We start from the raw sequence: 55,023 nt of genomic DNA, 5'->3' as shown, positions 1-55,023 counted from the left end.
GTGGCTGATGTCGAGCCGCTCGGCGAGTAGGGCGCCCGGCCAGTCGCGTCTGGTCTGCAAGAGGGACAGCAGATTCAAGAGCCGAGTGGTGGTCGCCATGTCGTGAGACTACGACGAGTCTAGGACGAAAACAGTCCTATACGGCTGTGAGAGTCGACGTTGTCAGGGAAAACCCGGGCGACGTTCGTACTAGGAGCAGACATGAGCATCAAGACAACGACCCACCTCAACTTCCGCGGAGACGCCCGCGCGGCTCTGGAGTTCTACCAGTCCGTCTTCGGTGGCCAGGTCACGATCGCAACCTACGGCGACTTCGGGATGCCCAAGGAGGTGCCCGGCGCTGAGAACGTCGTGTTCGGCCAGGTGGAGACAGCGGACGGATTCTGCGTGATGGCATACGACATCCCAGGACAGTCGGGCGGCTCGGTCGGCAACGCAGGCTCGACACACCGCGAGAACGGCACCACGATCACCGACCAACCGTTCTTCGTCTCGGTTCGCGGCGAAACCCTCGAAGAGGTGCAGAACTACTGGGCCAAACTCTCTGCTGGTGCATCGATCATCGAGGGTCTTGCCGCGGCGGCGTGGAGCCCCGGTTTCGGCATGCTCACCGATGCGTTCGGGGTGACGTGGATCCTCGACGTCGCTGCCGGCGAAAACCCGGCCTGATCATTCAGACGACAAAGCCGCTGGCACCGAAAGGTGTCCAGCGGCTCCAACGCGTCGGTGCCCGTCTTGCGCCTCTCGGCAAGCGGCCACTCGAAGTGGCAATTCTGGGGTGGTACCCGGGGCAAAGAACCGAACACCGACACCATCTCCAACGAACCTCCACACGGAGTTATTCCATGCTGACTTGTGCCGCGGTCAATCGTGGTCCTGCTCATTGCTCAGCTCCAGCAGAGCTGGCGACAACGGCTTCGATTCTCTGAGGCGCGCGTCGTAGCACCTCGAGGACTGCCTGGGTATGAGATGCCCTGGTCAGTAGGCGAAGCACGAGAACGGCTCAGGCCCTCATCTCGGTGTGAGATGGGGGCCTGAGGTGAGGATCTGAATCAGCCGGTGACACCGGTCAATTCGTTGGGGGCGTGATCGAGAGTGGTCTCGGTCAGGATGCTGCCGTCCTCGAGGTCGACTGCGATCAGCTTCTTCGACGCTGGATCGGTGACGTAAGCGGTGTGATCTTCTACGAAGAGCGCGGGCCTGGGCTCTTGCCATTTGGTGGGCTCGGTCCATGCGTCTATGACGGCGATCTTCTTGGTGACGACGCCGGTGTTCGGGTCGATGACGTGGATGGCGCCGTCGGTGCCGAGCACCAGTGCCTCTCCGTGTGGTCCGCGGCCGAGTGAGCGGAAGGTGTAGCTGGTGCCGAGGTCGACGAGCTTGAGTTCGGACGTCGTCGTGTTGGTCAGCGAGACCCGTTGCGGACGTTCGAGTTCGGCGTCCTTGTCAGTCTTGTAGTCACCCAGCACGATATCCGACTCCTCCGAGCCTGCCTGATTTCCGATGCGGCCGTATGCATCCGGACTCTGGACCTTGGTGATCGCTCCGTTCTTGTACACGAGCAACCCGTCCTGGCAGCCCAGCACGATGGCTTCGCCGGCAGCGACTGCTTCGCCGTGGACACCGGGGCACTGTTCGTTGCGCAGGATTTCCTTGCGGTCGGCATCGAGGACAGCTATGCCGTTGCGGGACTCCGAATTTCCGATTGTCGTCAACAGGCTTCCGTCGGCAAGTGCGACGGCAACACCGTGATGGGGTTCCGGGGTGGTGTACGTCTCGACGCGAGGTTGACGTTTTGCCAGTTGAATCGGGTCGAAGATCTCGACCAGTCCCGAGCCGTCGTTGAAGAGGACTGTCTTTCCGGCATGGCGCACGACGTGTCCGGGCTCGTTGGCTGCGAACTCGACCTCGGACATCGCGGGATCGGCTGTGTAGTAATGAGAATGGTCACCGTGGGCCGAAGACCACGTGCCGGTGTCGAGCACCTTGAACGCTTCGCCGGCAGAGATCATGACATGGCGACCGTCGCCGGCCGGGTTGAGTCGCGTAAAGCCGTCGATCTCGGTCTCGCCGACCACGTCGAGGGAGGTTGCATCCAGCACCAGGACGCCGCCGTCGTACGACACGGCGAGACGTGGTGTTGCCGAGGCCTGTTCGGTTGGTGCGGCCGACGTCGTGGTCGTGGTTTCGGACTGGGCGGAGTCCTTGTTGTCGGACGAGCAGCCCGTAACGAGGGCGAGCGAGAGGCCTACTGATGTGGCAAGGGTGAGGCGCCGCGACATGCGGGTGTTGAGGTGCATGGGTATAGATCTACTGCTTAATGTAAATGATTGTCAAAGTCGTGTATGCGAATGTTCGCATGTCAGGTGTAGTCACCACGCTCGAGCAAGCGCGAGACGATGACCCCGAACACGAGTCCCCAGAAAGCGGCGCCGATATTGAGTAGTTCGATGTCGGAGATCGTCACGAGAAACGCGATCAAAGCGCCGAAGGTGAATTTCCCGCCGAATGCGGTGACGAAGGCTCCCTGTAAGGCCTTGAGCATGGCCAGACCACCAAGAGTGACGATGAACGCCATCGGAGTTCCCAACATCATCGCGACGAACGTCGGGGCGAACAGTCCGAAGACGACGGCGAGTAAGCCGCAGAAGATTCCGGCGGTGTACTGGCGTGTCCGCTCTCCCGACGCCGTGAGCAATGCGTTCGTCGGCCCGGTCAGGCACGTCGACACACAACCCACCGCCGCGTTCACGAGAGAGAACACGCCGCAGGCAACCGTTGCTGTCCCGATCGGCGGTTGATGACCCGCTGCTCGGAGGACTGCGATTCCTTGGCCGTTCTGCACGACGACGACTGTGATCGTCAGCGGTACAACCAGTTCGATCATCGCCTGCCAAGACCAGGTTGGTGTGGTCAGCATCGGATGCGCCAGCCACTCATGAGCGTCGCCGGCGGAGTTGAATCTTCCGGTCGCGAGTATCACGACTACGCCGACGATCAACGCGCCGAGAACGGGCGGAACGAATCTTCCCAACTTGGCGAACACGCTCAGGGCGACAAAGGTGGCGATCATCGGCAGTGCGATCACCGCGTCGTGGGCGGGCGCTTCGACCAAATCGGTTCCGAAATGAAGGAAAACTCCTGCCACCATTGCCATTACGATGGGCATGGGTAAGGTGGCCATGATCGGTGTGACCCACCCGGTCAATCCCAACAACAAGATCAGGCCGCCGGTCGCGAAGCACGCTCCGAGCACTTGCTCCCACGGCAGATGCTCCAACGACGCTCCGACGACTACGGTTCCGGGAATCGTCCAGAAGAAGGCCAGCGGCTGCCGGTACAGCCAGGAAGCCGTGATGGTCAGAATGCCGTTGACGAAGAAGGCACCGAAAAGCCAAGAGGCCAATTGAGCTTGACTCAGTCCACCCGCCAACCCCGCGGCGAGAATGACTGCTACCGGCCCGGTGGCAGAGAAGACGATGCCGATGATTCCGTTGGCGACGGACGTTCCGCCGAAGTCGCGTAAGACCCGCTTCGGGCCGTAGAGCGGGAGGGGTAGTGGCTCGGTGACGACGCGAACGGGCGTGGTCGTCGCAGTGTCCGACATGTTCTCAGTTCTCCTGATGCGGATCCGAAAGCCCCCGGTCGCGGAACAAAGCCGCGAGTTCGCTCCGTGATCGCAGTCCGAGCTTCGCGTACGCGCGCGTGAGGTGATATTGAATGGTCTTGACGGAGAGGAACAATTCGCCGGCAGCTTCCTTGTTGGACTTGCCCGCTGCGACAAGGTCGGCGACGGCTCGCTCTTGCGGGGTCAGGTCGGTGATTCCCTTCTCCGTCCGCGAGAGGTTCAACCCTCCCGCGCGGAGTTCGCGCTCGCAGCGCTCGACGTAAGTAGCGGCGCCCAACGAGTGGTACAGCTCGCGGGCGGCCCGGAGGACGACGTCGGCCTCTGCGCGTTTCCCCGCCCGGCGGAGAGTTTGGCCGTAGGCAAAATTGATTCGGGCTCGGTCGTAGGGGAGCGGCAGCGTCTCGATGCCGAGAAGTGCAGCATCGAAACTTTCTCTTGCCGAGTCTAGTTCGCCCCGTGCGCCGTGGATCCGGCCGCGAACGTAGCAGAGACGTGCCGCAGCTGAGCGGTGCTCACGACGTCGTGCGGTCTGCTCGTGTGGTTGTAGAAAGGCGTCGGCATCATCGACTCGCCCGACCATGACCAATGCATTGGCGTAGAGATCGACCCACGGCCAGAAGCCTGGCTCGTCGAGCCATTGTTGCGCCTTGCTCGAGGTGAGCGGAGCCAGCGCGACCAGGACTTCGGCGTAGTCGGCGGCGGCCTCGGCAACCTGCGCTCTGGCGAGAAGTGCAGGAACATACATGATTTCGTAGGCGTGAACGCCGGCGTACGCGCGTCGCACGTGGTCACGGGCCAGTTCCCAGTTGCCGCGCAGAGCGTGGATCTGTGCTCCCGACCAGTGGACCAACGGTCGGATGATCTCGATCTCGAACCGATCCACCTCGGCCCCGGCGCCGTCGACGGTCGAGAGCGCTTCGTCCCAGGCTCCGAGCGCGAATTGAGTGCGGGCGAGCCAGGCCTGTGCCCACAGCGAGATTCTTGCCGAACCACTGGAAAACTCTGTGGACACAGCACTTTCGAGGTCACGTCTGGCGGACTCCGGGTGATCCAAAGCAAGCTCGAGCCATCCGCGTCCCATCTGGAAGCGCTGTGCTTGGGCTCCGGGGCGGACGCGATCGGACAGTTCGTCGTATGCCGCGAGCGCATTCTCGGTTCTTCCGGTAGCGCCGAGCCCGAGACCCTTGATCGCTTCGGACTCCACTGCTGCGGGGTCAGAAGGACCTACCAATTCGACTGCGCGGTCAACCCACTCGACGAGGGCCGTGCCATCGAGTCGAGCCAGAGAATGAAGGACCATTCGTTGGGCGATCATCGCAGCGGTGCCTGGCTCACGATCCACGCTGCAGCTGTCCCACGCTCTGGTCAGAAGATCGGCGGCCTCGGTCGGTCGCCCCCGATGAATGGCGAGGTAGCCGAGAACGGCGTCGCGGAGAGGCCCGCGCGAAATACTCTCGATCTCCGGCACGAAGACCATGGCCCGGGGGATGTCACCCGATCCGGTCAGCGCGTCGACTCCGCGGAGCAGTCGGTCCTCGTGTTCGGTTCGGGCCGTGGTGAGACGGCTTGCCGTGATCATGGCATCGGCGACTTCCGACCACGCGCCGTCGGATGCTCGTAGTGATGCGTACGCAACGAGTTCGGCGGCGAGGTCCTCGTCGTGGGTGGTGCTGGCAGCGGCAAGGTGGAAAAGCCGTTCACCTTCTCCCCAAGCGATCTCGGCTGCTCGAGTGTGCAGGAGATGCAAGTGTGCGGGTCCCAACGCCGCGTGCACGGCGGCTGTCACCATCGGACCGCTCAGTGACACCTCGGTGCTGCCGCGCTGCTCGTGGACAGAAAGGAGGCCGCTGGCAAAGGCGCTGTCCAAGGCGCCGACCACGTCGTCGATTTCGGCTAGCTGAGCAAGATGCGACAACGTCGTGCTGCGCCCGACAACTGCTGCGGCTTCGATCAACGTTCGTGCTCCCGCCGAACACATAGCGAGGGCGGCGGCGATCGACACTGCACGATGGCGAGGGACGGGCAAAGTTCGGTGCCACTGGGTCCAATAGGTAGGTGGCAGCTCGTCGAGAAGCGAGACGATGTCGAGTGTGTTGCCCGCGGTGAAGTCCTGAAGGGCAAGCGCGACGCCGGAGCTGAGGTCGATTCCGCTTCGCATGCGCGCTATGTCGATGATGACGGGTGCGTCGATCGGGCTGATGTGCAATCGCGTCGACCAGTGCAGGTCGAGAATCTGCCTGACATCCTCGCGCAGGAACGGCGTTTCCTCGGCGACGAGGACGAACAGCAGTGGTGCCGTTCGGCCTCGATGGAGGGCGGAGGTGATTGCCTGAAGTGAGCTGACATCGCTGTGATGGGCATCGTCGACGACGATCAGGGTCAGTTGCTCCGCTGCGTCGACGATCTCGTGTGCAACGGCGACCGGGTCCGAGTTGGAAACCGGACGTTCGAGTAGTTGATCGATCACTCCGAAGGCAGTGTGCGATTCCCACTCCAGCCCACGAGCGCGGCGGAGCGTATGAGCGGAAGAGATTTCGGCGAACCGGTCGACGAGAGTGGACTTACCGCTACCGGCATCGCCCTCGACCAGCACGAGAGTCGGCACTCCTGTCTCTGCCGCGGCCAAGGCTCGGCCGAGAACGGCGAGCTCGCGTTCTCGGCCGAGCAACAGGTCACGAAGTGTCACCCGACTACCGTAACGCCGGGCTCACCACGGGTTTCCTTTTCGGCACGGTCTCCATCGGATCGAAGTGCAGTGGCACCCAGGTCGGGTGCTTGCTTCGGCACGAAGAAGGTGACGATGGCGCCCAGCACCGCGATGCCGGCGAAGACGTAGAACGCCGATTCGGAACTGATTCCGGCGCTGATCAAACTTCCGCCGATCAGTGGCCCGAATATCCCGCCCAGACGTCCGAATCCGGCGCACCACGCAACACCTGCGGCCCGAGCGGCCGTCGAATAGTAGTTGGACACGAATCCGTAGATCAGGACCTGAGTACCGATGGTGCCGACACCCGCGATGGCAACGGAGGCGAGGAGTACGGGAAGGGGGAACCCGAATGTGAACAGCAGCAGGGCGAGTGCAGCCAGGCCGAAGGTGGTGGCGACAACCCGTTGCGGACCGGTGACGTCCGCGATCTTGGAGGCGAGAAGTCCACCGATGATGGCACCGCCGTTGAGTACCAACAGGAACGAGAGCGAACCCTTCGCGTTGTATCCCGCGTTTTCCATGATCTTGGGCAGCCAGGTGTTGAGTCCGTAGGTCAGGAGGAGGCCGGCGAAGCTCATGAGGCCGAGAAGCGCGGTGCCCCAGACGTATTGTCTGCTCGCCAACGCTCGGAAGCCGACCTTCTCGGCTACGGCATCGTTGGGTCGATCTGCACCGACAGGCAACGGAATTCCAGTCTTCGAGGAAATGGCGCGAGCTTCCTCGACACGTCCGCGAGCAATGAGCCACGCGGGAGACTCCGGCAGTTTGAACCAGGCGAGTGGGAACAGGAACACCAACGGCAGCGCGCCGATGAGAAACAGTCCGCGCCATCCGATGGAATCGCGGAGAACGATCGCCAGGACGGAAGCCATGACGCCACCGGCCGGGACACCGCTGTAGACGATGGCGTTGAACAGATTGCGGCGTCCCGGCGGCGCGAACTCGGCAATCATGGCTCCGGCGGTGGCGACGAGCCCACCGACGCCGATGCCGGTGAAGAACCGCAGCAGACCGAAGGTGGTGATGCTGGTGGCGAACGCTGCGAGTGCCATTCCGACCGAGAACCAGATGATGTTGATCAGCATCATCTTTCGGCGACCGAAGTGATCGCCGATCGCTCCACATGTCAGTGCGCCGACCATCACTCCGACAAGTGCATACGAACCCAACGCACCGGCCTGAGATGCGGTCAAGGTGCCGATGTGGCTGGGGTCGTCCATGAGCACCGGCAGGATCGTGCCGTAGACGACCAGGTCGTATCCGTCGAACAGAATGGCAATGGCGGCGATGGTGACCACCCACAACACTGACGAGCGATGGCGGGCACTGGCCCAGGAACCACGTTCGATCGAGGACATGGCGAATCTCCGTTCGAGAGATCAGGAATCGGGGGAGGCTGGATTCAGCCGAGGTCGCCACCGGCGACGGGCAGAACCGTTCCGGTGACATACGAAGCCTCTTCGGAGGCAAGGAAAGTGATAGCAGCAGCCTGTTCGTCCAGGGTGCCGTAACGCTTGAGCAGCGACGAGTCGACGGTCTGGTCGACGATCTGCTGGTACCAGGCCTTCTCCTCGTCGGTCTCGGCGCCCGGTCCGCGTGCCACGACCCGTGGTGGCGCCTCGGTTCCGCCGGGAGCGGTTGCCACGACGCGTATTCCGTACTGCGCGACTTCCATCGCCAGTGCAGCGGTGATCGCGCTGACTCCGCCCTTGGCCGCCGCGTAGGGAACACGGTTGACGCCGCGGGTGGCGACCGAGGAGACGTTGACGATGGTGCCGCTCGCCTGCTCGATCAGATGGGGCAGTACCGCACGGCACGTCCAGAGCGTGGGGAACAGCGATCGTGTGATCTCGGCTTGTACCTGCTGCGGCGTGTAGTGCTCGTAGGGTTTGGCCCAGATGGTGCCGCCGACGTTGTTGACCAGGACGTCGATGCGTCCGAAGTGCTCCAATGCGGAATCTATTGCATGCTGGGCACCTTCGAATGTCTCGAGATCCGCGGTCACCGAATGGGAACGTTCCAACGGTGTCGCGATGTCGTGAACCAGTTCGGCTCGATCCACAAGCGCGACGGAACCACCTTCTGCGGAAACTCTTTCGGCAACGCTGCGTCCGATCCCCTGAGCCGCTCCGGTGACGACCACGACCCGGTCGTCGAACCGGCCGGCGAAGAATCTCGTGCTCACGACGCCACACTTTCCCGAGCGTCAGTGATGGCGCGGTGCATCGTCGACTTGGCGTGTTCGCTGTGCTGGACGATCAGATCACGGGCCGCGGCGCGATCATTCTGCTCGAATGCACGCACGATACGTGAGTGATCCTCCGCGACATGTTCGTCCACCCAATCGGCGGTGCGGAGCACTCGGTTCATCAGTTGTGTGACCTCGAGACGGTGGTATGCCTGCAGCAGCACTTCGTTTCCGGTGCAGCGGAAGAGGAAGTCGTGGAACAAGGCATTGGTTTCGGTGAATGCCGCTGCGTCCGTGAAGTGATCGCGGTCGATGGAAGTAGCCGAGTTCTCCGCCAGAATGCGGTACTCCGTCAACTGTGCCGGAGTGAGGCGGCCGATCGTGAGTTCCATTGCTCCGAGTTCGAGTGCCATCCGAGCGTCGAACTGTGCGTCCGACTCCGCGACCGGCAGATGTTCTTCACCGATCTCGTACGTGTCGGCAGCTGATTCTTCGGCCGAGGCTGCCGGTGAATCAGCGGGTGCTGCCGCGTTGTTGAACTTTTCGAAGTAGAAGTTCGTGGGTGTGATCGAGACGTCCTTGAAGTGCAGACGTACGGCTTCGACCATCGGCGGCGGGCCGCACAGGTAGACGTCCACGTTGCCGTCGTCGAGGTGATCGGGCTCGATCAAGCCCGTGACATAGCCCTTGTTCGGTGCGGTGCTGTCGGGATCGGATACGCAGTAGTCGAAGGTGAACTGGGGTAGAGACTCCGCGTAGTCGTGCAGTTTGTCGAGTTCGACGAGATCTGTGTCGGAGCTGACGCCGTAGACCAGATGAACGGGCCGAGTGGAGCTTTCGGTACGCATCTTCTCCAGTATGGAGAGCAGCGGGGCCAAGCCGGTTCCGCCGGCAAGCAGTAGGGCTCTCCGTTGACCTGACCGGAGGAAGAAGCTACCCATCGGTCCGGTCAGTTCGAGAGTGTCACCTACCTGCGCACGCTGACTGAGATACTCGGACATCAGACCACCCGGGGTGATCTTGACCAGGAACGACGCCGACTCGACCTCGGGGCCGGTGCTGAACGAGTACGACCGCGTCGCTTCGGTTCCGGGAACTAGGATGTTCACGTACTGACCGGGCAGGAAGACCAGATCTGCGCGGTTGTCGACTTCGACGGTGAAACCCACAGTCGAATCCGAATGGCGAATGATCTCGGTGATCGTGGACGTGTACGAACCGGCAGTGGTCTTGGCGACCGCCGACGTGGTGGGAATCTGCAGCACGAGATCAGATTCCGGCACCATCTGGCACGGAAGGCAGTAGCCCTGCTCGGCCTCGCCGTCCGTGAGGGCCTCCTCGATGTAGTCGCCGGCATCGAAAGTGCCTGACTCACAGAGTGACTTGCAGGTGCCGCAAGCTCCGTCGCGGCAGTCGAGCGGAATGTTGATTCGCGCGCGGTACGACGCGTCCGCGACGGTCTCGTCGGTGTTGCATTCGACGAAGCGGGTGATGCCGTCTTCGAAACTCAGGGCTACTTGAAAGGTCGGCGCAGCTTGAATGCTCATGGGAAACATCTCGATTCGAAGAGAAGTCGTGTCAGAAGTGGTAGATGTCGACCACGTGATGGATGTAGTCGTTCTTGAGGACTACCTTCTTCTTCATGATCAACGGCTGCTCGCCCGAGAAGTCGATCGTGTAGTGCGAGGTGCCGAAGTAGGTGTCGACGGTGTTGTAGCGGAAGTACAGCGTGAACCAATTGAAGCGGACGTCGACGACGAAGCCGCGTTCTTCGATCACTTCCACGTTGGTGATGTTGTGACCGGTGCGGGGCTCGGGAAGGCTTGTCGCGCTGGAACGGTCAGTCCTGATTCGGAACACGCGATCCTCGATACCGCCGCGATTCGGGTAGTAGATGAGCGAGATCTCCGCGTGCGGGTCCGTGGTCAGCTCGCCGTCGTCGGCCCAGGCGGGCATCCAGTACTCGGAATCGGGGTGGTAGCACTCGATCCACTTCTCGAATTCACGATCGTCCAGATAGCGGGCTTCGCGGTAGAGGAACTGCTGCACGGATTCGAGGGTGACGGTGTTGGCTGTTGCTAGTGTCATGGTGATCGACATCCTCAGTTGGTCCGGGCAGAAGCGGCTTGCTCGGCATCTACGGCCGCAAGCATGGCGTCGCGCCAGTATCCGTGCTGAATGGGATACAAGCCTTCGTCCTCGGTCTTGGCTCCGCTCGAGAGCACGCGATTCATGCCGAGATCCTTCGCGACGTCGTTCGGACCGGGAATCTGGTGTGTGACACCACGGCTGAGGTCGTTCCACGGGGCGCCGGCTGCCTGGTAGGTCTTCTGGCAGGAACGGAACTCCTCGAGATCGTCCGGGGTGGCCATACCGCTGGCATTGAAGAAGTCCTCGTACTGACGGATGCGGTTGCTGCGCGCTTCGGCGCTCTCTCCCTTGGGCGCGATGCAGTAGATGGTGACTTCGGTCTGGTCCACGGAGATCGGACGGAAGTGCCGGATCTGGCTGCTGAACTGATCCATGAGGTAGACGTTCGGGTACAGGCAGAGGTTCCTCGACGCACCGACCATGAATTCGGCTTTCTTGGAACCGAATTGAGCTTCCAGCTCCGCTTTGCGTTCGAACAGTGGACGGTCCTCGGGATTGCCCCACCACATCCAGAGCAGGAGGTGGCCGTAGTCGTAGGAGAAGTATCCACCGCCCTGCTTGCCCCAGGTGCCGGCATCCATTGCTTTGGTCTCGTTGGACGATTCACCGGCGGTGCGGCGAGCGGTGGTAGCAGCGTAGTTCCAGTGCGTCGAGGACACGTGATAGCCGTCAGCGCCGTTCTCGGTCTGCAGCTTCCAGTTGCCGTCGTAGGTGTAAGTGGAAGCGCCGCGCAGGACTTCGAGTCCGTCGGGTGATTGATCGACGATCATGTCGATGACCTTCGTGGTGTCACCGAGGTGCTCTTCGAGTGGAAGTACGTCGGGGTTGAGGCTGCCGAAGAGGAAGCCGCGATAGTTCTCGAACCGCGCCACCTTGGTCAGGTCGTGTGAGCCGTCTTTGTTGAACTGTTCCGGATAGCCGCCGGTGCGAGCGTCCTTGGCCTTGAGGAGCTTTCCGCTGTTGTTGAAGGTCCAGCCGTGGAACGGGCAGGTGAAGGTGGTTCGGTTGTCGGTCTTACGGCGACAGAGCATCGCACCGCGGTGGCTGCATGCGTTGATCAGCGCACCTAATTCGCCGTCCTTGTTGCGCGTGATCACGATGGGCTGACGGCCCATGTAGGTGGTGAAGTAGTCGCCGACGTTCGGGATCTGGCTCTCGTGCGCGAGGTAAATCCAATTGCCCTCGAAGATATGCGTCATCTCGAGTTCGAACAGTTGCTCGTCCGTGAAGACACTGCGCCGTACCTGGTAGCGGCCGGTCTCCGGGTCCTCGACGAGCGCGTCGTCGAGGGCAGCGCGGATGTTTGCGAACTGGTCGGTGCCGCGGGCAGCGTCCAACATATCCGTCATGGGTGTCCTCCAGATAAGAGTGGGCGCCGACCGAGAAATCCGAGGCTGTCGGACAAAATCGGTGGGACCCGCTTTCCGGACGGGGCTGCGTCCGGTACTGAATTCACCTTCACATCGTGTGTCTCGGGTCACACTAGGCAATTGCCTAGTCCTGACCAAGGGTGCAGTGTTCGTCGAATTCTGCTGATGGGCCATGCCTGCTGAAGACGACGACCAGGGCGGACTCGACATCGCGAGTCCGCCCTACCCACCGAGTGGGCTACCGGTTCTTGAAGAAGGAGACGTCGTCGTTGCCGATGAGGTCAGGAACCGTCCAGCCGTCGAGGTCGTATTCACTCAGGCACTGCTCGGCCAGTCCCTTCATGGAACTGGCGTGCCCGCGATTCTGGGCTGCGAACAGCAGTTCCGCCTTGACGTTTTCGTGATTGCCGGAGTAATTGCGTTCGTAGAGTTCGTGGCGACCGCCGAACTCGGTGCCGATCGAATCCCACAGCGCCTTCATGACTTTCACGCGGTCTACGGCGGTGATGCCGTCGGAACCGCGAACGTACTTGTCGAGGTACGGACGCACGTCCGGGCTCTTGAAGTCGAGTGAACTCGAAGGCAGGTAGATCAGGCCCGACGCCACGTCCTGCTCGATGATCTCCTTGATCCGCGGGTACCCCTGGATCATGAACATTCGATAGGTGAGGCCGTACTCGAGCTTCGGTATCACCGAATCGCCGACCCACTGTTCGGGATCACGTGCCATCGATTCGGTCAACGACCAGAAGAGGTTTCGCCACCCGATTACTTCACCGACACGGGTCTGAACTCCGCGGAAGCCGCCCGCGCCGGTGGCTTCGAGTGCCTTCATCAACAGTCCGGCGATGAAGTCGAGCTTGACGGCCAGGCGAGTGCAGCCCTGAAAGGTGAAGCGCGGCAGGAATCCCGACTGAGGGAAGAATGCGTTGATCCGGTCGACGTCGCCGTACATGAAGACGTTCTCCCACGGAACCAGCACCTTGTCGAAGACGAAGATGGTGTCGTTCTCGTCCATGCGACTCGACAGCGGGTAGTCGAATGGACTGCCCATCACCGCAGCATGTTCGGTGTACGAGGTGCGGCAGATCAGCTTCACACCCGGCGCGTCCATCGGCACCGTGCAGATCAGGGCGAACTGCTTCTTCTTGATCGGCAGGCCGTAGTGAGCGATGAAGTTGTAGTTGGTGATCGCCGAGCCGGTGGCAACCACCTTCGCGCCGCTGACGATCAAACCTGCGTCGGTTTCCTTCTCCACCTTCATGAAGACGTCGCCGACCTCGTCTGGTGGAAGTTGGCGATCCACCGGGGGATTGATGATCGCGTGGTTCCAGTACAGAACCTTCTCCTGCGATTCGCGGTACCAGCGTTCGGCGTTGTCCTGGAACGGTGCGTACAACTCCTTGTTGGCGTGGAGGGTTCCCAGGAAACTTGCCTTGTAGTCGGGGGAGCGGCCCATCCAGCCGTAGGTCATACGTGCCCACGTCGCGATGGCGTCGCGTTCCTTGAGCAGATCAGCCGACGACGTCGGAGTGCGGAAGAACGGCATGGTGACACCGCCGTTGCCCGTGTCCGTCGGAACGGTCAAGGCATCCACGTGTTCGCCCGTATGCAGAGCGTCGTAAAGCCTTGCGGTCATGCGGATCGGATTCCGGAACGCGGGGTGCGTCGTGACGTCCTTGACGCGATCACCGTGAAGCCAGATCTCGCGACCGTCCTGCAGGCTCGAGATGTACTCGTCACCGGTCATCGGTCGAGTGGCGAAGTTCTTCGTGCGGTTGGCTTCACAGTCGGCGGCCGGATTGACCTGTGGCGCTCCGGAATCTGCGGGGTCGACGCCGGTGGGAGGGATTTCGGTGGTCGTCATGGCAAAGCCTTTCAGATCGTTTGGGGTGCGGGCTGAAGATGAATCGGGGTGAACGAAGTGGTGGCGTCGAACCAGCCGCTGTGGGGGTCGTCCTGACTTCCATTCCAGACTGTGGTCGACGAGGTAGCGCCTAGATCGTGAAAAGTGCTTCGGTAGAACAGAAGCGGATCCTTGCCACTCGACTGCGCGTCGACGATCTCGCCGATGAAGATGATGTGGTCACCGCCGTCGTACTCCCTCCACGGGATACACGAGATGGTTGCTGCGGCGCCGTCGAGCAGGGGAGCGGTCGGTCCGTCGATCCACCTCGGTTCGGTGCGCTGCGGTCGGCCGGCAAAATGCATGGCCGTGTCCACTTGGTCGGAGGCAAGGATGTTGACGGCAAACGGCGCGTTGCCGAGGTAGCCGCACGCCTTGGACTTGCGAGTCATCGTGATCTGGCACAGCCGTGGTTCCAGGGAAATGGCCGTGAATGCGGTGACGGTGGCTCCGTGCGGTTGACCGTCGGCATTGGTACAGGTGATGACGGTGACGCCGCTCGCGAATTGACCGAAGATTCCTCGAAGCTGATTTTGTTCCATGACCGGACCTCCTTGTCGGATGGCGGTTGAGTGAGAGTGCCGCGAAGTGCGGGAGGGAAGTAGTGGGCGACTCGCGCCGGGAGTGAAGACGAACGTACGGCGGGCGCAGCCTTCGGTCGATCCGTACAGCGCGGTGGCTATCCGGATTGCGCACCCGATCGCGGCCCGTACCCGTTTTCTCTTGGAAGTGACCGGGGACACAGTGTTCAATGATGTTCAGCGCCCTTGCTCGGCACTGTGGCTGGTCACGGGTTTGGAAGGTGAAGAAGGACGATGGTCGACTCCATGATCGGTACAGCTCCCCGCGACTGGGACGAGGCGTGTCATGCGGTTTCGGACGCCTATTTTCCGCACACGCTGACGCCGTTGTCGCGGCATGCGGCCAGTGGAGTCGGGGTGTGCACCACCGAGTTGGGTCCGCTGCGGATCGCTCATATTCGGTGGGGAGCAGACGTCGCCGTCGAATCCGATCATCCCGGCGCCTATGGGGTGAACATCCCGCTCTCGGGTGAGCTGGAGTCGGTGTTCGCGGGCTCCCACGTGCTCTCGACGCAGGGGGTTGCGACGGTATGTCCGCCCGACATCACCACAAGAATCACGCGGTGGAGTGCGGACTGCGAGATCGTCGGAGTCCGGATGGACCGTCAGTACCTCGACCGCGAGATGGAAAAGGTCCTCGGTCGACCCGGAATGCACTTGCCTGATCAGGTGGATCTTCGGGGAGACGACGGGGCCAGATGGCTGAAATTTGTTCGCTCACTGTCGGATCAGATACTCGGCCCGGCCGGCGTGCTGCACAACGAACTGGTGGCAGGTCAGCTCTCCGGCGCCGTGGTCACGGCATTCGTCCTTGCTGCAATGCCTGAAAGCGAGGACGCGGTGAGCAACGCCAGGCCACGCATCGTCAAGCGTGTGCTGGACGAGATGCACGACGACCCGGCCCGCGTGTGGACCGCAGCGGAGATGGCCGAGGTGGCGGGCGTCAGCGTACGGAGATTGCAGGAGGGGTTTCGGCAGTACGTGGGCCGGAGTCCGTCGGAGTGCCTGCTCGACATCCGTCTCGAGCGGGTCCATGCAGATCTGGTGGATGCCGACGACTCGACGACGGTCACCGATGTCGCTGTGAGATGGGGTTTTACGCACACCGGACGGTTCGCGTCTTCCTTTCGGCGTAAGTACGGATTGCTGCCTTCCGAGGTGTTGAGGCGCTAGCTTCGGTAACCCATGTCCGCGCTGAGTTGGTTTGCCTTCTCGACGAGGAAAGGCGCGACGTCGGCGCGGAAGGCTTCCGGGGTTGTTCGTCCGGCCGAGGTCGAGCACGCTGTTACTCCGACGACGCTTCCGCCGGCGTCGCGGACGGGGGCGGCGAGGGAAATCAGGCCGTCTTCCAGTTCCTCGGACGTGAGCGCGTATCCCTGCTCGCGCACCACCCGAAGGGCGGTATGGAATGCGCCTTCGTCGGTGATCGTGGTGGGCGTGAGGGCGTCGAACGTGGAGTTCGCGATGACGTTGTCGACGATTTCGGTTGGCGCCCAAGCTAGCAGGGCCCGACCCATGGAGGTGGCATATGCAGGCACTCTGGTGCCGACGCTGACGTTGATGCTCATGATCCGCCGGACGGGTACACGCGCGGCGTAGACCACGTCGACGCCGTCGAGCACCCCGAGCGACGCCGACTCGTGGGTGTGTTCTGCGATCTCCAGCAGACGAGGGAGCGCCGCCTCCGTCAAGGCATGTGATGCCGAGAAGTGCTGCCCGATGCTCAGAACGCGTGGGGTGAGCGACCACCGACTGTTGTTACCGGTGACGTATCCGAGCTTCTGCAGCGTGAGGAGGATGCGCCGGACGGCTGGGCGGGAGAGACCCGTTTCGGCGGCAAGATCGGCGAGCGACGGGTTGGGGTTCTTCTCGTCGAAGGCCGTCAGCACAGCAAATCCACGCTCGATGCTCTGGATGTAATCGCGATCGTTCTCGCTCACGGAATGGCCTTTCATCTGCGGGTATGCCTGTTCGACGCCTTCGAAGGTTGACAAACCTTGTGACTGGGCGCACAGTACAAGCGTACGCAGAGCGTAACAGATGTACGCATAGCGTACAACCCAAACTTGGGGAGCCGACTCAGCCCAGCAGTACGGCACCCACCCGGTAACAGCCACATACGGCCCCGAGGAGGACCACATGACAACTTCCGAGAGCCCCACCGCAGTAGGTTCGGGCACTGCCGCCACCGACAAGTTCCTGCAGGAACGAGTCAGCGCGGACACCCCGCCCGAGCGCGTCTCGGCCATCGCCAAGGACGTTCTCGAGGCACTCGCCGGCGTCATCGACAAGCACGGCATCACCTACCCCGAGTACCGCGTCCTCAAGCAGTGGCTCATCGACATCGGCCAGTTCGGCGAGTGGCCCCTGTGGCTGGACGTCTTCCTCGAGCACAACGTCGAGGAGGTTGCGTACCGCGGCCAGCACGGCACCAAGGGAAGCATCGAGGGCCCGTACTACGTCGCCGACGCCAAGACGTTGCCTGCCAAGTGTGAACTTCCGATGCGTGAGAACGAGGTTGGATCGAAGCTGGTCTTCGAGGGCCAGGTTCGCGATCTCGACGGCAAGGGGTTGAGCGGTGCTACCGTCGAACTCTGGCACGCGGACGACGAAGGCTACTACTCTCATTTCGCGCCGCACATCCCCGACGGCAACCTCCGCGGAACGATCGTCGCCGACGACGAGGGACGCTTCGAGATCACCACGATTCAGCCTGCGCCGTACCAGATCCCGACCGACGGCCCCACTGGCTGGTTCATCGAGAAGGCCGGCTGGCACCCGTGGCGTCCGGCTCACCTGCACCTCATGGTGAAGGCTCCCGGTAAGCGCACGATCACCACCCAGCTCTATTTCAAGGATGGAGAGTGGATCGAGAACGACGTGGCAACGGCGACGAAGCCCGAACTGATTCTCGATCCGAAGCCGGGTGCTGACGGAACCAACCGGGTCACATACGACTTCGTGCTCGATCCGGCCTGATCCACAACTGCTCAATAGAAAGTGATTTGATGACAGACCTGTCGATCGTCTCCATCGAGACGACCATCCTCGACGTTCCTCTGGTTCGCCCCCACAAATTCGCCACTACGTCGATGACGGCGCAGCCGCTGCTGCTGGTCGCGATTCGCACCTCCGACGGAGTGATCGGATACGGCGAAGGTGTCGTTCCGGGCGGGCCGTGGTGGGGCGGCGAATCGGTGGAGACGATGCAGGTCATCATCGAGAAGTACATCGCGCCCGTGGTGGTCGGCAGGCGCGTGGATCAGATCACCGCGATCATGGCCGACATCGAAAAAGTTGTTGCCAATGCACGATTCGCGAAGGCCGCCGTCGATGTCGCGTTGCACGACGCCTGGGCTCGTAGCCTGGGAGTTCCCGTACACACGCTGCTCGGCGGGGCCTTCCGTGAGAGCGTCGACGTCACGTGGGCACTGGGCGCGGCGCCGGCGGCGGAGATCATCGAGGAAGCTCACGAAAAGCTCGAAGCCCGACTCAATTTCAGCTTCAAACTGAAGATGGGCGCACTCGATCCTGCCGTCGATGTTGCGCGCATTGTCGAGATCGCTCAGGCGCTCGACGGTCATGCCGGCGTCCGCGTCGACGTCAACGCGCGATGGGATCGCTTCACCGCACTGCGGTACCTGCCACAACTCGCCGAGGGCGGAGTCGAACTGATCGAACAGCCCACTCCGGCAGACCAAATCGAGGTCCTCGCCGAACTCAGCAGGCTGTTACCGATTCCGATCATGGCCGACGAGAGTGTGCAGACCCCACACGACGCTCTGGAAATCGCTCGCCGGAGCGCCGCCGATGTCATCGCCCTCAAGACCACCAAGTGCGGTGGCCTGCAGCGCAGCCGTGACATCGTCGCGATTGCCAAGGCCGCGGGTATCGCGTGCCACGGTGCGACGTCCATCGAAGGTCCGATCGGCACAGCAGCTTCGTTGCACTTCGCGTGCGCCGAGCCGGGAATCAACTTCGGAACAGAACTTTTCGGCCCTCTGCTCTTCAGTGAGGAATTGCTCCAGGAACCCCTGAAGTATTCCGAGGGTCAGTTGCACCTCCCCGCCGGGCCTGGCTTGGGAGTCGAACTGAACATGGACGCCGTCAAGACCTGGACCAGGAACTAGAGGAAAAAGGAACATGGCACTCTTTCACGTTCGGATGGACGTCGATATTCCGCGCGACCTGGATCCGGAAGTTCGCGCCGATACCGTCGCGACGGAGAAGGCGTACTCACAAGACCTTCAGCGCCAGGGCAAGTGGGTTCATTTGTGGCGAATTGTGGGACAGTTCAGCAACATCAGCATTTTCGACGTCGAGTCGGCTGACGAACTGCACGAGATTCTCTGGAATCTCCCCTTGTTCCCGTACATGAGCATCGAGGTCATGCCGTTGACGCAGCACGGATCTTCGATCAAGTAGCCCGCCATGTCTGCCATGTCTGCCACGCCTCCGGGCCTGCTGGAATCTGTGCAGCAGTGGCACTGCGAGATGTCGGATACCTTCGGTGGCCTGTGCCCCGAGAGTTCCGTCGATACCGCGCCGGTAGGCACGGTCAGCGGCGTAAGTCTCGGGGACGTAGGCGCTTTCGACATCTCCGGTTCACCTCAGATATTGCGGCGGAGCACACGCGCAGCAAAGCGACACGGTAGCGATCTGCTCAAGATCTGCACGGTCCGAACCGGGCGAGCGATCCTGCGCCAATCCGACCGCGAGTTGACGGTCCCGCCCGGCGCGACGATTCTCTACGACGTAGAGCGTCCGTACGCGTTGCGTTTCGACGGCCACTGGTCGTGCACCGTCATGACCGTACCGCGCGGCGCAATGAGTCTGACCGAACGAGAACTGAATTGCGCGCTCGCGCGCATCCACGACGGCCGGCGCGGATCCGGTGCATTGCTGCAGACCTTCATCTCGGGCGCTGTTGCATCGCAGGTAGACGGCAGCGCCGCAGGGCTTCTCGGAGATGCCGGAGTCAATCTCGCTGCGGCAGTCCTGGTGCAAGACTTTGCGCCCGCGACACCCGGAAGTTCCTCGCGTGAGGCGATCTTGCGATATGTGCTTCGGAATCTCGATGCACCGGATCTCTCGGTCGCGTCGATCGCCGGTGCGCTGCACATGTCACCGAGAACAATTCAGCGTCATTTCGGCGACGGGGGTCTGACCCTCAACGCGCTGATCCGTCGAGAACGGTTGATTCGTGTACGCCGCGATCTCACCGACGTCTCACTGCGCGATCACTCGATCTCCGTCCTGGCCGCGCGATGGTGTTTCCATGACGCACCGGCGTTTTCGCGTGCGTTCAAAGCGGAATTCGGTACGGCGCCGTCGGAAGTACGTCACTGATCTGTCGCATCCGAACAACAAACGTGTCCGATCACGACAACTCGGAGCCCGAATACCGGGGCAGAGTGTGTTCCAGATCGCTTCTCAAGCTCGCGAAGAGCTCAGGCCCGCGAACAGCGAGGGCCGCAGCGAAAGCTACGAATCGAGGAACTCATGACGAATCTGCTCGCTCATCAGCAATGGCACGGAAAGATTTTCGACGGCCAATGGATCGATGGGGGCGGTGACACCGTCGAGTCCGTCGAACCGGCTACTGGCGAGGTGCTCGGTGTGATCGGGACGGCGACTGTTGCGGATATCGATCGAGCGGCACACATCGCGTCGGCCGCGCAGCCGTCGTGGGCGGCCACGATCGGGCAGGCCCGCGCTTCGGTGATCCGTAAGGCGGCGCAGATATTGGAAGCCGAGCGAGCCGAGGTGGAGCGCTGGTTGATTCGTGAAGGTGGTTCCGTACCAGGGAAAGCCGCGTTCGAAGTTGATCTTGTCATCTCCGAACTGTGGGAGGCGTCGGCACTGCCGACACAGCCGTTCGGACACCTCCTGCCTGCCAGCCAGGAGGGGCGTACGAGCATCGGTCGCCGGGTGCCCCTGGGCGTGGTCGGCGTGATCAGCCCGTGGAACTTCCCGCTTCTCCTCGCCATGCGCGCTGTCGCGCCCGCCTTGGCGCTCGGAAATGGCGTCGTTCTCAAGCCGGACGTTCAAACTGCGATCAGCGGTGGCGCGGTCATCGCGGAATTGCTCACGGCAGCAGGTCTTCCGGAAGGTCTCCTGCATGTGCTCGCCGGTGACGCGGAGCCTGGTCAGGCATTGTGCGAGAGCCCCAGCATCGCGATGGTGTCCTTCACGGGTTCGACCGCAGTCGGCCGTCAGGTCGGGGCAACAGCAGGCCGCACGCTCAAGCGCGTCTCGCTCGAGCTGGGTGGGAACAATGCTCTGATCGTCCTCGACGACGCAGACCTCGATGCCGCGAGTTCGGCGGGTGCGTGGGGATCGTTCCTGCATCAGGGCCAGGTCTGCATGACCGCGGGCCGACACATCGTGCTGGAGTCGGTCGCCGATCAGTACCTGGACCTGCTGGCCAAGCGCGCCTCGGTCCTGCCTGTCGGGGACCCAAACACAGGTAACGTCGCTCTCGGTCCGCTCATCAACGCGAGGCAGATCGCCAACGTCGATCGAATCGTCCAGGGCACCAAGGCAGCCGGCGCCGAAATCCGCGCCGGTGGAACCTACGAAGGGCTGTTCTATCAGCCGACCGTCCTGGCCGGTGTCACCTCGGACATGCCCGCGTTCCGCGAAGAGATTTTCGGACCCGTGGCGCCCGTCGTGGTCGTCAAGGACGAAGACGAGGCCGTCAGACTTGCCAATGACAGCGAATACGGTCTGGTAGCGGCCATTCAAACAGGATCGGTGGAACGAGGCGAGCGGATCGCGGACCGCCTGCGGACCGGCATAGTGCACATCAACGATCAGACGTTGAACAACGATGCCTATGCACCATTCGGCGGTGCGGGTGCCTCCGGAAACGGCGCGAGATTCGGAACTCAAAGCAGCTGGGACGAATTCACCACCTGGCAGTGGCGAACCAGCCGGGCTGCCGCTCAGACCTTCCCGTTCTGAAGTCGAAAGGATAACAAGGTCAGCGTATTCCGTCACGACGTAGTGCCACGGACACTGCGGCAGAGCGGGTATCGACGCCGAGCTTGGCGTAGATGTGCCCGAGGTGTGTCTTCACAGTCGCCTCGCTGATGAAAAGCGCCTTGCCCAGCTCGCGGTTGGTCATCCCCTCGGCGAGCAGACTGAGCAGTTCGGACTCACGCGCGGTGAGCGCTTCCTGCGGGCGCTGCATCTGCTGGACAAGACGAGAGGCCACGGTAGGGGAGAGAACGCTTCGCCCGGCAACCGCGCCGCGCACCGCTCCGAAGATCTCATCGGGAGACGAGTCTTTGAGTAGGTAACCGATGGCACCGGCGTCGACGGCCCGTACGACGTCGGCGTCGGTGTCATAGGTCGTGAAAACGAGTACGGGAACATCGACCCCGTCGTTGCGAAGCCGTTTGATCGCTTCTGCACCGTGCATGCCGGTGCCCATGTCCAGATCCATCATCACCAGATCAGGCGAGGCGGAAGGTATCGCCGTGGCCGCTTCCTCGCCGGACGATGCTTCGCCGACCACCTCGACGTCCGGCTGAGTGTCCAGCAGCGCTCTCAGCCCGGCGCGCACGACCAGATGGTCGTCGACGAGGAACACTCGAATAGCGGTGGTCATCGGATCCTCCGTTCGAGCGGGAACTGGGCTGCGACGACGGTGCCGTCTCCCGGTGCGCTTTCCACGGTGAACGATCCGCCGAGCTGAGCCACGCGGCTCCGCATCGCACGTAGGCCGTATCCACCGTACCGAGAATGGTCGGTGAGTTTTCCCGGATCGAAGCCGACGCCGTCGTCGAAGATGTCTACGGAGATGGAGTCGTCGAGATACGTGATCGTCACGCCCGCTGTTTCGGCGCGAGCGTGGCGGGCGATGTTGGACGACGCGCTCGAGACCACTCGCACGATGGCGTGAGCCACGTCCGGCGGCACGGCGACCGGTTCGCCCACAGTGCGAACCCGAACATCAGGGGTGAACTGGCGGGCGGCGGCAACGACCAGGGTGTCGAAATCGGCGGGGCCACCTTTGGCCGGTGCGAGGTCATGGACGAGGTCGCGGCTCTGCATCAGGCTCGTGCGGATGTTCTCCGTCGCGGCATCGACATCGGTTCGAGACGGCGAACCCGTTGTATTCCACGTTTGTTCGGCTGCCTCGAGCCGAAGTAGGGCGCTTGCCAGTCCCTGGGTAACGGTGTCGTGGATCTCGCGAGCGAGGCGCTCTCGTTCAGCGGCAACGCCGGCAGCCCGTTCGGTATCTGCCAGTGCCGACTGCGCTTCCGCCACCTGGCGCAGAAGCCGAAGGCGTTCTCGGGCATCACGTTCCATCTGACCGTACGCTGCCGCGACCAGTGCAGCGGTGCACAGAGGCCCGAGCAGGGTCACCAATTCGGCGCGACCGGTGACCCGGTAAAACGCGATACCGGCGAGGACCCCCAGGATCCCGACGAGGGGGTAGGCGATCTTGCTCGGATACAGACGAATGCAGAGGAAGAGAACCGGGAAGGCGCACCACGCGAAACTCGGTGCAAGCCAGACCAACGCTGCCCACGTGCTCAGTACCGGCCACATCCAGAGCCGTTGGCGAACCACCTCTCGCGAGGACACCGTAGCCATGACGGCGTAGAGCAGGGCGAGGACCACGGCCAGGACGAGCACCACCCCGAACCGACCGCTGGTGCCGTGGACTGCGACGTACCGAACGCCGGACGTGGACAGCAGCACGAAGAACGACGCGTGGATCGCATACGCCAACGGACCGCGTAGGCCGAGGTCGGCGTCGGCATCCGTCGTGGCTCCACTGCTCATCCCTCGAATGTTACGGAGTGCGCCTGGCCCTCGTGTCAACCATTCGGATGATATCTCGGTGGCCGTTGTGGGCACTGTTCGCCACCCGAGCGCCCGATGTGCGGACCCTCACCGGAGCGCGACGCTGTATTGGACGGTTTCGAACCACTCGACTGAAAGTGTGCCCATCATGAACCACCGCATTTACACACGACTGCCCCGGACGCTTGCTGTCGCCATTCCGGTTGTCGCGATCCTTGCGAGCGCCGCATGCTCGAGCACCGACACACCGGTGGCGAACGCATCGAGCACGACGTCGATTACTGCCACGCAGCAGCCTGCTGCGAGCGGCGATTCGGCAGTTGTCACTCAGAATCGACTCAGCGCCGACGCAGCAGTGACGGCTGCCGGTGCAGCGCTGGCGAAATGCCGCGCCGACGGTCTCGGCTTCGTCACCGTCTCCGTCGTCGACCGTGCCGGCAATGTCATCGCCATGGTGCGCGGCGACAACGCAGCCCAGCACACGGTGGAAGCCTCACGCGAGAAGGCATACACCTCTGCGGCTTTCGGAGCCGACACCAGTGACCTCTTGCAGCGTACCAAAGGCGAAGGATCGACCATCGCCGACCTTCCCGGCACTCTCTTCCTTGCAGGTGGAGTCACATTGAAGGCTGGAGCCGGGTCGATCGCCGGTATCGGCGTCGGTGGCGCTCCAGACGGAATGCAGGACCAAGCTTGTGCCGCTGCTGGGCGAGACGCGATCGCTTCGTTGCTCGGCTGAGTGAGCGCAGAGAGCGTGCTTCGTGAATTGTGCTTTTCGCCACCCGGATTCGCTCGGCATGACAGTTGTCCGTTTGCTGCGATGACCTCGGCTTTGTAACACCGAAGACCCCACAAAGGGACAAACACGTCGACAGTGGAACCGACGATGCACTTACCGGAGCAGTTTCTTCATGCGCAGTTTCGGGGAAAGACACAACCTTGCAGAGAATCAGATTCACGTTGCCCGAACGCAATACACGGCAGGTGCGGGTGCTCGTAGCGGCGTTGTTGTCGATATTCCTGCTCGGCGGTATGTTCGGTCCGACCGCCGCGAGTGCTACTCCGGCGCGCTCGGCGCCATGGGGTGGTTACGACGAGTTGTGGGTCCCGTCTTCGATGGGAAACATCAAGGTTCAGGTGCAGTGGGCCGCGCGCGGTGGCAACGCCGCGCTGTACCTGCTCGACGGTCTTCGCGCGCAAAACGACAGGAATGCCTGGAGTTTCGAAACGAACGCACTCGAGCAGTACCGCAACGACAACATCACTTTGGTGATGCCGGTGGGTGGAGAGTCGAGTTTCTACACGGACTGGTACGCGCCGTCGAACTTCAACGCCCAGCCGATAACGTACAGGTGGGAAACGTTTCTCACGCGCGAACTTCCAGACTTTCTTGCAGGGTACGGTGTTTCGCCTACCAACAATGCGATCATCGGGTTGTCGATGGGTGGTAGCGCGGCATTGAATTTGGCTGGGCACCATCGTGATCAGTTCAAGTTCGCAGGCTCGCTGTCCGGGTACATCAACATTTCGGGGCCGGGCATGCGTGAAGCGATCAGGGTAGCGATGTTCGATGCCGGGCGGTACAACGTGGACTCGATGTGGGGCCCGCCGTGGTCGTCAGGCTGGCTTCGCAACGACCCGTTTGTCAACGCGGAATCGCTTCGCGGACTGTCGATGTACATTTCGTCGTCCAACGGTATCCCGGGACCGTACGATCACCCATCTGCGCCGATCGACTACTTCCACACGGCGACGGGTATGGGTCTAGAGGCGCTCTCGTGGGTTCATGCGCGTGCATTCGAGATTCGTCTGAAATCCTTGGGAATCCCAGCGACGTACAGCTTTCCGCCCGCCGGAATTCACTCGTGGCCGTACTGGTCTGCTGAATTGTGGATGGCCAGAGGACAAATCCTCGACACCATGAACGCGTGGTGAAGCCGTAGTGAGGATCTCTCCGGACTTGCTCTCGATCGAAAGTCCGGAGAGAACTCGCTCAGAAGGTGATGATCCCGCGAAGATTGCGACCGGCATGCATGTCGGCGAAGCCGTCGTTGATCTGGTCGAGGGTGTACCGGTTGGTGATCAGTTCGTCGAGTTCGAGTTTGCCGCTGGTGTAGAGATCGATCATCCAGGGAATGTCGGCGGTGGGATTCGACGCGCCGAACAGGGATCCTTGAATTCTCTTCTGGTACAGCGTGAGTTCCATCAGGCTCACGGGTATTCCGACGTCCGTCATCTTCCCGAGGCCGGTGACGACGCATGTTCCGGCCTTGCGGATGGACGAGAATGCTTGCGCGACATGTTCTCCGGTGGTGACGCCGACGGTGACGATGGCGGAATCTGCGCCCTGGCCGTTGGTGAACGAGCGCGCTATGTCGGTGGCTTCCTCCATGGTGGCGACGGCATGGGTGGCGCCCAACTTCAATGCACTGTCGCGCTTGAAAGCGACCGGGTCCACCGCGATCACGTGGGCGGCGCCGGCGTGCGAGGCTCCCTGTACCGCGTTGATTCCGATTCCGCCGACACCCATGACGATGACGGTCTGCCCGGGATACACCTGAGCGGAGTTGACGGCGGCGCCCCAGCCGGTTCCGACGCCGCAGCCGAGCAGGCACAGAGCGTCGAGTGGCAGATGCTTGTCGACCTTGACCGCCGAGAGAGTGCTGACCGTGGTGTATTCGCTGAAGGTGGACAGGCCGCAGGTTTGTGCGACGGGTTGACCGTCGAGAGACATTCTGTAGCTCGAGGTTTCGCCTGGCCTGCTGCCGGTCATGATGGCGGCGCCGTTGTCGCAGAGGTTCTGGATTCCGCTTGCACACCAACGACAACGGCCGCAGGCGGCGAGGAAAGAGAACACGACATGATCGCCCTCGGACCACCCTTCGGTGTTCGGCCCGACCTCGACGACGATTCCGGCGCCTTCGTGCCCGCCGCAGATGGGGTAGCGGCCAACGCCGTGGTCGCCGCTGGCGATGTGGTCGTCCGAGTGGCACAGGCCGGAGGCGACCATCTTGACGGTGAGTTCGCCGCTACGGGGTGAGTCGAGTTCGAGGTCGACCACCTCGTATGTGCCTGGTGCTTGGCGAATGACGGCTCCACGAGTGCGCAAGGTATCTCCTGAGGTGAGAGTTGTTCTTCGGCTTCCTCAGTTGTCTACTCGAGAGTTCGAGACGGGCCCGAGATCCGTCTCACTGATCGGACGTTTCGTACCGCTCAGACTCGTCCGGGGTGCGTCCCAATATGGCGAGTTGCAGTTCGGTGAGCAGGCGCGTGTCCGGCTCGTCCAACGAAATGCCCATGATCTGTTCAGCGCGCCGGATGCGGTAGCGCAGCGTGTTCGGATGCACTTTCAAAGAGGATGCGGCCTTCTTCACGTCCCCGAAAGCTGTCAGGTAGGCAGTGAGCGTGAACTGCATGTCAGAGGTGTTCTTGTCGTCGTAGGAGATGAGTCTGTCGATACGAGGGTCGCGCAATCGCTCGTGATCAGCGACGAGGTCGAGTATCTCGCCCAGCAATACCGCGGTGCGCGACGCCGCGAGGGTGGTGACCTTCGAGGTTCCGTGATCATCGGTGGTATCGAGCACGCGGTCCACTTCTCGACGCGCCTCGGGTACGCCGTGCAACCGCGCGATCGGCACTGCGACGGCCGCGCGGACGCTGATACCCGCACGTCTTTCGAGCACTCGCACGGTGTCGTAAGCCCAGTCGCTGATCGCGACCTCGTGCTCGGCCTGCGGGAACAGCACGTAGATCCGGTTGTCGATGATCGTCGTGACGGCATCGTGGCGAAATGCGCTGGCACGCAGGCGCAAGGCGTTGGTGATTCGATCGAGATTCGATCCGGGTGCAAGTGATGTCGCAAATCCGATGACCGCAGCCGGTCCGTCGGTGCTGATGCCGAACGAGCCGGCGAGTGAGTGCATGTCGACCCCGCCGGAGCGAACGCCGAACAGCCTTTCCACTTGGGCGTTCTCGCGGCTGGAGGCGTCCAACGACCGCATGAGAATGCGCGCGGCGACAGCGGCGGCGCCGCGCAATACCGCTCGTGCGTCGTCGGAAAGAGGTCCGGATGCCTGCTGTATCCAGATGCTTCCGAGATTATGTTGGTGCGCAACGGAACCCGTCGGCCCTGGCTGGCCGGGCCGGGTAATGCTCACAGCCAGACGGTGTGCGGCGCCGATGCTCAGCTCGGATGGCAGACTGATGACCTCGTCCGAGCGCCTGAGATGCTCGAACACGCCCCTTTTCTCGATCCATTCGGTGTATTCGATCGGCCATTCCCGGCCGAGTATGGAGAGCTGACGAAGCTCGTCTTCGCCCTCGTGAGCAGCAGAATATGCAATGACGTGCAGTGCGGTGTCGTCGATCGTGACGAGTCCACCGGTCAATTCGGCGATCGTTTCCGAGAGCGCGAACAAATCGGAATCACCGCCGGATACAGCGCCGGCGGCGGCTCGCGAACGATACAAGCTCTGCGTCAGAAGACGTTGTACAAGCGAATAGACGTGGCCGGAACTGGCCTGCGGATGGACCGCGGCCACGGCGATACCGATGCTACGTGCGGCGGTCAGTACCGCCGTCGCCTCGCGTGCATTTTTGACGAGCAGGAGCTTCGGCCGACGCCGTGGCGGCCTGCCCTCGAACTTTCGCAGCCATTGCGTGAGCGTCGATTCGGGAACCCCGACGGGAAGATAGATGTCGGAGATCGCACCTCGGCTGTCGGTGCCGTCTATGTCGGAGGACTCGACGAGGGCGATCGAACGGATTTCGACATCAAGCCCGTCCGGGCTTTCCAGTAGCTCGATCACGGACTTGTCCGTGGAATGCATGAGGGCGCCGAGGGTGGTGCCGACACGCGGCCCGTTACTCCTCGGACCTGTCGTCGCTTGCGGGAGGGCTACAGAAAGTGGCTGCACATTTGCTCCTCGGCCGGTGGGTCATTACAGGCTAACCCCGACAGACGAAATGCAGAATAAGGAAATAGGGGACAAATTTATTCGTCAGGCATGATGATGCCGAGTTCTCGGGCCTTTTCGGCGACTGCCTCGGGAAATACGTTCTTGAACAGATAAAGGTCTTGTCCGATCACCCAACCAGGTGCCAACGCCGTCGCATATCGCTCGAAGTATCCGAGTTGCTTTCCGAAAAGAACCAATTCCTCGGGACTCGCAACACCCCACTGTTTACCCAATTGAATCAGCGCCATGATCAGCTCGCTGAGCTTGAGTTCACCCAGATCGCGGCCGAGGATCGGAGCTAGAGCAGTGGCGACCTGCATACCCAGTTGGGCGTCGTCGACTTCGTAGTCGGTTGCATAACCCAAGGATCGAATTCCCCGGGCAACGCGGGCGAAATCTCCGTCGACAATCGTTGCGCGGAACATATCGGAGAGTATCGATCGCCACGTTTCCGGAAGAACACCGACAATGCCGAAGTCGAGCATTGCTATCCGGCCGTCATCGAGGACCCACAGATTCCCGGCGTGTACGTCGCCGTGGAAAGGACCGTGAACGATGACTGATTCGAGCCAGACCTTCACACCGCGCCGGATCAACATGCGGGCTTCGTCGATTCCGTCCGGACCGGCGACGAATCGATCGAGCGGAACGCCCCGCATGCGTTCCATACAGATGACTCGGGGGCCGCAGTAATCCCAGTAGACCTCCGGCGTCGTGACTCCCTTGTTGTCGCCGAACGCACTGATGTTGTTCCGGAAAGTGGTTTGCCGGTCGGCCTCGACTGCACTGTTCAATTCCGTCATCGTGGCATTGTGCAGATCGCGAATGATGGCGGTGGCATTGGCAATTCGAAGGAACTCGACAAACTTCTCGAGGATGTTCGCACCCCAATATGCCGCCCGCAGATCGATCAGCATGCGCGCATAGATGTCCGGGCGCTGGATCTTGATGACTGCCTCTCGGCCGTCGTGCAGAACGCACGCGTGTACCTGCGCAACCGATGCCGCTGCTAGAGGCGCGTCGTCGAATTTCGCGAACAGTTCGTCCACGGAGTAACCGAGGTCCTCCTGCACGACTCTTCGGGCCTGCTCGGCAGGGAAGGACGGAACGTCGTCGAGGCAACGCAGGCACGCATTGGCGACCGGGGCCGGGAACAGGCCGGACGACGACGCGACCAGTTGACCGAGCTTGACGAAGGTGGGCCCCAGAGCGATGAAGCCGTCGACCATTCCGTCGGAGGCAGCGTCCGCCCAGGTGCGTCCACGCTTGCGGAAAGGCCACACGATCAGCGCCAGCATGATCGACGTGGACAGCACGACGGCGATGATCGCGGAGCGCCACAACTGGGCGAGGCCGAAGCGTTCCAGGTCCGGCATGCGGACCTCGAGGGCAGTGGCGGGCACTCCCGACGAGTACGGCCCGACAGGTCGCGTTGGATCCAGCACAGCTCTCCCTCGTTCAACGAGCGCATCCAGCATTTTGCCGTGAGATCACTTACGTGACCCCTTCCGTTAGTCAGTATGCCAAGTCACACATAACTGCCGGAACCGCCTACGCATTCAGCCTACGATCGGTGAATGCGTGAGCACTTGATCCCGATCGGCGAGGTTGCAAAATCGTTCGGAATCGCGGCGTCGACCTTGCGGTACTACGAGGATGAAGGCTTGCTGTCCGCGCGGTCGCGAACCGGCGGCAAACGCTGGTACGGGCAGTGCGAGCTGCGACGGCTGGCATTGATCCGGATGTACACCGAGACGGGAATGTCCTTGGAACAGGTGCGCTCCTTCATCGAAACCGACACCACGTCCGAGCAGTTCTCCGCGGTTCTCGCGGATCAAGTGTCGGCGCTCGAGGCACAGATCGCCGCCGCTACGCGAGCGAAACTGATTCTCGAGCATCACCTGACGTGTCGGCAAGAGCGTCCCATGCAGTGTCCGTGGTTGCTCGAGCAACTCGACATTCGCGTAGAAGCGGCGCTTGACTTCAAGTTGACTTGAACCTCCATAGTTAGGGCGCACTTACTGCCCTATTCGGAGGTTGACCATGTCGCCACGACGATGGCTGCCGCTCATCGCCGCATGCATCGGAACTTTCCTGTTACTGACGTACGCCACGATCACGACGATCGCGGTGCCGGCCATCGCAGACGGTTTGAACGGCAGTACGGGCGCGATGTCCTGGGTCGTCGACGCGTACACACTGGCCCTTGCTGCGCTTCTGGTGGGCATGGGCGCGCTCGGCGATGTATGGGGACGCAAACGCCTCTACATCGGCGGCCTGGTCGTGTTCCTGGTTGCGACGGCCGTGTGTGCTGTTGCTCCGGACGTCACGGTTCTGGTCGCAGCTCGCGGCGCGCAAGGAGTTGCCGGTGCAGCGATGTTCGCGACGCTCCTGCCTCTGCTCGGCGACGCATACTCTGGCCGTGATCGTCACGTCGCCTTTGCCGCGTGGGGCGCCGTCGCCGGATTGGCGGCCGGAATCGGGAATGTTGCAGGAGGGCTGCTGACGCAGTTCTTCGACTGGCGTGCGGTCTTCTATTTCGGAATTCCCGTGGCCGCAGTAGCGCTCGCTATGGCTGTGTTCTGTTTCGCCGAAAGTTGGCGCGGCGACGATAATATCGACTGGGCCGGAATGGTTTTGTTCACTCTCGCTGCCGTTGCCGCGGTTCTCGGCGTGACGTGGGGCGGCGACGCCGGGTGGACTTCGTCTTCGACAGCTCTCGCCTTCCTCATCGCAATCGTTGCGTTGACGGCATTTGTGTCCTGGCAGCGTCGAAGCAGCAGTCCGATGCTCGATCCGGCCTTGTTCCGATCCCTGAAATTCGACGGAGTTCTCGTCGCGGCTTTCGGTTACTACCTTGCGGCTTACGGCCCGCTCGTAGTTCTTTCACTGTGGCTGCAGAACGCGTTGGAGCTGTCGGCGTCGACGGCTGCACTTGTGCTCTCGATTCAACCGCTCGCTTTTGTCTTCGTATCAGCACTGGGTGGATCACGGCTTCAGCGAGTCGATCTTCGATTTTCGCTTGGATTCGGGACGGTCCTCTGCGGAATCGGTTGCCTGGCAATGTTGTACGTTCTCATCGCGCCGATCTGGCCGGCGCTGATCGCCGGACTGATTCTGACGGGTGTCGGTTCAGCCATGGTGTCGCCGGTGTTGCCAGGTGCCGCGATGTCGGATGCTCCGGCAGAGCGCGCCGGGACGGCTTCGGCCACAGCCAACTCGTCGCGCCAATTCGGGCTCGCAGTCGGAATTGCTTTGTGCGGCTCGCTCTTCGCCGGATCGGACGAGTTTGCTCTGCTGTGGCCGTTGGTCTTCTGCGCCGGCGTCGGAATACTCACGGGTTTTGGATCGATCCTTCTCTTTTCTCGCTCGTCAACTCCTGCAACAGTTCAACCAATCGCCGAAAGGGCACACACATGACCACGCTGCTCACTCCACGACCGCACAGGCGTCTCGAGATGGACTGGAATCGTCGCAGGTTCCTCGGCGCAGCAGCAGGATTGGCTGCTGCGCTGGCAGCGGCCGGGTGCTCACGCTCCGGCGCAGATGCCGGCGGCACACGCGATGCCGGTTGGTCCTTCACCGATGATCGCGGAACCCTGATCGAGTTGGCTTCACCGCCGAGAACATTTGTCACCTACACCGGAATCGCGGGTGCTCTGTGGGATTACGGACTGGTGCCTGTCGGTGTTTTCGGAGCGCTCACACGATCGCCGGGATCGACGGACACCAGCATCTCCGGCAACTTGGATTTCTCGAAGACCGACATGGTCGGGCAGCTCTGGGGACAGGTGGAACTCGAAAAGATCGCTGCGCTGGAGCCGGACGTCGTCATAGTCCCTCAGTTGCGTGGTTCGGCTCTACTCGACGAGGCGAACTTGGATGCGGTGAAGGGCTTGTCGACAGTACTGTTCGTGGAAACGGCAGCAGGAACCATCGACCGAACCGTGCAAGAGATCGTGGAACTGGCCGTGGAACTCGGAGCAGACCTGGATATGGACGCTCAGCGAAAGGACTACGACGCTGCGCGCCAGCGGATCTCCGAAGTTGCTTCTTCACTGAACAATTCACCCGTACTATTCGCCTCCGCAGATCCGGACACGATTCGAGTCAGTCGTTCCGGATTTCCGATCCTCGCAGACCTGGCGGGTTTGGGTCTTGCCGTCGTCGACCCAGCAGAGGGATCGTCGGTCTACGTCGAGAAGCTGGCCTGGGAGATGGCGGACCACTATCCGGCCGACATGATCTTCCTCGACGATCGTCCGTCGAGTTTGCAACTGGATACGCTCGGCACCAATCCTGCGTGGTCCAACCTGCCTGCGGTGAAGGCGGGGAAGATCGGCACCTGGAATCCGGAACCAGTGCTCAGTTATGCCGGGATCGCCCGTACGTACAACACTTTGGCTGACCAACTGCTGGCATTCTCACATTCCTGACTGCCGCGTCGTCTACGACGTATGGACCTTTTCACCGATCTGTCTGCTCGAGTTGATTCCCTCGATTGGCCTGCGCTGATCGAGGGAATCAACTCCAGTGGGTGTGCACAGACGACACCGCTACTCGACGAATCGGAGTGTCGCGAAATCGCTTCCTGGTACTCGGACGTCGACCGATTTCGAAGCACGATCGACATGGCTCGGTACCGCTTCGGTCAAGGGGAGTATCGATACTTCGGTGATCCGGTCCCCGAGCCGATCACCGCTATGCGAGCGGCTTTCTACCGGCAACTTCTCCCGATCGCGCGAGAGTGGGCGTTCAAGCTGGGGGACAGCGCACCGTGGCCGGACACTTTCGAAGAATGGATCGATCAATGCCACGGCGCCGGCCAGAATCGGCCTACTCCGATTCTCCTGTCCTACGGCCCTGATGACTGGAATGCACTGCATCGGGACCTGTACGGAGAGTTGGTGTTTCCCTTACAGGTGGTGATCGGGCTCGACAGACCTCGGATCGATCACGCCGGGGGAGAGTTCTTGCTCGTCGAACAGCGGCCGCGCGCCCAGTCGAAAGGGACTGTCACGGTACTCGAACGAGGTCACGCGTTGATCTTCACCACGCGGGATCGGCCGGTTCAGAGTTCGCGTGGGTGGTCCAGAGCCCCTGTGCGACATGGTGTCAGCGTGGTGCACTCCGGCACGCGTCGAACATTGGGATTGGTGCTTCATGATGCCGAGTAAGACGTACATTCTCCGCGACGCTCGCAACAAACCCTACGAGAATTCGACGCCCGGTGCGCTTGGCGGGCATAGGAAAACGAAGATCTACGGCCGACTCGACTGTCGAGGGGCTGTGCAGGCAATCGCGCGTGGTGGGTATGTCGCCAGTCGGGTGTTCTTCGCGGACGAGCCGACCGCGATTGCGGCCGGCTATCGCCCCTGCGCTGTCTGCATGCCCGAAGACTACGCAGCGTGGAAGGCGGGTTCTACGCGCCGAAGCGGTCGCGGTACTCCTTCGGAATGAGCGGCTTGTCGCCGCGGACCTTCAGCTGCTGGACAGCCCAGGTATTACCGTCCGGGTCGGCGAATCCGAAGAAGGTGCCACCGTCACGCTCGTCGAAGACGGTGACCTCACTGGCATCGACGCCGCGGTCGATGAGCTCCTGCCGAGCCGCTGCAGCGTCGGCCACTACCAACTGCAATCCCTTCAACGAACCAGGGGCCATCTCGGTTTGCGACGGCAGGTTGCCGATGACGATCGAGCAACCCGAACCACGCGGAGTGAGCTGAGCAATCGTCATGTGTTCGTTCACGGTGTGGTGGTCGAGATCGAAACCGACCTTGTCACGGTAGAACTCGATGGAGCGGTCGAGGTCGCTGACGGGAACGATGACTACTTCGAGGGTCCAGTCCATGAAACTGCCTTTCGCTGAGGAGGTTCGGGCAAACAGGTGGTCAGAGTTGCGCGACGATCTTGTCCAGGCGTTCGTAACCTTCGGTGACGCCGAGTTCCATATTGCTCTCGATCATTCCGTCCCGCGCTTCGAGGCTCGGATACACGGAATGGCCGGAGAGGCGGGTGCGTCCATTGCCCAGATCCTCGAACGTGATCGATTCGATGCTGACGACGTCGGGAAATCCCTCGTATTCGAAGGTTTGGATGGCAAAGTCGTTCTCGCGAACGACGTGAAATACACCATTGAACCGGAACTCTTCGCCCTCGGGGTTCCGATGGACGTACTTGTATCGACCGCCGCTCACGAACTCGTATTCGTCGATCTCCATCTCGTATCCGTTGGGGCCGAGCCACTGCTTGACCAGTTCGGGATTCGAATGAGCCGCGAAGACGGCACTGACGGGTGCGTCGAACTCGCGGGTGATGTCGATGAACGGCACGCCCTCAGGAGCCGTGATGGTGACGGGATTGGTGGTAGCCATGGCTAAGTCTCCTTCTGTGTGGTGCTGAGTAGGTGATCGAGCTTGCGGAACTGTTGTTCGTGGATCAGTCGATAGCGGTCGATCCAGGCCGTCAACGCCTCGAGAGTTGCGGCGTTGAGATGTACCGGCCGCCTCTGGGCGTCGCGGCTGCGAGTGACCAAACCAGCGGCTTCGAGTACCTGAATATGTTTGGAGACAGCCTGTTTGGTGATCTCGAACGGCTCGGCCAACTCGTTGACCGTTTGGGGGCCGCTACTCAGGCGGGCGATGATCCGCCGTCGTACCGGGTCGGCGAGCGCCATGAACGCTTTGTCGAGACGCTCGTCTGCCCCTGGATCCACGATCACTTGTCAACCATCTCCTTTATCAACCAATCTGTTGATTACGATACGAGCCGATGTGGAGGGTGTCAATGCCTCGGGACCGATTAGCGTGGAAACCATGAACGCTCTGATTCCTCGGCCACGACTGGAAGTGGCGCCAGGGGCGATCCTCGTTCCGGATTGGCTCAGCGTTGAACAGCAACGCACCTTGGTGGCCGAGTGCAGACGGTGGGCAACCGCACCCGTACCGATGCGGTCCGCTGTTGTCCCAGGTGGGCACAAGATGTCGGTGCAGACAGTCTGTCTCGGTTGGCATTGGCAGCCGTACAAGTACACCCGCACGGCCGACGACGTGAACGGTGCGCCTGTCGCAGCGGTACCCGACTGGCTCGCCGACCTCGGCCGCACCGCAGTTGCCGCTGCCTACGGTGACCCGCGTGCGGGGGAGAGCTACGCACCCGACACCGCGCTGATCAACTTCTACGACGAGGGCGCTCGCATGGGCATGCACCAGGACAAGGACGAACGCTGCGACGCTCCCGTCGTCTCACTGAGCGTCGGGCAGAGTTGTGTCTTTCGGTTCGGGAATTCCGCGAACCGGAACAAGCCGTACACCGACGTCGAATTGCACTCGGGTGATCTCTTCGTGTTCGGCGGAGAGTCGAGGTTCGCGTATCACGGTGTGCCGAAAGTTATTGCAGGAAGTTCTCTTCCGGGCATCGGTCTGCAATCAGGAAGGCTGAACATCACGCTGCGAGATACCGGAATGTCCTGACAGTCTCACCCCTGTTGTGCCACTGGTTCAACAGGGTCGAAGTCTGCGCTGGAAGGTCCGTCCCCGACCATCTCGATCAACTCGGTCGACGGCGGAGTTGGCAGAGTGCGCCAGCGCTCTCGTTCGAGGTTGTGGGGTTGTATCTCGTTCATGCCTTAATTATCGACTTCCTACTTCACTCCGTCGGCTATTTGTGGGTGGACATTCTGCTAGGCCTCGTGTCCGACGTCGATATCGAGTCGGGTCGAGATATTGACTGTTACCGTAAGTCGCACATACTCTGGTTACTGGCGCTGACCGTAGGGAACCCGGCCTGAAACGACCGATCGTTCTCGGCCACCGCCGACGCCAGATGTAGCTTCGCGACGACCTACGAAACGAGTTTCCTCCATGCCGCAGCATGTTGACGTACTGATCATCGGCGCTGGCTTGTCCGGAATCGGCGCGGCTTGTCACCTCATTCGGGAGCAGACGGGAAGCACTTACGCGATCCTCGAGCGCCGGGAAAATATCGGTGGCACCTGGGACCTGTTCAAGTACCCAGGCATCCGTTCGGACTCCGACATGCTCACTTTCGGATTCGGGTTCCGTCCGTGGATCGGCACCAAAGTGCTCGCCGACGGCTCCAGCATCCGGGACTACGTCGAGGAAACTGCCAAGGAATACGGCGTCACCGACCACATCAACTTCGGCCGCAAGGTCGTGGCAATGGACTTCGATCGTGCGACTGCTCAGTGGACCGTGACCGTCCTGATCGAGGCCACCGGAGAGACCGAGACGTGGACCGCGAATGTCCTCGTCGGCGCCTGCGGTTACTACAACTACGACAAGGGCTACCGCCCCGCCTTCCCCGGTGAGGATGACTTCCGCGGTCAGATCGTGCACCCACAGCACTGGCCCGAGGATCTCGATTACACCGGAAAGAAGGTCGTGGTCATCGGGTCCGGTGCCACCGCGATCACCCTGATCCCGTCGATGGCCCCCACTGCCGGTCACGTCACCATGCTGCAGCGCTCGCCCACGTGGATCCAGGCACTGCCGTCCGAGGACCCGGTTGCCAAAGGTCTCAAGCTCGCACGCGTTCCCGACCAGATCGCGTACAAGATCGGTCGAGCCCGCAATATCGCACTGCAACGCGCCAGCTTTCAGCTCTCACGTACCAACCCGAAGCTGGCGAAGAAGCTGTTCCTCACCCAGATCCGCTTGCAACTCGGCAAGAACGTGGACCTGCGTCACTTCACCCCCAGCTACAACCCGTGGGATCAGCGTCTGTGCGTGGTTCCCAACGGAGACCTGTTCAAGGTGCTCAAGAGCGGCAAGGCCGACATCGTCACAGACCGTATCGCCAAGTTCACCGAGAATGGCATCGTGACCGAGTCGGGTCTCGAACTCGAGGCCGACATCATCGTCACGGCGACCGGCTTGAACGTGCAGATCCTGGGCGGGGCGGCCATGAGCATCGACGGCGAGCCGGTCAAGCTCAACGAGACAGTCGCCTACAAGAGTGTTCTCTACTCCGACATTCCGAACTTCCTGATGATTCTCGGCTACACCAACGCATCCTGGACGCTCAAGGCCGACCTCGCCGCGTCCTATCTGTGTCGCGTACTCAAGATCATGCGTAAGCGCAGCTACACGACTTTCGAGGTTCACGCCGAACCCGAGGACTTCGCCGAAGAATCTCTCATGGGCGGAGCGCTGACCTCGGGCTACATTCAGCGTGGCGACGGAGAAATGCCGCGCCAGGGTGCCCGTGGCGCGTGGAAAGTGGTCAACAACTACTACCGCGACCGCAAGCTGATGCACGACGCCGAGATCGAAGACGGTGTGCTGCAGTTCAGTAAGGTCGACACTTCCGTCGTACCTGGCAACAAGGTCGCCAGCGCATAGTCGACTCCACCTGAGGCGAACCGGTCGCACCACTGGGGACGTCGGCGAATGTGCTGGAGATGTTGCGTCGACGTACCCGATCGCGTCACGGGGTCTGTGATCGGTGAGTTCGCTTCCGCAATCGTCGGTTGTGCACCACGACGGGAAGAACATAGGCAGCGACCATGGTTACGGCAAGCAGTCCGAGGTAGAGGTAGGCCCAGGTCCATCCCGCTGCTCGTATGGCCAGCAACGATCCGCCCATGATCAACGGCGTCCCGGCCCCGGCGAGCAGATCGACGTCACGGGGCGACACGGGTGGGGTTCCCAGTACCGGTACACGCCTGCCCGAGTTTTCTCTGAGCGTCCGTCCGACCGATGCGAAGTAAAGTGCAACGCCCACGACGGCCATGGCGACTCCGATTGCTATCGAGCCGGCCCCCGACCGCGTCGACAACATGGCATAAGCCACAAAGCATGTCGCTCCCATCGCAAGTGGCGCTGTCTTCCAGATCGGCGTCGAAGTATGGGTATCTGCGGGGACGCTCACTGGACGCATCGGTTCGAGGGGCTCCATCAGCCCAGCGTGCCATGTGCTGCTCGGGAAACAAACTGTGACCGCTGTTTCTTTCCCGGCCTCCCTGCCTGGCCGAGATGTCGGGACCTCTCACTACGATTCTCGTCGTGACCGATTACGACGATCTCGACATGTTCGGTGGCCTCGACGCCTCCTCCCTGCCGCTCCGCCAGCAGCAGATTCTGATGACCATCCGGGATCTCGTTGCTGCCAACGGGTGCACGCCGAGCACGCGGCAGATCGGAGACGCGGTTGGCTTGCGCTCGACATCGACGGTGTCCAAGCACCTCAAGAGCCTCGAGGAGAAGGGCTTCCTCCGCCGGGGAGCGGCCATGGCTCGGCAGTTGGACGTGCGGCCTTTCCTCGTGGGCGCGAAGGAACAGTCGTCGTCGAATACCGTGACGGTTCCAGTGGTCGGCGACATTGCCGCCGGCGCGCCGATCCTCGCGGAAGAGCACACCGACGAGGTACTCGCGCTTCCTCGCGAGCTCGTCGGTTCCGGCACGGTGTTCGGTCTTCGGGTGCGTGGTGAGTCGATGGTCGACGCAGCAATCTGCGACGGTGACGTCGTCGTGGTGCGGCGCCAGGACGAGGCCCATTCCGGTGAGATCGTTGCCGCGATGATCGACGGTGAGGCCACCGTGAAGGTGCTCCGGCGCCGCGACGGTCACGTGTATCTCGAGCCTCGCAATCCCGCGTACAGCGTCATCGACGGCGACCGAGCGGCCATCTTGGGCAAGGTTGTTTCCGTGATGCGACGTATCTGAGACTTATCCGGTCTCAGCGACGGTTGGCGCGGAGGCCGTTGTATTCCTCGTCGGTGACTTTGTCGCCCCACGTGGTTTCGGCGCTACCGTCGCCGGGTCCTTCCCACAGTGCGAGGTGGCTCATGAAACGATCTGGTGCCGCGCCGTGCCAGTGTTCTTCTCCCGCCGGGGTATAGACGGTCTCGCCCGGGTGCGCTTCGATGATCTCGCCGCCGCGAGCTTGAATCAGCGCGGTGCCGGAGACAATGTGGAGGGTCTGCCCGAGGGCATGTGAATGCCAGTCGGTTCGCGCACACGGTGCAAAGCGAACCATGTTGGCGCGCATCCTCGACGGCTCCTGGCCGGCGTAGATGACGTCCCACCAGACGTCGCCGGTGAACCAGTCGCCGGGTGCCTTGCTGGTGGGCTGGGGCGTCAAGATTTCCATGAGTTCTCCTCGGGATCGAAAGGGTGAGTTCAGTTCTGCGTCAGCGGAACAAGTCGAATTGTGTTGGGCGCGGCCTCCGGCCCGGTCACGGAGCCGACAATCTGTGGGCCGTAGCGGTCGTATTTGGTGTGATAGGCGGAGTCGATCACGGAGTGGGCATCCGCTGTGGCGGCCTCGAAAGAGACGTCCCGTTCAATTCCTCCTGCTCGGATTCGGCCCGTTCCGCTTGCCGTTGCTCGGACGAACCAAGGGTTGTCGGTTCCGTATGCCGAGCGCACGTACAACTCGTTGCCGGCCCGAACAACCCATATGGTGACGTACGGCCTCGCGGTGCCGTCGCGGCGGAACGAGGAGATCTGCAATTCCTCGGCACTGCCGATCTTGGTCAGTTCAGCCTCGGTCCACGAGTGCGACATCTCTGGTTCCTTTCTCCGGTTCGAATTGCTGTGTGGTACTTCGCGTTCTCGTAGCCGGGACGATCAGTGCGAGAACTATGACGAGACAAGCGGCGAGCAGGACGGTTCCTGTGGTGAGAGCCGTTGACACGTGATCGGTGAGTGCGGTTGCAGCGTCGTCGGCAGTGGATCCGGCTCCTGCCGAGACCGCGACGATGATGCCGAGCCCGAGAGCGCTGCCCAGTTGGTGGGCAGTGTTGACCAATCCTGATGCGGCACCTGCATCCTCGGCCTGTACTCCGGAGATACCGGCGGAGGTCAGTGGCGCGAATGCCAACCCCTGCCCGGCGCCGATCAAGAACATCGGAAGCGCAATCGCAGTGAGATACGAGCTGTTGGGATGGACCAGGCTGAGCCAGCCCATGCCGGCGAGAGTAACGGCAATGCCAACCGAAAGAAGCGCGGAGTTGCCGAATCGCGGCGTCAGTCGCGGAATAAGCATCGCCACAGCAAAATTGACGATCGTCATCGGGAAGAAGGCGACGCCGGCTTGGAACGCGCTGAAGCCCAAAACACCTTGGAGTAGCTGAGTAGTGAAGTAGAAAAATCCGATCATGGCACCCAGATAGAGCATTCGGGCGGCGTAGGCACCGGATCGCTCTCGGCTACGGAACAATCTCAGCGGCATGATCGGCTGTTCCGCACGCGCTTCGTTGAGGAAGAGCAGGATCAGAAGTGTCGCCCCAGTCGCCAGGGTCGTAACAGTGATCGGTGAGGTCCACCCCGCTTCGGCCGAGTTGACGGTGCCGAAGACGAGTGCGGTCATGCCGAGTGTGGCGAGAACGGCGCCGGTCACATCGAAACGTCCGGTGTTCGGCTCGGTTTCCGGAATGAACCGGGGAGCGAGCGCGATCATCGCGATACCGATCGGAACGTTGATGAAAAAGCCTGCGCGCCATGACACCCAGTCGGCCAGGGCACCACCGATCACGAGTCCGAGGCTGGCGCCTATCCCTGCTGCAGCGCCGTACCAGGCAACAGCGCGCGTTCGCTCCCGGCCGGGTGGGAAACTGGCGGTCAACAGTGACAGCGACGCCGGGGCCACCACCGCAGCTCCGACGCCTTGGAGAGCGCGTGCCGCGATGAGCCACCACCCGTTTGGTGCGATGCCGACGAGAAACGACGCAATCGCGAAAATCGCGAGCCCGGAGACGAATACGCGACGACGACCGAAGATGTCCCCGAGACGAGCACCCAGCAGGAGAAGGCCGCCGAACACCAGGGTGTAGGCGTCCTGGACCCAGGAAAGACCGGTCGCCGAGAAACCCATGCTGATGTGGATGCTGGGTAGACCGGTGAAGATGATCGAATTGTCGAGCAGGATCATGAAATAGCTGATCAGAATGATCGCCAGGATCGCGGTGGATTTGATTCGACCGGCGGCCGGGTTGTCGGCAGTGTGAGTCACGCGCTTCTTCTTCACAGGTGGTGGATTACGGGCGGACGAGGACCTTCAGCGATTCACGGGAATCCATGGCTCGGTAGCCTTCCGCAACGTCGTCCAGTCCGACGGTGCGGTCGAAGACCTTGCCCGGCTGGATCTTTCCGTCAAGAACGTCGGGCATCAGTTCTTCGATGTACGCGCGAACGGGAGCCGGTCCGCCGGTGAGAGTGATGTTGGGCCCGAAGAGTGTCCCGAATCCGATTGGAGCTTCTTCGTATTGGGGTACTCCGACTCGGCTGATGACGCCGCCCGGTCGGACAACTCCGAGTGACTGCTCGTAGGCAGGCATATGACCTACCGCTTCGACAACGACGTGAGTACCGTCCCCGCCGGTCAGTTCACGGACTTTCTCGATGCCTTCGTTGCCACGTTCGGCAACCACATCGGTTGCTCCGAACTCGAGGCCGAGGTCCGTGCGGATCTTGTGGCGCCCCATGAGGATGATGCGCTCGGCACCGAGGCGTTTGGCGGAGAGCACTGCCATCAGGCCCACTGCTCCGTCTCCGATGACCGTGACCGTCGTGCGTTGGTTGACGCCGCCCTTGACCGCCGCGTGATAGCCGGTGCCGAAGACGTCGGAAAGCGTCAGCAGTGACGGCAGGAGTTCGGAATCCTCGCCCACCGGTGCCTTGACCAGGGTGCCGTCTGCCAACGGCACGCGGATGGCCTCCGCCTGCCCGCCTCCGATCCCGTTTCCGGCCCAGAATCCGCCGTGTCGGCAGGAAGTCTGCAAGCCTTCGCGGCAGAAGTCGCACGTCCCGTCCGACCAGGCGAAGGGGGCGATGACGAAGTCGCCCTTCTTCAACGTGGACACCTCCCGACCTGTCTCTTCGACCACTCCGACGAACTCGTGGCCCATCGGGGAACCGCCTGGCGTGGCCGGCATGTTGTGGTAAGGGTGCAGGTCAGAGCCGCAGACGCAGGCCCTGACGACCCGTACGATCGCGTCCGTCGGCTGCTGAAGTACTGGATCCGGCACGGTCTCGACTCGAACGTCTCCGGCGCCGTACATGATGGTTGCTCGCATGGTGTCCCCTCTTGCTTCTGGTGTTGCGTGCTTCTGGGTCGACGTTTCTGCGTGAACCGGTCGACTGCAATCAGTCAACGCGGCGCCTCGCGGGCGCGGGAGTGTCTGTTGTTCCAGGTAACGGCAGTACCTCCCTCGGTCTTCGCCGCTCGAGTAACGTGAACTGCATGGACAACCGAGCCGAGATTCGCGAATTCCTCAGCTCCCGTCGTGCTCGCATCACACCCGAGCAGGCAGGACTGCCGGCCTACGGTGGAAACCGTAGAGTCAAGGGATTGCGCCGTGAGGAAGTCGCTTTGCTCGCCGGTGTGAGCATCGACTACTACGTACGCATGGAGCGCGGAAATCTGGCTGGAGCGTCGGACTCGGTACTCGAAAGCCTCTCCCGAGCACTACAACTTGACGAGGCCGAAACTGCCCACTTGTACGACCTGGCGAAGGCTGCCAGTGCCGGCGCACCGAGTAGAAAGCGGCCGGCGCCCAAGGGCGTGAGCCCGGCGATTCAGCAGATACTCGACGCCATCACCGACGCCCCGGCGTGGGTACGTAATGCCAGGCACGACATGCTGGCGGCCAATCGCATGGCGCGCGCGCTGTATTCGCCGGTCCTGGCTGATCCGCGTAGGCCGGCGAACAACGCCCGCTTCGTGTACCTGGACCCGGCGTCGCAAGACTTCTTCGTGGATTGGGAGCGCGCGGCGGACGACATCGCCGCGATGCTCCGCTCGGAAGCGGGGCGCAATCCGCACGACAAGGCGCTGACCGAGCTCATCGGTGAACTTGCCACCCGCAGTGAGGTATTCCGCACTCGTTGGGCGAAACACAATGTGCGCTTTCATCGGACGGGTTTCAAGAAGGTTCGCCACCCCGTCGTCGGTGACCTGGAACTGAACTTCGAGGCGATGGAACTGCCGTCCAATCCCGGGCTGACACTGCTGGTCTACACCGCAGCGCCTGGGACGCCGACGGCTGATGCCCTCAAACTCTTGGCGAGTTGGGCGGCTACCCAGGATCAATTGGATCCGGCGCACGACAGCGAAGCGTCGCTCTAGAAGTCGATCGGTATGTGACGTGCTGATTCAGCTCAGATGCGTTACCGCCCAGGCTACCTGGTCTCCACCTCGTCGCTTGGCCCGATACATCGCGTTGTCGGCGTCGGCAAGTATGCGATCGATGGTTCCCGAAGCGTCCGGGATTGTCGAGGACAGCCACACGCTGGCGCCGACGCTCACCGAGATCGACTGTCGGCCGGCGGGCCGCGATATCGAGTTGTGGATGTCGACCACGGTTTTTTCGATGCGACGTGGCTCGACAGGCATGAGAATCACGAACTCGTCGCCGCCCGTCCGCGCCACCAGCCCGATCTCTCCGACGGCCGAGTTCAATCGTCGTCCCACGGTCACCAGCATCCGATCGCCTTCGGCGTGACCAAGTTTGTCGTTGACGCTCTTGAACGAATCGACGTCGATCACTATCGCAAGGACTACGTGTCCCCGGAGTTCATCGACATCGAACAGCTGGTGCCAGACATTGTGCAGCCCACGCCGATTCAGGGCAGCGGTGAGCGGATCTCGCCAAGCGTGTCGTGCATCGTCGGTCAAATACAGGACGAGAAAATGCACGGTCATCGCGGCTGAGGCGATAACACACCCGATGACCAATCCAGTGGACACCGACAGCGAGGAATCGGTATCCGGATCGGTGACCGCTCGAATTGTCAGTAGGGCTACGACCAGCAGTGCGCCGGCGATCTGCGCAGTCACTATCCGGGGGCTGTGAAACACCGACGAATAGTTCGCGACGACCACGAAGAGCACAGCACCGGTCAGTGCCAGGAAGCTCGCATGGATTCCGGCGAGCAGGATCAACGACAAATAGATGTTGGTGAGCGCAATGAATCGAACGGATTGTCGGTGGCTCGGCCAGGATCGTCCGAACGACCAACGAATCATGCAGTACAGCGCGATCACACATGCTGTCCCAGCAGCGAGTCGTTCAGGGACTTCGGTCGCGCCGCCCTTCACGAATTGAGCCAGAACGGCGAGTGCGACGAACACCGCACACCAGAAGGTGACGACGACCCTGGCTGTCCCCAGCATCGATCGAGCAGCCAGAAACCTGGGGAACCACTCGCCGTCGTACGCAAGGGACCACCAGCGACGCAACAGTCCCGTTGTCTGACGGATATTCTGCCCCAACCCCGCAGCGCCACTGACTCCCATGAAACCCCCTCCGAGATCTTGCGAAAATTCCCGGAGGTTTCTTCGTCAAGATTTGATCCCCGAACAAGGTACCCGATAGTTGAAAGACGCATTAATGCATCGTGAAGCGTAGACGACTCTAGGGCGAGATCGGTTCCGTCAGGATCTTTCTGAGGGCCGGAAGGTCCAGGGTTGCAGCTAGATCGGCAATCGTGACCCCCGACAGTGATGCGCGCCAGGCTTTTTCGGCGTCAGCCATGACTTTGGCTATTCCGCAGGCGGAACGGCACTGCTCGGGCGGAGCGGCGAGGATTCCTTGCTGCCGAATCTCCGTGCACCGGAAAGCAGGTTCGGTGCCGTCAACCGCCTGTACGACGTCGAGAACCGTGATGCTCTCGGGAGCCCGGGTGAGAACGTACCCACCGTCTCGGCCCTCGGTCGGATTGACCAGACCGGCGTGCGCGAGCGCTCGCAGATGCTTCGCCAGGTACGTCTTCGACACCCCGTGAAGTTCGGCGAGTCTGGCTGTGGGTACCGGCCCCTCGGCCTGGCTGAGAACCACACAGCAGTGGAGTGACCACTCCACGCCTCCGGAAAGCTTCATGATTGGACTCTATCGACGCCGCGGAAAGCGGTGCGGGTCGGACATCGGTCGAGGGTGAACGTCAGGCCTTCTCGGCAAGCCACGCGTCGTATGTTGTCGGCGCAATCCATGCATCTGCACCGGGTGTCGGGGTGAGTGCCGAGTTGTCGAGTTTCGCGCCGAAGTAGCCGGCCTCGGGATCGGAGATCACCGAACGCTTGTCGCCGGTGACGAGGAACAGGCGCCGGACCAGTTCGTCGATGCCCAGCGGTTCGGGCCCGGCAATCTCGACCGTGCCGTTTTGCGGCGCGGCGGTCACTACCTCGGCGACGTGAGAAACGACGTCTCGAGACGCGATGGGTTGCAGATGTCCCGGCGTTGCGTGGACAGCGCCGTCGGTGGTTCCAGAATCGGTGGTTCCCGCGTCGGCGATTCCGGCGACGAACTCGAAGAACTGGGTCGAGCGGACGATCGTGTAGGGGATCGGGCCCGCTTTGACCAGGTCTTCCTGGGCGATCTTGGCTCGCATGTACCCCGAATCGGGCAGTCGATCGGCACCCACGATGGACAGAATGACGTGGTGCCCGACGCCGGCCTTCTCTTCGGCGGCGAGGATGTGGCCGGTTCCGTCACGGAAGAAGGCCAAGACGTCTTCGTCCGACCAGGACGGGGAATTGGTCAGGTCCACCACGACGTCGGCGCCCTCGACGGCTTCGGCGATACCTGTGCCGGTGGTGATGTCGATCCCGTCGGCACGACCGAGTGCCTTCACGTCGTGCCCGGCGTCAGTGAGCTTGGCGGCGACCTGGCTTCCGATGAGCCCGCTCCCGAAAATGACGATCTTCATGATTTTCTCCTTTACTCGGATAAGTCATGTCCAAGTATACTCGGACATGACTTATCCAAGTCAAGGGTTGTCCGGTCAGCCGAAGAGTTCGGCGGCCAGTGCTTCGTAGGTCGCGAGCGGATCACCCTCGGCAGGAAGTGCTTGGATCGCAACGTGATCGGCGCCCGCCGCGACATGCTCGCGAAGTCGATCGGCGATGGACTTCGCGGTACCGCGTGCAACGAGGGCATCGATCACGCGATCGTTTCCCTCGTTGGCCAATTCTTCGGGTGCAAAACCGAGGCGCTCGAGATTGCTCGTGTAGTTGCGCAAATACAGATAGGGGTTGGCGACGGCGGGACGTCCGATTGCTCTGGCCTTCTCCGGATCGGTTTCCAGAACAACCTTGTGCTCAGGAGCAAGAATCTTCGAGGGTCCGAGGATTTCACGAGCCTCGGCCGTGTGTTCGGGGGTAGTCAGGTAGGGATGCGCGCCGGCGGCGCGATCGGCGGACAGTTTCAACACCTTCGGTCCCAGCGCGGCGAGGACACGGCGAGATTCCGGGACCTGGGCCTCGTCGAGTTCGTCGAGGTAAGACACCAGCGAGGCGTACGGCTTGGTGTAGTCACCGGTCGCCTCCGGATGTCCGACGCCTACACCGAGGAGGAATCGCCCCGGATGTGCGGCTTCGAGTCGGTGATAGGACTCCGCCACCTCAGCCGCAGGTGAGGACCAGATGTTGACGATTCCGGTTGCCACGGTGATGTGCTCGGTCGCATCGAGGAGTTTCTCGGCGATCCGTAGATCGGCCCGCGGTGAGCCGCCGATCCAGATGGTGCCGAAACCGAGTTTCTCGATCGCTGTTCCCAGTTCGGGCGGCAAACCAGCCGCTCCTCGCCAGATTCCGTAGGTGCCAAGGTCGGGTGTTTGCGTAGTCTCCGTCACAGCGGGTGCAACTCGGGCGCTGCCGGGATCTATTCCTTCCGACGTCATTTGCCCGGCGCGCGGTAGTCGGTCGGTCGCTTGACTGCCTCGTCGATCTGCTCCGGCGTGAGCAGTGTGATCGACTCCGAGCGGGCTGCACCTGCCGCAGCTGTACGAATGCTCAATGCGGCGGCCGCGACGTCGTCCGGCAGGTTGCCGATCACGAACATGTCGTGACCGCCCAGTGCGAAGTGGCAGGATTCGACTGTGCCGCCGATGCTTTCGACCATTCGGGTTATCGCGTCGCGTCGCGCAGTGCCTCCCTCCTGTTGTAGGCCGGCGGCGCCGGAGGGCGAGTAGGTCACTTGCCAGAGGTATTTCGGCATTTCCACTCCTTGCTCGGGATGGGTACTTCGATCGTGTACCCGTAGGGCGCTCGGTGGCAATGGGTAGGGGACAATCACGGCATGGTTGGAACTCCGGTGATCGTGACTATCGTGTCCGTGTGTGTAGGTTTTGTGATCTTCATGCTGGCTGCCAGCGGTGCTCGCGGAAAATGGGACCGTCGCCTCGTGATCGCATTGTTCGTCGCCGCGGTGGTGTGCCTGACCGTCGTACCGGTATCCGTCGCGCTCAGTGCCGGAGTTTGAAAACACGGAGTGTAAAACACTGGAGTGCCGCTTAGTCTGAAGCGATGGCAGATATTCGGGTAGGTATCTCCGGGTGGACGTATCCCGCGTGGCGCGGAGATTTCTATCCGAAAGGTCTTGCTCACCGCAAAGAATTGTCTTACGCCGCAGAGAGATTGACGTCGATCGAGATCAACGGCTCGTTCTATGCGTTGCAGAAGCCGGAAAGCTACACCAAATGGCGCCGTGAAACTCCCGAAGATTTTGTGTTTGCCATCAAGGGCGGCCGGTACATCACGCATATGAAACGGCTGCTCGACGCCCGTGACGGACTCGCCAACTTCTTTGCCGCCGGAACACTCGCCCTCGGCCCCAAGCTCGGGCCGATTCTGTGGCAACTACCTCCGACGCTGCAGTTCGAACCGCAGCGATTGGCGGATTTCTTCGACGGTCTTCCCCGTACCACGCAGGCTGCAGCCGATCTGGCAGCACAGCACGACGACAAACTCACCGAAGACCGAGTGTTCGCTCAGACCGAGAGGGATGTGCCGATTCGCTACGCGGTGGAAGCGCGGCACGCCAGCTTCGAGACCGACGAAGCCGTGGACCTGATGCGCGAGCACTCCATCGGTTTTGTCGTCGCAGACACAGCCGGCAGGTATCCCCGCATCACCACTCCTACTACCGATTTTGTCTATGTGCGGATGCACGGGGACAAGGAACTGTATACGAGTGGGTACACCGAGGACGCTCTGGACAAGTGGACCAAGCGGTTTCGGGACTGGATGGACGAGGACCTCGACGTGTACGTCTACTTCGACAACGACATGAAAGGCTTTGCGCCGCACAACGCAATGTCTTTGTTGGAGCGACTGCGCTGACGGATCGTCTGGCCTGTCGGTGGGCTGTGGCAGGCTTCCGCGTGAACGCGAAGACCGAGGAGACACCACGATGATGCCCGAACAGCGGACGCCCGAACAGAGCTGGCCGACGGCTTGGCCGAACGTGGCCCGTGACATCGCCGATGCCACGGCCGACGCACTGGTCGCGGTCCGGGCGGCAAATCGTGACGGATTGCTCGCCGCCGTCGAAGAACTGCGCGGGCTCTCCTTCGAGCAGGTCAGCTCCGTTCACGCGGCGATCGTGCGCGAATTGCTCGAGGACACGCATCCGGACGGCTTGTCCAGTGAGGACGTGCAGGATGCGCTGACTACTTGCGCCAAGTCCACGATCGTGTGGCTGCCGGATCTGGACGTGCAGGCACTGGCCGCGGTCTACACCGGGGCGCTCGGGATCTCGGATCTGGAAGACGATTCGTTCCGCATCGGGCACGGCGCGTACCTGCGTTCGGCGGTCCTGGTCATCGGGAGCTTGTCCACAGGAGTGAAGAAAGCTCAGAGCGCCTACATCATTCGTGCAATCGGCGAGATCGCACGTGCTCAGACCATCGAGATGCCCTAGGCGTCAGCTCGTAAATCGAATTAGGCTGAGGCCATGTCCAAGATCGCCAGCGCAGATCGTGTGTCGTTTGCAGAACTCCTCGAATTCGTCAGGCCGCGCCATCGGGCCACCTTCGTGACGGTGAAGAAATCGGGCGAGCTGCAGATCTCGCCGGTGACGTGTGGTGTCGACGACGAGGGTCGGATCGTCATCTCCACGTACCCGGAACGGGCCAAAGCGGCGAATGTTCGACGGACGCCGGCGGTGTCTCTATGTATCCACTCTGACGAGTGGAACGGTCCCTACGTCCAGGTGAACGGAACCGCGGAGTTGATCGATCTCCCGGATTCGGTGGAACCGTTGGTCGACTACTACCGATCTATCGCCGGTGATCATCCTGACTGGGACGAGTACCGCGAAGCCATGCGCAAGCAGGGCAAGAGCCTGATCCGTGTCACCGTCGACTCGTGGGGTCCGATCGCAACCGGCGGGTTTCCACCCGGACGTTGACGCTATCGAGCAGGTGGCGAGAGTTCGACTACGTGCGCGTCTCTGGCGGCCAGCGGCTCTTTGCAGTGTGCGCACACAACTTGGGCGTGCATGATTTCACCGCAACGATGCTCGACGACGGTTGGCGGCGGACCTGTCGTCGCAAAGGTGTCTCCCCATTCCATGAGTGCCATCAGGATCGGGTAGAGCGCCTTCCCTGATTCGGTGGCGACGTATTCGTAGCGCGGCGGATGTTCTTCGTACCGACGCTTTGCGAGGACGTCGGCGTCGACAAGGGTGCGCAGACGCGCGGCGAGGATGTCCCGGCTGGCTCCCGTGCCCGCGGCGATCTCGTCGAACCGTCGTTGCCCGAGAACGATTTCTCTGAGCACCAGAAGTGACCACTTCTCGCCGACGACCTCCAAGGCGTTGGCGATGGAGCAGTTACGTCCTTTTGCTGCCATCGTGTCTGTGTCCTTATTGGCTGAAGACTTTAGTTGGGAAATCCAACTTAGCACTTGACGGCACGTATTTCGGGGCGGAAGGTGAGTCGAGAAATCCAACCGAGCAGATGAGGGGTCGACATGACGGAATTGAATCTCGAGGCAGCAAGCGGATTTGTCAGTGCCGCCGGATTGCAACTGGACGAGGTCTCCGGCACCAAGGTTGTCGGGCACATCGATCTGTCCGAGGCACACCACACTCCGTGGGGCGTTGTCCACGGCGGCGTTTACACGACTGCCGTCGAGTCGGCCGCGAGCATCGGGGCGAGTGCCGCAGTGGCGGACCGTGGCGAATTTGCCGTCGGAGTGCACAACGGAACGGATTTCTTGCGCGCCCGCACGGGTGGGCGCGTGGACGTCGTAGCTCTCCCGATTCAGCAAGGACGGGTTCAGCAGTTGTGGTCGGTGGTCATCACCGATCCGGAATCGGGCAAAGAGGTGGCACGCGGTCAGGTGCGTTTGCAGAACGTACCGCTGCCGAAGTAGGTCAGTCCCAGATGCCTGAGTCGATGTTGAGTGAGATTCGTTTGAGCAGTGCCGTCAGTTGGGCTCGTTCGCTCTCGTCGAGTCCGGTCAGAACCTGACGGTCTCGCTCGACTCGTCGGGGAAACTCTGCCTCGACCAGTTCGCGACCGGCATCGGTGAGTTGAAGCAGAACCACCCGCCCGTCGTGTTCGAAACGCTGGCGCTCGACAAAGCCCAGTTTGGCCAGGCGGTCGGCGTGTTTTGTGGTGGCGGCGCCGCTGACCATCGTGACGGCGGTGACCTCGCTCGCTCGCAGGGGACGGTCGCTGCGAGCGAGTGCGCTCATCACGTCGAATTCGGCTCGAGAGACTCCGCTCGATGCCAGCGCCCGGTCGAGCTGGTGGAGAGACTGCGCGTTGATGCGGGCGATCCGGCCCATCACCTCGACGGGAGCAGTGTCGAACTCGGGGTAGGCGCGCTTCCATTCGCGACGGACTTTGTCGATGAAGTCGTCTTCGGATCTGTTCGCCGCGCCCATGGCCCCATCTTAGCGACAGATTTCACATTACTTCACAAGTAATTTACTAGTGAAATAAATGTATGCTGGGTGGGTGACCCGAACCGAAACCGCAGCCAGGACGCCGAGCCGTCTCACTCATTCGAGTGAAGCCATTGCACATACCGTCTCCGGGGCGACGTGGCGAGCGGCTTTTCGCGTCGGATCTGCCGACGCGACCATCGCCCCCGCGATCAGGGTCGGGCTCGCCACCGCCGTAGTCCTCGTGGTCGGCGGACTGCTCGGGCATCGGGAATTGGCCGGCTTCGCGGCCTTGGGCGCGCTGTGCGCCGCGTTCGGCAGGTACGAGCCGTATCCACGGTTGGCCGGCAAGCTGGCAATGGTGGGCGCTGCACTGGTGGTTTCTATTGCCTTCGGCGGCGCCATGGGTGTCGCGGGCGTTCCGATATGGGTGCAGATCGGCATCCTGTCGTTGCTTGCCGGTGCATCGTATTGCTTCATGTCGGGCTTCCGGATCACCGGGCCGGGGCCCGTCATCCTCGTCTTCGCAGCGACCGGTGCAGCCGGATATGCCTCCAGCTTCGATGATTTGGCGAGGTTGGTGACTGTCGGTGCGCTCGGAGTTCTGGTCGGGTGGATAGCCGCGATGCTTCCGGCACTCGTGTTGCCGATGGGACCTGCTCGCCTGGCAGTGGCTCGTGCCGTCTCTGCCGTCGGGCGCCTCGAACAGTCCGGCAAAGACGGAGTGGACCCAGCACTCGCATCGATTGCCAACGCGCGCTTGGTCATCGCGTCGAGTGGCCGAATCAAGTCGACCGTCGATCACGGACGCGAACTGGTCGCAGTGCTCGACGAAGCAGAAGCGGCAGTTCAGGAGTGGCAGTTGCACGCCGACGCCACCCTGATTCGCAGCATTGCTCGGCACGAGAAGGAGCTTCGGAAGCTCAAGCGTTCCAGCATGATCGAACACGACCTCGCGCCGGCACAGACCCTGGCCGCACCCGAAGGCTATTTCCTCGAAGGATTGAATCGGCTGTATTCGCGCCCGGTGCGGATGAACGCCCTCCGCATCGTGGCAGCGTCGGCTCTGGCCGGTTGGCTCGCGGCGGGAGCCGGGTTGGAGCATCCACTCTGGGCGTCGATGGGTGCCATCGCAGCGATGCAGGGGCTGAACTACAAGCAGACCGTCCAGCGTGGGATTCAGCGGTTGGTGGGAAATGTCGGTGGCGCCGTCGTCGCTGCTGCTCTCATCGCCTTGACGCTCGGCTACTGGCAAGCGGTAGCCGTGGTCGTGATTCTGCAAACCGCTGCGGAGCTGCTCGTGATCAAGAACTATGCACTGACATCACTGGCCGTCACCCCGATGGCACTGCTCCTCATCGGTTTCAGCGCTCCGATCGGGACCGAAGCGGCAGTGGCTCGCGTCGCGGACACTCTCATCGGTGTGGTGATCGGTGTTGTCGTCGCCGCAGTGACGATCAGTCGATCGGATCGCCAGCACGTCACCGTGTAACCGGTACTGCTGTGTTTCCGGTACTGCTGTGTTTCCGATACTGCTGTGTTTCCGATACTGCGTAGGCTCCTGCAGGTGGAGGACAGCACGCCGATCGACGGCCGGAAACTGCGTTACCAGCATCGCCGTGCCGAATTGCTCGAGCAGGTGACCGCGTATGTCACGGCGAACGGCGTCGGTGAACTGTCCATGAGGCCGTTGGCCAAGGATCTGGGGATCAGTCATGCGACACTCATCCATCATTTCGGTTCGAAGGAACAACTGCTCACCGAAGTAGTCGCCACCCTGCGAGACAGCTCCTCTCTCGACATCTCGTCCGGGACCGACATCGTCGAGATGTTGACGAGTTACTGGAATGGGCGCACATCAGCGGAATCGTTGCCGAACTTTCGCTTGATGTTCGAGATCTACGGACAGGCGTTGTTGCATCCGGAGCGGTATCGCGAGTTTCTCGAACACGTAGTGGGGGACTGGTTGGGTGGTTTGGCAGATGCTGCGCTCGCGCATGGATGTCCGCCCGATCGCGCTGATCGCTACGCGACGATCGTGTTGGCGCAGATTCGCGGGTTGACACTCGATCTGGTGACCACCGGTGACCGCGTCAGAATCGACGCGGCGTTCGCCGAATTCGCGGCTGCGATGGGCGCTCTGGCCAGCTCGTGGAAGGCGATCTGACGGTCCGATTGCCGTGACTCTTCAGGCGATCTGCTCGAACAGGGACACGATGATCCCTTCAGGCCCCCGGACGTAAGCCATGCGCACGCTGTTCTCGTACTCACCGATCCCGCCGATGAGCCCGTACCCGTCTGCAGCCACCGCGTCGACCGCCGCCTGGAGGTCGCCCACCTCGAAAGACACGTTGCGCAGCCCGATCTCGTTGGCCATCGGAGCAGGCGATCCGGGTATGTGGTCGGGCGTGACGAAGGACGAGAGTTCCAGCCGTGACCCTTCGCCCGGAGGGCGCAGCATGGCAATTTCACACTTGGCTCCAGGGATACCGCAGACGGTTTCGACGAACTCACCCTCCACGGATCCGGTGCCCTCCAGTTCGAGGCCAAGTCCGACGAAGAACGCCGTCGCTGATTCGAGGTCCGCGACGGTGATGCCGATGTGGTCGAAGCGCTGTACGTGGGCCATGGATCCATCCTCCTACTTTCTGCTGCCGGTTCGATGCTAGGTCGGAGTCACGGTCGGGATTTCGACATGTCTTTATTGTCAAACTGCAAAATTTTGCTTGACCGATCGGTTAAACAAAATCTACGATAGCGTCCAACGAGGTCGCCCATCGCACGAACCGGAGTCGTCAGACGTGAAATTCCAGTCGAAGTCGTTCGCACGCATATCCATCGCAGCCCTCTGTGCTGCAACGATCGGCTCCGCCGTTGCTGCGCCCATCGCGTCCGCACAGGCACCGAGCGCGTCGCAAGCCACGGGCACTCTGGTGTCGAGTGAGCCGCTACCGAAAGATCTGTGGATTCCGGGTACCGCCGACGCCAAGCGATTCACCTACTGGACCATCGGTTCCAACGGCGGGCCTGCGCTGAGCAGTGGCGCCTACTACGTCCCGGCCGGTCCGGCACCGGAAGGTGGGTGGCCCGTCATCGCGTGGGCGCACGGCACCACGGGACTCGACGATTCCTGTGCCCCTTCGCTGGTCGGTCCAGGCCTGCCCGAGCGTGACTACCCCTACCTGGGGCGTTGGCTCTCCGAGGGCTACGCCGTAGTCGCCACCGACTACGTCGGTCTGGGAACACCGGGACTGATGCCGTATCTCGACGGAAAGGTGGAGGCGCACAGCGTCGTCGACTCGGTCAAGGCGGCTCGGGTGATCGACCCCACCATCTCGAATCGGTGGGCAGTGGTCGGGCAGTCGCAGGGCGGCGGTGCGGCCATCACGACGGCGCGCTACGCCACCGAATACGGTGGGGATTCTCTCGACTATCGCGGCGGTGTGGGTACCGGCGTGCCGGCCAACATCGAGTTGACGCTCCTGCCTGCAGGTCCGGGCTTCCCGCCCATCGCCCTCGGCGGCGGCTTGACCTCGTACGCGCTCTACATCCTCGCGGGCCTGCGCGAAGCGCACCCCGAGATCGACCTGAACTCGTACCTCAACGAACTGGGCAGGGAAAAGGTCGACTCGGCCGAAAAGCTCTGCGCCGCAGACTTGGACGAGGCATCCAAGGATCTGGTGCTCGGTGACATCTTCTCCCGCCCGCTCAGTCAGATCCCGAACTTCCAGGGTCTGTTGAACGATTACATGGGTGTGCCGACGAGCGGATACGACCGCCCCATCTTCATCGGCCAGGGTCTACTTGACGTGGATGTTCCTGCACCGTCGGCACTTTCGCTGGTGGCAGCGTTGGTCGCCAACGGTGAACCGGTCACCTTCAAGACCTACAACACCGATCACAGCGGTGCTTTGGTCGAATCGCAGGCCGACACGATTCCGTTTGTCGCGAACCTGTTCCGTTAGGCCTACCGAGAATCCGGACCGTCCGAGGGGTGGGGGGGGGGGGATTTGGGAAGCGCAGCCAACCGGCAAAAAGGTTATAGTTTTTTTGTTGTATTTGAGGGGAGAAGAAG

At 61.9% G+C, this 55,023-nt stretch carries 60 protein-coding genes (1 of these 60 only partly in view); 26 read left to right on the top strand and 34 right to left on the bottom strand.

The genetic code is table 11. The features are described 5' to 3' along the window. Window positions 1-99, bottom strand: the beginning of a protein-coding gene (locus tag ACFQ6H_RS23490) for a helix-turn-helix transcriptional regulator (protein ID WP_378648913.1). Its footprint begins 876 nt before the window's first position; 99 of the gene's 975 nt are visible here — the first part of the coding sequence; its start codon is at window positions 97-99; its stop codon lies beyond the left edge, outside the window. Between the two features lie 102 nt (window positions 100-201). Here ACFQ6H_RS23490 and ACFQ6H_RS23485 point away from each other — a divergent pair, with 102 nt between their 5' ends. Next, window positions 202-669 carry a VOC family protein gene (locus tag ACFQ6H_RS23485; RefSeq protein ID WP_378648911.1) on the top strand — a complete coding sequence of 156 codons (468 nt, stop codon included), beginning with the start codon at window positions 202-204 and terminating at the stop codon, window positions 667-669. A gap of 383 nt (window positions 670-1,052) precedes the next feature. Here ACFQ6H_RS23485 and aztD read toward each other — a convergent pair whose 3' ends face one another. The 10 genes from aztD to ACFQ6H_RS23435 form a co-directional block, all read right to left on the bottom strand. Continuing rightward, a complete protein-coding gene (aztD, locus tag ACFQ6H_RS23480; RefSeq protein WP_378447384.1) occupies window positions 1,053-2,300 on the bottom strand; it encodes a zinc metallochaperone AztD in 1,248 nt (415 codons plus the stop codon). A gap of 62 nt (window positions 2,301-2,362) precedes the next feature. Next, entirely contained in the window at window positions 2,363-3,607 is a 1,245-nt protein-coding gene (locus ACFQ6H_RS23475; protein WP_378648909.1) for a benzoate/H(+) symporter BenE family transporter, read from the bottom strand. A gap of 4 nt (window positions 3,608-3,611) precedes the next feature. Further along, the gene (locus ACFQ6H_RS23470) at window positions 3,612-6,314 is read right to left on the bottom strand and encodes a LuxR C-terminal-related transcriptional regulator (RefSeq protein WP_378648907.1); all 2,703 of its coding nucleotides are present in this window, start codon (window positions 6,312-6,314) and stop codon (window positions 3,612-3,614) included. Next, entirely contained in the window at window positions 6,311-7,696 is a 1,386-nt protein-coding gene (locus ACFQ6H_RS23465; RefSeq protein WP_378648905.1) for an MFS transporter, read from the bottom strand. The genes ACFQ6H_RS23470 and ACFQ6H_RS23465 overlap by 4 nt, the downstream gene beginning before the upstream one ends. Before the next feature lie 44 nt (window positions 7,697-7,740). Further along, window positions 7,741-8,523, bottom strand: a complete 783-nt coding sequence (locus tag ACFQ6H_RS23460; protein WP_378648903.1) for a 1,6-dihydroxycyclohexa-2,4-diene-1-carboxylate dehydrogenase — start codon at window positions 8,521-8,523, stop codon at window positions 7,741-7,743. Next, window positions 8,520-10,073: a benzoate 1,2-dioxygenase electron transfer component BenC gene (gene benC / locus ACFQ6H_RS23455; protein WP_378648901.1), complete on the bottom strand. Its 1,554-nt coding sequence runs from the start codon at window positions 10,071-10,073 to the stop codon at window positions 8,520-8,522. Before benC ends, ACFQ6H_RS23460 begins: the two co-directional genes overlap by 4 nt. Before the next feature lie 31 nt (window positions 10,074-10,104). Further along, window positions 10,105-10,614: a benzoate 1,2-dioxygenase small subunit gene (benB, locus tag ACFQ6H_RS23450; protein WP_378648899.1), complete on the bottom strand. Its 510-nt coding sequence runs from the start codon at window positions 10,612-10,614 to the stop codon at window positions 10,105-10,107. Between the two features lie 14 nt (window positions 10,615-10,628). Continuing rightward, window positions 10,629-12,026, bottom strand: coding sequence for a benzoate 1,2-dioxygenase large subunit (gene benA / locus ACFQ6H_RS23445; RefSeq protein WP_378648897.1), 1,398 nt, complete (start codon window positions 12,024-12,026; stop codon window positions 10,629-10,631). 259 nt (window positions 12,027-12,285) lie between these two features. Further along, complete coding sequence (locus tag ACFQ6H_RS23440; protein WP_003939685.1) at window positions 12,286-13,914, bottom strand: 4-hydroxyphenylacetate 3-hydroxylase family protein; 1,629 nt, start codon at window positions 13,912-13,914, stop codon at window positions 12,286-12,288. Between the two features lie 11 nt (window positions 13,915-13,925). After that, window positions 13,926-14,495 (bottom strand): flavin reductase family protein, encoded by a 570-nt coding sequence (locus ACFQ6H_RS23435; RefSeq protein ID WP_378648895.1) that lies wholly within the window; start codon window positions 14,493-14,495, stop codon window positions 13,926-13,928. Window positions 14,496-14,768: 273 nt separating this feature from the next. Here ACFQ6H_RS23435 and ACFQ6H_RS23430 point away from each other — a divergent pair, with 273 nt between their 5' ends. Continuing rightward, on the top strand, window positions 14,769-15,707 hold the full coding sequence (locus tag ACFQ6H_RS23430) for an AraC family transcriptional regulator (protein ID WP_378530995.1): 939 nt from the start codon (window positions 14,769-14,771) through the stop codon (window positions 15,705-15,707). Here the strand turns inward: ACFQ6H_RS23430 and ACFQ6H_RS23425 are convergent. After that, window positions 15,704-16,474 (bottom strand): IclR family transcriptional regulator, encoded by a 771-nt coding sequence (locus ACFQ6H_RS23425; RefSeq protein ID WP_378447374.1) that lies wholly within the window; start codon window positions 16,472-16,474, stop codon window positions 15,704-15,706. The two genes, ACFQ6H_RS23430 and ACFQ6H_RS23425, sit on opposite strands and share 4 nt — an antisense overlap. 199 nt (window positions 16,475-16,673) lie before the next feature. Between ACFQ6H_RS23425 and catA the strand changes: the two genes are divergently transcribed. The 5 genes from catA (at window position 16,674) to ACFQ6H_RS23400 (ending at window position 21,500) form a co-directional block, all read left to right on the top strand. Further along, window positions 16,674-17,513 carry a catechol 1,2-dioxygenase gene (catA, locus tag ACFQ6H_RS23420; RefSeq protein WP_378530997.1) on the top strand — a complete coding sequence of 280 codons (840 nt, stop codon included), beginning with the start codon at window positions 16,674-16,676 and terminating at the stop codon, window positions 17,511-17,513. Window positions 17,514-17,542: 29 nt separating this feature from the next. Then, window positions 17,543-18,664: a muconate/chloromuconate family cycloisomerase gene (locus ACFQ6H_RS23415; RefSeq protein WP_378531000.1), complete on the top strand. Its 1,122-nt coding sequence runs from the start codon at window positions 17,543-17,545 to the stop codon at window positions 18,662-18,664. Window positions 18,665-18,677: 13 nt separating this feature from the next. Next, window positions 18,678-18,959 carry a muconolactone Delta-isomerase gene (catC, locus tag ACFQ6H_RS23410; protein WP_138870757.1) on the top strand — a complete coding sequence of 94 codons (282 nt, stop codon included), beginning with the start codon at window positions 18,678-18,680 and terminating at the stop codon, window positions 18,957-18,959. 6 nt (window positions 18,960-18,965) lie between these two features. After that, complete coding sequence (locus ACFQ6H_RS23405) at window positions 18,966-19,883, top strand: helix-turn-helix domain-containing protein (protein ID WP_378531002.1); 918 nt, start codon at window positions 18,966-18,968, stop codon at window positions 19,881-19,883. 153 nt (window positions 19,884-20,036) lie between these two features. Further along, a complete protein-coding gene (locus tag ACFQ6H_RS23400) occupies window positions 20,037-21,500 on the top strand; it encodes a benzaldehyde dehydrogenase (protein WP_378648892.1) in 1,464 nt (487 codons plus the stop codon). A 19-nt stretch (window positions 21,501-21,519) separates the two neighbouring features. Here ACFQ6H_RS23400 and ACFQ6H_RS23395 read toward each other — a convergent pair whose 3' ends face one another. Together ACFQ6H_RS23395 and ACFQ6H_RS23390 are read right to left on the bottom strand one after the other, a co-directional pair. Then, the gene (locus ACFQ6H_RS23395) at window positions 21,520-22,149 is read right to left on the bottom strand and encodes a response regulator (RefSeq protein WP_378648890.1); all 630 of its coding nucleotides are present in this window, start codon (window positions 22,147-22,149) and stop codon (window positions 21,520-21,522) included. Next, entirely contained in the window at window positions 22,146-23,333 is a 1,188-nt protein-coding gene (locus ACFQ6H_RS23390) for a sensor histidine kinase (protein WP_378648888.1), read from the bottom strand. Before ACFQ6H_RS23390 ends, ACFQ6H_RS23395 begins: the two co-directional genes overlap by 4 nt. A 169-nt stretch (window positions 23,334-23,502) precedes the next feature. On the opposite strand from ACFQ6H_RS23390, the gene ACFQ6H_RS23385 reads away from it, so the two are divergent. Both ACFQ6H_RS23385 and ACFQ6H_RS23380 read left to right on the top strand, forming a co-directional pair. After that, window positions 23,503-24,093: a heme-binding protein gene (locus ACFQ6H_RS23385; protein WP_378531010.1), complete on the top strand. Its 591-nt coding sequence runs from the start codon at window positions 23,503-23,505 to the stop codon at window positions 24,091-24,093. Window positions 24,094-24,386: 293 nt separating this feature from the next. Then, a complete protein-coding gene (locus ACFQ6H_RS23380; RefSeq protein ID WP_378648919.1) occupies window positions 24,387-25,289 on the top strand; it encodes an alpha/beta hydrolase in 903 nt (300 codons plus the stop codon). Window positions 25,290-25,347: 58 nt separating this feature from the next. Here ACFQ6H_RS23380 and ACFQ6H_RS23375 read toward each other — a convergent pair whose 3' ends face one another. The 3 genes from ACFQ6H_RS23375 to ACFQ6H_RS23365 all read right to left on the bottom strand — a co-directional run bounded on the left by ACFQ6H_RS23375 (window position 25,348) and on the right by ACFQ6H_RS23365 (window position 29,757). Next, a complete protein-coding gene (locus ACFQ6H_RS23375) occupies window positions 25,348-26,463 on the bottom strand; it encodes an NDMA-dependent alcohol dehydrogenase (RefSeq protein ID WP_378648886.1) in 1,116 nt (371 codons plus the stop codon). Between the two features lie 79 nt (window positions 26,464-26,542). Continuing rightward, window positions 26,543-28,270 carry a PucR family transcriptional regulator gene (locus ACFQ6H_RS23370; protein ID WP_378648884.1) on the bottom strand — a complete coding sequence of 576 codons (1,728 nt, stop codon included), beginning with the start codon at window positions 28,268-28,270 and terminating at the stop codon, window positions 26,543-26,545. Between the two features lie 77 nt (window positions 28,271-28,347). Beyond that, window positions 28,348-29,757, bottom strand: a complete 1,410-nt coding sequence (locus ACFQ6H_RS23365) for an ABC1 kinase family protein (RefSeq protein ID WP_378531016.1) — start codon at window positions 29,755-29,757, stop codon at window positions 28,348-28,350. 132 nt (window positions 29,758-29,889) lie between these two features. Here ACFQ6H_RS23365 and ACFQ6H_RS23360 point away from each other — a divergent pair, with 132 nt between their 5' ends. The 5 genes from ACFQ6H_RS23360 to ACFQ6H_RS23340 are packed head-to-tail and all read left to right on the top strand — an operon-like array spanning window position 29,890 to window position 33,772. Continuing rightward, window positions 29,890-30,309: a MerR family transcriptional regulator gene (locus ACFQ6H_RS23360; protein ID WP_378531018.1), complete on the top strand. Its 420-nt coding sequence runs from the start codon at window positions 29,890-29,892 to the stop codon at window positions 30,307-30,309. 46 nt (window positions 30,310-30,355) lie between these two features. Then, window positions 30,356-31,732 carry an MFS transporter gene (locus ACFQ6H_RS23355; protein WP_378648882.1) on the top strand — a complete coding sequence of 459 codons (1,377 nt, stop codon included), beginning with the start codon at window positions 30,356-30,358 and terminating at the stop codon, window positions 31,730-31,732. Then, window positions 31,729-32,748 (top strand): ABC transporter substrate-binding protein, encoded by a 1,020-nt coding sequence (locus ACFQ6H_RS23350; RefSeq protein WP_378648880.1) that lies wholly within the window; start codon window positions 31,729-31,731, stop codon window positions 32,746-32,748. The genes ACFQ6H_RS23355 and ACFQ6H_RS23350 overlap by 4 nt, the downstream gene beginning before the upstream one ends. Before the next feature lie 21 nt (window positions 32,749-32,769). Further along, the gene (locus tag ACFQ6H_RS23345) at window positions 32,770-33,489 is read left to right on the top strand and encodes a 2OG-Fe(II) oxygenase (protein ID WP_378648878.1); all 720 of its coding nucleotides are present in this window, start codon (window positions 32,770-32,772) and stop codon (window positions 33,487-33,489) included. Then, window positions 33,479-33,772: an Ada metal-binding domain-containing protein gene (locus tag ACFQ6H_RS23340; RefSeq protein ID WP_378648917.1), complete on the top strand. Its 294-nt coding sequence runs from the start codon at window positions 33,479-33,481 to the stop codon at window positions 33,770-33,772. The genes ACFQ6H_RS23345 and ACFQ6H_RS23340 overlap by 11 nt, the downstream gene beginning before the upstream one ends. Here the strand turns inward: ACFQ6H_RS23340 and ACFQ6H_RS23335 are convergent. The 3 genes from ACFQ6H_RS23335 to ACFQ6H_RS23325 are packed head-to-tail and all read right to left on the bottom strand — an operon-like array spanning window position 33,735 to window position 35,033. Then, entirely contained in the window at window positions 33,735-34,163 is a 429-nt protein-coding gene (locus ACFQ6H_RS23335; RefSeq protein ID WP_378542135.1) for a VOC family protein, read from the bottom strand. The two genes, ACFQ6H_RS23340 and ACFQ6H_RS23335, sit on opposite strands and share 38 nt — an antisense overlap. Before the next feature lie 40 nt (window positions 34,164-34,203). Then, entirely contained in the window at window positions 34,204-34,686 is a 483-nt protein-coding gene (locus ACFQ6H_RS23330) for an SRPBCC family protein (RefSeq protein ID WP_378648876.1), read from the bottom strand. Between the two features lie 2 nt (window positions 34,687-34,688). Further along, on the bottom strand, window positions 34,689-35,033 hold the full coding sequence (locus ACFQ6H_RS23325) for an ArsR/SmtB family transcription factor (protein WP_378531033.1): 345 nt from the start codon (window positions 35,031-35,033) through the stop codon (window positions 34,689-34,691). A 94-nt stretch (window positions 35,034-35,127) separates the two neighbouring features. Between ACFQ6H_RS23325 and ACFQ6H_RS23320 the strand changes: the two genes are divergently transcribed. Then, window positions 35,128-35,784: an alpha-ketoglutarate-dependent dioxygenase AlkB family protein gene (locus tag ACFQ6H_RS23320; RefSeq protein ID WP_378531035.1), complete on the top strand. Its 657-nt coding sequence runs from the start codon at window positions 35,128-35,130 to the stop codon at window positions 35,782-35,784. Between the two features lie 5 nt (window positions 35,785-35,789). On the opposite strand, the gene ACFQ6H_RS23315 is transcribed toward ACFQ6H_RS23320, so the two are convergent. Then, complete coding sequence (locus ACFQ6H_RS23315; protein WP_378531037.1) at window positions 35,790-35,936, bottom strand: hypothetical protein; 147 nt, start codon at window positions 35,934-35,936, stop codon at window positions 35,790-35,792. A 238-nt stretch (window positions 35,937-36,174) separates the two neighbouring features. On the opposite strand from ACFQ6H_RS23315, the gene ACFQ6H_RS23310 reads away from it, so the two are divergent. Then, window positions 36,175-37,674, top strand: a complete 1,500-nt coding sequence (locus tag ACFQ6H_RS23310) for a flavin-containing monooxygenase (RefSeq protein WP_378542139.1) — start codon at window positions 36,175-36,177, stop codon at window positions 37,672-37,674. Between the two features lie 85 nt (window positions 37,675-37,759). On the opposite strand, the gene ACFQ6H_RS23305 is transcribed toward ACFQ6H_RS23310, so the two are convergent. After that, on the bottom strand, window positions 37,760-38,230 hold the full coding sequence (locus tag ACFQ6H_RS23305; protein ID WP_378531041.1) for a hypothetical protein: 471 nt from the start codon (window positions 38,228-38,230) through the stop codon (window positions 37,760-37,762). Between the two features lie 77 nt (window positions 38,231-38,307). Here ACFQ6H_RS23305 and lexA point away from each other — a divergent pair, with 77 nt between their 5' ends. Beyond that, on the top strand, window positions 38,308-38,997 hold the full coding sequence (gene lexA, locus ACFQ6H_RS23300; RefSeq protein ID WP_317552332.1) for a transcriptional repressor LexA: 690 nt from the start codon (window positions 38,308-38,310) through the stop codon (window positions 38,995-38,997). Between the two features lie 13 nt (window positions 38,998-39,010). Here lexA and ACFQ6H_RS23295 read toward each other — a convergent pair whose 3' ends face one another. From ACFQ6H_RS23295 to ACFQ6H_RS23280, 4 genes are read right to left on the bottom strand one after another with little or no spacing between them, the layout of a single operon-like run. Next, window positions 39,011-39,424, bottom strand: a complete 414-nt coding sequence (locus tag ACFQ6H_RS23295) for a cupin domain-containing protein (RefSeq protein WP_378531043.1) — start codon at window positions 39,422-39,424, stop codon at window positions 39,011-39,013. Between the two features lie 29 nt (window positions 39,425-39,453). After that, entirely contained in the window at window positions 39,454-39,840 is a 387-nt protein-coding gene (locus ACFQ6H_RS23290) for a DUF2255 family protein (RefSeq protein WP_378531045.1), read from the bottom strand. Further along, entirely contained in the window at window positions 39,815-41,287 is a 1,473-nt protein-coding gene (locus tag ACFQ6H_RS23285) for an MFS transporter (RefSeq protein ID WP_378648874.1), read from the bottom strand. Before ACFQ6H_RS23285 ends, ACFQ6H_RS23290 begins: the two co-directional genes overlap by 26 nt. A 25-nt stretch (window positions 41,288-41,312) precedes the next feature. Beyond that, window positions 41,313-42,350, bottom strand: a complete 1,038-nt coding sequence (locus ACFQ6H_RS23280; protein WP_378648872.1) for a zinc-dependent alcohol dehydrogenase family protein — start codon at window positions 42,348-42,350, stop codon at window positions 41,313-41,315. Between the two features lie 167 nt (window positions 42,351-42,517). Here ACFQ6H_RS23280 and ACFQ6H_RS23275 point away from each other — a divergent pair, with 167 nt between their 5' ends. Then, window positions 42,518-43,402 carry a helix-turn-helix transcriptional regulator gene (locus ACFQ6H_RS23275; protein ID WP_378648870.1) on the top strand — a complete coding sequence of 295 codons (885 nt, stop codon included), beginning with the start codon at window positions 42,518-42,520 and terminating at the stop codon, window positions 43,400-43,402. 27 nt (window positions 43,403-43,429) lie between these two features. Here the strand turns inward: ACFQ6H_RS23275 and ACFQ6H_RS23270 are convergent, their stop codons facing one another. The 5 genes from ACFQ6H_RS23270 to ACFQ6H_RS23250 all read right to left on the bottom strand — a co-directional run bounded on the left by ACFQ6H_RS23270 (window position 43,430) and on the right by ACFQ6H_RS23250 (window position 47,270). After that, a complete protein-coding gene (locus ACFQ6H_RS23270) occupies window positions 43,430-44,572 on the bottom strand; it encodes a diguanylate cyclase (RefSeq protein ID WP_378648868.1) in 1,143 nt (380 codons plus the stop codon). 118 nt (window positions 44,573-44,690) lie between these two features. Beyond that, on the bottom strand, window positions 44,691-45,155 hold the full coding sequence (locus ACFQ6H_RS23265; RefSeq protein ID WP_378447348.1) for an RrF2 family transcriptional regulator: 465 nt from the start codon (window positions 45,153-45,155) through the stop codon (window positions 44,691-44,693). Window positions 45,156-45,216: 61 nt separating this feature from the next. After that, window positions 45,217-45,981, bottom strand: coding sequence for an SDR family oxidoreductase (locus ACFQ6H_RS23260; protein WP_378648866.1), 765 nt, complete (start codon window positions 45,979-45,981; stop codon window positions 45,217-45,219). A gap of 75 nt (window positions 45,982-46,056) precedes the next feature. Further along, a complete protein-coding gene (locus ACFQ6H_RS23255; RefSeq protein ID WP_378648864.1) occupies window positions 46,057-46,905 on the bottom strand; it encodes an LLM class F420-dependent oxidoreductase in 849 nt (282 codons plus the stop codon). Between the two features lie 44 nt (window positions 46,906-46,949). Next, on the bottom strand, window positions 46,950-47,270 hold the full coding sequence (locus ACFQ6H_RS23250; protein WP_007729728.1) for a GYD domain-containing protein: 321 nt from the start codon (window positions 47,268-47,270) through the stop codon (window positions 46,950-46,952). A gap of 81 nt (window positions 47,271-47,351) precedes the next feature. Between ACFQ6H_RS23250 and ACFQ6H_RS23245 the strand changes: the two genes are divergently transcribed. From ACFQ6H_RS23245 to ACFQ6H_RS23230, 4 genes are all read left to right on the top strand, one after another. Further along, window positions 47,352-47,534: a hypothetical protein gene (locus tag ACFQ6H_RS23245; protein ID WP_095972013.1), complete on the top strand. Its 183-nt coding sequence runs from the start codon at window positions 47,352-47,354 to the stop codon at window positions 47,532-47,534. A 44-nt stretch (window positions 47,535-47,578) separates the two neighbouring features. After that, complete coding sequence (locus ACFQ6H_RS23240) at window positions 47,579-48,394, top strand: DUF72 domain-containing protein (protein ID WP_378648862.1); 816 nt, start codon at window positions 47,579-47,581, stop codon at window positions 48,392-48,394. A gap of 70 nt (window positions 48,395-48,464) precedes the next feature. Beyond that, window positions 48,465-48,974, top strand: coding sequence for a hypothetical protein (locus ACFQ6H_RS23235; protein ID WP_378648860.1), 510 nt, complete (start codon window positions 48,465-48,467; stop codon window positions 48,972-48,974). A gap of 33 nt (window positions 48,975-49,007) precedes the next feature. Continuing rightward, on the top strand, window positions 49,008-49,463 hold the full coding sequence (locus ACFQ6H_RS23230; RefSeq protein ID WP_030536493.1) for a PPOX class F420-dependent oxidoreductase: 456 nt from the start codon (window positions 49,008-49,010) through the stop codon (window positions 49,461-49,463). A 2-nt stretch (window positions 49,464-49,465) separates the two neighbouring features. On the opposite strand, the gene ACFQ6H_RS23225 is transcribed toward ACFQ6H_RS23230, so the two are convergent. Beyond that, window positions 49,466-49,906, bottom strand: coding sequence for a winged helix-turn-helix transcriptional regulator (locus ACFQ6H_RS23225; protein WP_378628459.1), 441 nt, complete (start codon window positions 49,904-49,906; stop codon window positions 49,466-49,468). A gap of 120 nt (window positions 49,907-50,026) precedes the next feature. Between ACFQ6H_RS23225 and ACFQ6H_RS23220 the strand changes: the two genes are divergently transcribed. After that, window positions 50,027-50,431 carry a PaaI family thioesterase gene (locus tag ACFQ6H_RS23220; RefSeq protein ID WP_378648858.1) on the top strand — a complete coding sequence of 135 codons (405 nt, stop codon included), beginning with the start codon at window positions 50,027-50,029 and terminating at the stop codon, window positions 50,429-50,431. A 1-nt stretch (window position 50,432) separates the two neighbouring features. On the opposite strand, the gene ACFQ6H_RS23215 is transcribed toward ACFQ6H_RS23220, so the two are convergent. Then, on the bottom strand, window positions 50,433-50,948 hold the full coding sequence (locus tag ACFQ6H_RS23215) for a MarR family winged helix-turn-helix transcriptional regulator (protein ID WP_230817536.1): 516 nt from the start codon (window positions 50,946-50,948) through the stop codon (window positions 50,433-50,435). Between the two features lie 58 nt (window positions 50,949-51,006). Here ACFQ6H_RS23215 and ACFQ6H_RS23210 point away from each other — a divergent pair, with 58 nt between their 5' ends. After that, window positions 51,007-52,440: an FUSC family protein gene (locus tag ACFQ6H_RS23210; RefSeq protein ID WP_378648856.1), complete on the top strand. Its 1,434-nt coding sequence runs from the start codon at window positions 51,007-51,009 to the stop codon at window positions 52,438-52,440. Window positions 52,441-52,515: 75 nt separating this feature from the next. Continuing rightward, a complete protein-coding gene (locus ACFQ6H_RS23205; RefSeq protein ID WP_378531068.1) occupies window positions 52,516-53,115 on the top strand; it encodes a TetR/AcrR family transcriptional regulator in 600 nt (199 codons plus the stop codon). A gap of 21 nt (window positions 53,116-53,136) precedes the next feature. On the opposite strand, the gene ACFQ6H_RS23200 is transcribed toward ACFQ6H_RS23205, so the two are convergent. Then, on the bottom strand, window positions 53,137-53,577 hold the full coding sequence (locus ACFQ6H_RS23200) for a VOC family protein (protein WP_378531070.1): 441 nt from the start codon (window positions 53,575-53,577) through the stop codon (window positions 53,137-53,139). A 172-nt stretch (window positions 53,578-53,749) separates the two neighbouring features. Here ACFQ6H_RS23200 and ACFQ6H_RS23195 point away from each other — a divergent pair, with 172 nt between their 5' ends. Further along, on the top strand, window positions 53,750-54,913 hold the full coding sequence (locus ACFQ6H_RS23195) for an alpha/beta hydrolase family protein (RefSeq protein WP_378531072.1): 1,164 nt from the start codon (window positions 53,750-53,752) through the stop codon (window positions 54,911-54,913). The last annotated feature ends 110 nt before the right edge of the window (window positions 54,914-55,023 follow it).

The organism is Rhodococcus sp. NPDC056506, assembly GCF_042794945.1.
Classification (GTDB): Bacteria; Actinomycetota; Actinomycetes; order Mycobacteriales; family Mycobacteriaceae; genus Rhodococcus_F.
This window is presented reverse-complemented; position numbering and strand designations above follow the sequence as displayed.

Coding starts and splice junctions, on each gene's coding strand:
- ACFQ6H_RS23290 (WP_378531045.1), bottom strand. CDS start 39,840: ATGTCGCACTCGTGGACCGAGGCTGAACTGACCAAGATCGGCAGTGCC.
- ACFQ6H_RS23440 (WP_003939685.1), bottom strand. CDS start 13,914: ATGACGACCACCGAAATCCCTCCCACCGGCGTCGACCCCGCAGATTCC.
- ACFQ6H_RS23475 (WP_378648909.1), bottom strand. CDS start 3,607: ATGTCGGACACTGCGACGACCACGCCCGTTCGCGTCGTCACCGAGCCA.
- ACFQ6H_RS23240 (WP_378648862.1), top strand. CDS start 47,579: ATGGCAGATATTCGGGTAGGTATCTCCGGGTGGACGTATCCCGCGTGG.
- ACFQ6H_RS23295 (WP_378531043.1), bottom strand. CDS start 39,424: ATGGAAATCTTGACGCCCCAGCCCACCAGCAAGGCACCCGGCGACTGG.
- ACFQ6H_RS23200 (WP_378531070.1), bottom strand. CDS start 53,577: ATGGCCCACGTACAGCGCTTCGACCACATCGGCATCACCGTCGCGGAC.
- ACFQ6H_RS23265 (WP_378447348.1), bottom strand. CDS start 45,155: ATGAAGCTTTCCGGAGGCGTGGAGTGGTCACTCCACTGCTGTGTGGTT.
- ACFQ6H_RS23345 (WP_378648878.1), top strand. CDS start 32,770: ATGGACCTTTTCACCGATCTGTCTGCTCGAGTTGATTCCCTCGATTGG.
- ACFQ6H_RS23415 (WP_378531000.1), top strand. CDS start 17,543: ATGACAGACCTGTCGATCGTCTCCATCGAGACGACCATCCTCGACGTT.
- catC (WP_138870757.1), top strand. CDS start 18,678: ATGGCACTCTTTCACGTTCGGATGGACGTCGATATTCCGCGCGACCTG.
- ACFQ6H_RS23350 (WP_378648880.1), top strand. CDS start 31,729: ATGACCACGCTGCTCACTCCACGACCGCACAGGCGTCTCGAGATGGAC.
- lexA (WP_317552332.1), top strand. CDS start 38,308: ATGTCGGGACCTCTCACTACGATTCTCGTCGTGACCGATTACGACGAT.
- ACFQ6H_RS23315 (WP_378531037.1), bottom strand. CDS start 35,936: ATGAACGAGATACAACCCCACAACCTCGAACGAGAGCGCTGGCGCACT.
- catA (WP_378530997.1), top strand. CDS start 16,674: ATGACAACTTCCGAGAGCCCCACCGCAGTAGGTTCGGGCACTGCCGCC.
- ACFQ6H_RS23210 (WP_378648856.1), top strand. CDS start 51,007: ATGTATGCTGGGTGGGTGACCCGAACCGAAACCGCAGCCAGGACGCCG.
- ACFQ6H_RS23355 (WP_378648882.1), top strand. CDS start 30,356: ATGTCGCCACGACGATGGCTGCCGCTCATCGCCGCATGCATCGGAACT.
- ACFQ6H_RS23275 (WP_378648870.1), top strand. CDS start 42,518: ATGGACAACCGAGCCGAGATTCGCGAATTCCTCAGCTCCCGTCGTGCT.
- ACFQ6H_RS23340 (WP_378648917.1), top strand. CDS start 33,479: ATGCCGAGTAAGACGTACATTCTCCGCGACGCTCGCAACAAACCCTAC.
- ACFQ6H_RS23330 (WP_378648876.1), bottom strand. CDS start 34,686: ATGGCTACCACCAATCCCGTCACCATCACGGCTCCTGAGGGCGTGCCG.
- ACFQ6H_RS23220 (WP_378648858.1), top strand. CDS start 50,027: ATGACGGAATTGAATCTCGAGGCAGCAAGCGGATTTGTCAGTGCCGCC.
- benC (WP_378648901.1), bottom strand. CDS start 10,073: ATGAGCATTCAAGCTGCGCCGACCTTTCAAGTAGCCCTGAGTTTCGAA.
- ACFQ6H_RS23230 (WP_030536493.1), top strand. CDS start 49,008: ATGTCCAAGATCGCCAGCGCAGATCGTGTGTCGTTTGCAGAACTCCTC.
- ACFQ6H_RS23250 (WP_007729728.1), bottom strand. CDS start 47,270: ATGCCGAAATACCTCTGGCAAGTGACCTACTCGCCCTCCGGCGCCGCC.
- ACFQ6H_RS23360 (WP_378531018.1), top strand. CDS start 29,890: ATGCGTGAGCACTTGATCCCGATCGGCGAGGTTGCAAAATCGTTCGGA.
- ACFQ6H_RS23385 (WP_378531010.1), top strand. CDS start 23,503: ATGAACCACCGCATTTACACACGACTGCCCCGGACGCTTGCTGTCGCC.
- ACFQ6H_RS23260 (WP_378648866.1), bottom strand. CDS start 45,981: ATGAAGATCGTCATTTTCGGGAGCGGGCTCATCGGAAGCCAGGTCGCC.
- ACFQ6H_RS23400 (WP_378648892.1), top strand. CDS start 20,037: ATGACGAATCTGCTCGCTCATCAGCAATGGCACGGAAAGATTTTCGAC.
- ACFQ6H_RS23225 (WP_378628459.1), bottom strand. CDS start 49,906: ATGGCAGCAAAAGGACGTAACTGCTCCATCGCCAACGCCTTGGAGGTC.
- ACFQ6H_RS23485 (WP_378648911.1), top strand. CDS start 202: ATGAGCATCAAGACAACGACCCACCTCAACTTCCGCGGAGACGCCCGC.
- ACFQ6H_RS23390 (WP_378648888.1), bottom strand. CDS start 23,333: ATGAGCAGTGGAGCCACGACGGATGCCGACGCCGACCTCGGCCTACGC.
- ACFQ6H_RS23270 (WP_378648868.1), bottom strand. CDS start 44,572: ATGGGAGTCAGTGGCGCTGCGGGGTTGGGGCAGAATATCCGTCAGACA.
- ACFQ6H_RS23235 (WP_378648860.1), top strand. CDS start 48,465: ATGATGCCCGAACAGCGGACGCCCGAACAGAGCTGGCCGACGGCTTGG.
- ACFQ6H_RS23465 (WP_378648905.1), bottom strand. CDS start 7,696: ATGTCCTCGATCGAACGTGGTTCCTGGGCCAGTGCCCGCCATCGCTCG.
- ACFQ6H_RS23310 (WP_378542139.1), top strand. CDS start 36,175: ATGCCGCAGCATGTTGACGTACTGATCATCGGCGCTGGCTTGTCCGGA.
- ACFQ6H_RS23245 (WP_095972013.1), top strand. CDS start 47,352: ATGGTTGGAACTCCGGTGATCGTGACTATCGTGTCCGTGTGTGTAGGT.
- ACFQ6H_RS23435 (WP_378648895.1), bottom strand. CDS start 14,495: ATGGAACAAAATCAGCTTCGAGGAATCTTCGGTCAATTCGCGAGCGGC.
- benB (WP_378648899.1), bottom strand. CDS start 10,614: ATGACACTAGCAACAGCCAACACCGTCACCCTCGAATCCGTGCAGCAG.
- ACFQ6H_RS23320 (WP_378531035.1), top strand. CDS start 35,128: ATGAACGCTCTGATTCCTCGGCCACGACTGGAAGTGGCGCCAGGGGCG.
- ACFQ6H_RS23395 (WP_378648890.1), bottom strand. CDS start 22,149: ATGACCACCGCTATTCGAGTGTTCCTCGTCGACGACCATCTGGTCGTG.
- ACFQ6H_RS23305 (WP_378531041.1), bottom strand. CDS start 38,230: ATGGAGCCCCTCGAACCGATGCGTCCAGTGAGCGTCCCCGCAGATACC.
- ACFQ6H_RS23430 (WP_378530995.1), top strand. CDS start 14,769: ATGGTCGACTCCATGATCGGTACAGCTCCCCGCGACTGGGACGAGGCG.
- ACFQ6H_RS23380 (WP_378648919.1), top strand. CDS start 24,387: ATGTTCGGTCCGACCGCCGCGAGTGCTACTCCGGCGCGCTCGGCGCCA.
- benA (WP_378648897.1), bottom strand. CDS start 12,026: ATGACGGATATGTTGGACGCTGCCCGCGGCACCGACCAGTTCGCAAAC.
- ACFQ6H_RS23405 (WP_378531002.1), top strand. CDS start 18,966: ATGTCTGCCATGTCTGCCACGCCTCCGGGCCTGCTGGAATCTGTGCAG.
- aztD (WP_378447384.1), bottom strand. CDS start 2,300: ATGCACCTCAACACCCGCATGTCGCGGCGCCTCACCCTTGCCACATCA.
- ACFQ6H_RS23280 (WP_378648872.1), bottom strand. CDS start 42,350: ATGCGAGCAACCATCATGTACGGCGCCGGAGACGTTCGAGTCGAGACC.
- ACFQ6H_RS23215 (WP_230817536.1), bottom strand. CDS start 50,948: ATGGGCGCGGCGAACAGATCCGAAGACGACTTCATCGACAAAGTCCGT.
- ACFQ6H_RS23335 (WP_378542135.1), bottom strand. CDS start 34,163: ATGGACTGGACCCTCGAAGTAGTCATCGTTCCCGTCAGCGACCTCGAC.